The 56,581-nt window shown below is 65.1% G+C and carries 50 protein-coding genes and 10 pseudogenes (1 of these 60 only partly in view); 29 read left to right on the top strand and 31 right to left on the bottom strand.

What is annotated here, in order from left to right; genetic code table 11:
- Window positions 1–218 precede the first annotated feature (218 nt).
- A complete protein-coding gene (locus tag Y900_RS27370) occupies window positions 219–416 on the top strand; it encodes a hypothetical protein (protein ID WP_036348439.1) in 198 nt (65 codons plus the stop codon).
- Complete coding sequence (locus Y900_RS27365) at window positions 413–799, top strand: type II toxin-antitoxin system death-on-curing family toxin (protein ID WP_036348436.1); 387 nt, start codon at window positions 413–415, stop codon at window positions 797–799. The genes Y900_RS27370 and Y900_RS27365 overlap by 4 nt, the downstream gene beginning before the upstream one ends.
- Before the next feature lie 167 nt (window positions 800–966).
- Here Y900_RS27365 and Y900_RS33235 read toward each other — a convergent pair.
- Window positions 967–1,127, bottom strand: a pseudogene (locus Y900_RS33235) (tyrosine-type recombinase/integrase); the annotation flags it as partial.
- Between the two features lie 3 nt (window positions 1,128–1,130).
- Between Y900_RS33235 and Y900_RS27360 the strand changes: the two are divergent.
- A pseudogene (locus Y900_RS27360) lies at window positions 1,131–1,292 on the top strand (metal-sensing transcriptional repressor); the annotation flags it as partial.
- A gap of 420 nt (window positions 1,293–1,712) precedes the next feature.
- Entirely contained in the window at window positions 1,713–2,240 is a 528-nt protein-coding gene (locus tag Y900_RS33810; protein WP_081845388.1) for a DUF4395 family protein, read from the top strand.
- Here Y900_RS33810 and Y900_RS31275 read toward each other — a convergent pair.
- Together Y900_RS31275 and Y900_RS32555 are read right to left on the bottom strand one after the other, a co-directional pair.
- Window positions 2,201–2,500: pseudogene (locus tag Y900_RS31275) on the bottom strand (IS3 family transposase); the annotation flags it as partial. The gene Y900_RS33810 and the pseudogene Y900_RS31275 sit on opposite strands and share 40 nt — an antisense overlap.
- A gap of 207 nt (window positions 2,501–2,707) precedes the next feature.
- Window positions 2,708–2,899: a hypothetical protein gene (locus Y900_RS32555; protein WP_051660504.1), complete on the bottom strand. Its 192-nt coding sequence runs from the start codon at window positions 2,897–2,899 to the stop codon at window positions 2,708–2,710.
- Window positions 2,900–2,935: 36 nt separating this feature from the next.
- Here Y900_RS32555 and Y900_RS33805 point away from each other — a divergent pair.
- Window positions 2,936–3,065, top strand: a pseudogene (locus Y900_RS33805) (pyridine nucleotide-disulfide oxidoreductase); the annotation flags it as partial.
- A 59-nt stretch (window positions 3,066–3,124) separates the two neighbouring features.
- Here Y900_RS33805 and Y900_RS27350 read toward each other — a convergent pair.
- Window positions 3,125–3,538 carry a DUF302 domain-containing protein gene (locus Y900_RS27350; RefSeq protein WP_036348430.1) on the bottom strand — a complete coding sequence of 138 codons (414 nt, stop codon included), beginning with the start codon at window positions 3,536–3,538 and terminating at the stop codon, window positions 3,125–3,127.
- Between the two features lie 222 nt (window positions 3,539–3,760).
- On the opposite strand from Y900_RS27350, the gene Y900_RS27345 reads away from it, so the two are divergent.
- Entirely contained in the window at window positions 3,761–4,561 is an 801-nt protein-coding gene (locus tag Y900_RS27345; protein ID WP_081845385.1) for a DUF305 domain-containing protein, read from the top strand.
- A 55-nt stretch (window positions 4,562–4,616) separates the two neighbouring features.
- On the opposite strand, the gene Y900_RS27340 is transcribed toward Y900_RS27345, so the two are convergent.
- Complete coding sequence (locus Y900_RS27340) at window positions 4,617–5,807, bottom strand: sensor histidine kinase (RefSeq protein ID WP_051660503.1); 1,191 nt, start codon at window positions 5,805–5,807, stop codon at window positions 4,617–4,619.
- Window positions 5,804–6,562 carry a response regulator gene (locus Y900_RS27335; protein WP_036348427.1) on the bottom strand — a complete coding sequence of 253 codons (759 nt, stop codon included), beginning with the start codon at window positions 6,560–6,562 and terminating at the stop codon, window positions 5,804–5,806. The genes Y900_RS27340 and Y900_RS27335 overlap by 4 nt, the downstream gene beginning before the upstream one ends.
- 128 nt (window positions 6,563–6,690) lie before the next feature.
- On the opposite strand from Y900_RS27335, the gene Y900_RS32235 reads away from it, so the two are divergent.
- The 3 genes from Y900_RS32235 to Y900_RS27325 all read left to right on the top strand — a co-directional run bounded on the left by Y900_RS32235 (window position 6,691) and on the right by Y900_RS27325 (window position 8,850).
- Window positions 6,691–6,891, top strand: coding sequence for a hypothetical protein (locus Y900_RS32235; protein WP_131536329.1), 201 nt, complete (start codon window positions 6,691–6,693; stop codon window positions 6,889–6,891).
- Window positions 6,884–8,431 carry a multicopper oxidase family protein gene (locus Y900_RS27330; RefSeq protein WP_081845384.1) on the top strand — a complete coding sequence of 516 codons (1,548 nt, stop codon included), beginning with the start codon at window positions 6,884–6,886 and terminating at the stop codon, window positions 8,429–8,431. The genes Y900_RS32235 and Y900_RS27330 overlap by 8 nt, the downstream gene beginning before the upstream one ends.
- A gap of 149 nt (window positions 8,432–8,580) precedes the next feature.
- Window positions 8,581–8,850: an SHOCT domain-containing protein gene (locus tag Y900_RS27325; protein WP_036348424.1), complete on the top strand. Its 270-nt coding sequence runs from the start codon at window positions 8,581–8,583 to the stop codon at window positions 8,848–8,850.
- Window positions 8,851–8,871: 21 nt separating this feature from the next.
- On the opposite strand, the gene Y900_RS27320 is transcribed toward Y900_RS27325, so the two are convergent.
- Window positions 8,872–9,201 carry a cupin domain-containing protein gene (locus Y900_RS27320; RefSeq protein ID WP_036348421.1) on the bottom strand — a complete coding sequence of 110 codons (330 nt, stop codon included), beginning with the start codon at window positions 9,199–9,201 and terminating at the stop codon, window positions 8,872–8,874.
- Window positions 9,202–10,042: 841 nt separating this feature from the next.
- Here Y900_RS27320 and ripA point away from each other — a divergent pair.
- From ripA to Y900_RS31250, 7 genes and pseudogenes are all read left to right on the top strand, one after another.
- A complete protein-coding gene (gene ripA, locus Y900_RS27315) occupies window positions 10,043–11,425 on the top strand; it encodes an NlpC/P60 family peptidoglycan endopeptidase RipA (RefSeq protein ID WP_081845383.1) in 1,383 nt (460 codons plus the stop codon).
- A 93-nt stretch (window positions 11,426–11,518) separates the two neighbouring features.
- A pseudogene (locus tag Y900_RS33230) lies at window positions 11,519–11,677 on the top strand (NlpC/P60 family peptidoglycan endopeptidase RipB); the annotation flags it as partial.
- Between the two features lie 755 nt (window positions 11,678–12,432).
- Window positions 12,433–13,194: a response regulator transcription factor gene (locus Y900_RS27310; RefSeq protein WP_036348962.1), complete on the top strand. Its 762-nt coding sequence runs from the start codon at window positions 12,433–12,435 to the stop codon at window positions 13,192–13,194.
- 675 nt (window positions 13,195–13,869) lie between these two features.
- Window positions 13,870–13,959, top strand: a pseudogene (locus Y900_RS33795) (hypothetical protein); the annotation flags it as partial.
- A gap of 107 nt (window positions 13,960–14,066) precedes the next feature.
- A complete protein-coding gene (locus Y900_RS27305; protein ID WP_036348416.1) occupies window positions 14,067–14,561 on the top strand; it encodes a YflT domain-containing protein in 495 nt (164 codons plus the stop codon).
- Between the two features lie 138 nt (window positions 14,562–14,699).
- A complete protein-coding gene (locus Y900_RS27300) occupies window positions 14,700–18,002 on the top strand; it encodes a beta-phosphoglucomutase family hydrolase (RefSeq protein ID WP_272945582.1) in 3,303 nt (1,100 codons plus the stop codon).
- A gap of 46 nt (window positions 18,003–18,048) precedes the next feature.
- Complete coding sequence (locus tag Y900_RS31250; RefSeq protein ID WP_081845381.1) at window positions 18,049–18,330, top strand: three-helix bundle dimerization domain-containing protein; 282 nt, start codon at window positions 18,049–18,051, stop codon at window positions 18,328–18,330.
- On the opposite strand, the gene Y900_RS33225 is transcribed toward Y900_RS31250, so the two are convergent.
- A complete protein-coding gene (locus tag Y900_RS33225; RefSeq protein ID WP_036348413.1) occupies window positions 18,225–18,554 on the bottom strand; it encodes a hypothetical protein in 330 nt (109 codons plus the stop codon). The two genes, Y900_RS31250 and Y900_RS33225, sit on opposite strands and share 106 nt — an antisense overlap.
- Between Y900_RS33225 and Y900_RS33220 the strand changes: the two genes are divergently transcribed.
- The 4 genes from Y900_RS33220 (at window position 18,439) to Y900_RS27280 (ending at window position 20,676) form a co-directional block, all read left to right on the top strand.
- On the top strand, window positions 18,439–18,978 hold the full coding sequence (locus Y900_RS33220; protein ID WP_237752780.1) for an inorganic phosphate transporter: 540 nt from the start codon (window positions 18,439–18,441) through the stop codon (window positions 18,976–18,978). The two genes, Y900_RS33225 and Y900_RS33220, sit on opposite strands and share 116 nt — an antisense overlap.
- A complete protein-coding gene (locus Y900_RS27290) occupies window positions 18,902–19,279 on the top strand; it encodes a rhodanese-like domain-containing protein (RefSeq protein WP_237752745.1) in 378 nt (125 codons plus the stop codon). Before Y900_RS33220 ends, Y900_RS27290 begins: the two co-directional genes overlap by 77 nt.
- 277 nt (window positions 19,280–19,556) lie before the next feature.
- Window positions 19,557–20,426: a PPK2 family polyphosphate kinase gene (locus Y900_RS27285; RefSeq protein WP_036348410.1), complete on the top strand. Its 870-nt coding sequence runs from the start codon at window positions 19,557–19,559 to the stop codon at window positions 20,424–20,426.
- Between the two features lie 13 nt (window positions 20,427–20,439).
- Window positions 20,440–20,676, top strand: coding sequence for a hypothetical protein (locus Y900_RS27280; RefSeq protein ID WP_036348407.1), 237 nt, complete (start codon window positions 20,440–20,442; stop codon window positions 20,674–20,676).
- Window positions 20,677–20,896: 220 nt separating this feature from the next.
- Here Y900_RS27280 and Y900_RS27275 read toward each other — a convergent pair whose 3' ends face one another.
- The 4 genes and pseudogenes from Y900_RS27275 to Y900_RS27265 all read right to left on the bottom strand — a co-directional run.
- Window positions 20,897–22,561, bottom strand: coding sequence for an ABC1 kinase family protein (locus Y900_RS27275; RefSeq protein WP_036348403.1), 1,665 nt, complete (start codon window positions 22,559–22,561; stop codon window positions 20,897–20,899).
- A 185-nt stretch (window positions 22,562–22,746) separates the two neighbouring features.
- The gene (locus tag Y900_RS27270) at window positions 22,747–23,409 is read right to left on the bottom strand and encodes a methyltransferase family protein (RefSeq protein WP_051660502.1); all 663 of its coding nucleotides are present in this window, start codon (window positions 23,407–23,409) and stop codon (window positions 22,747–22,749) included.
- 154 nt (window positions 23,410–23,563) lie between these two features.
- Entirely contained in the window at window positions 23,564–23,710 is a 147-nt protein-coding gene (locus Y900_RS32545) for a hypothetical protein (protein ID WP_157838287.1), read from the bottom strand.
- Window positions 23,711–23,748: 38 nt separating this feature from the next.
- Window positions 23,749–24,559, bottom strand: a pseudogene (locus Y900_RS27265) (IS110 family transposase); the annotation flags it as partial.
- Between the two features lie 2 nt (window positions 24,560–24,561).
- Here Y900_RS27265 and Y900_RS27260 point away from each other — a divergent pair.
- Window positions 24,562–24,885: pseudogene (locus tag Y900_RS27260) on the top strand (Gfo/Idh/MocA family protein); the annotation flags it as partial.
- 179 nt (window positions 24,886–25,064) lie between these two features.
- Here Y900_RS27260 and Y900_RS27255 read toward each other — a convergent pair.
- Entirely contained in the window at window positions 25,065–25,994 is a 930-nt protein-coding gene (locus Y900_RS27255; RefSeq protein ID WP_036348400.1) for a M56 family metallopeptidase, read from the bottom strand.
- Window positions 25,991–26,368: a BlaI/MecI/CopY family transcriptional regulator gene (locus Y900_RS27250; protein ID WP_036348946.1), complete on the bottom strand. Its 378-nt coding sequence runs from the start codon at window positions 26,366–26,368 to the stop codon at window positions 25,991–25,993. Before Y900_RS27250 ends, Y900_RS27255 begins: the two co-directional genes overlap by 4 nt.
- 405 nt (window positions 26,369–26,773) lie before the next feature.
- Between Y900_RS27250 and Y900_RS27245 the strand changes: the two genes are divergently transcribed.
- Window positions 26,774–27,001, top strand: a complete 228-nt coding sequence (locus tag Y900_RS27245) for a hypothetical protein (RefSeq protein ID WP_036348397.1) — start codon at window positions 26,774–26,776, stop codon at window positions 26,999–27,001.
- Window positions 27,002–27,024: 23 nt separating this feature from the next.
- Here the strand turns inward: Y900_RS27245 and Y900_RS27240 are convergent, their stop codons facing one another.
- From Y900_RS27240 to Y900_RS27225, 4 genes are all read right to left on the bottom strand, one after another.
- A complete protein-coding gene (locus tag Y900_RS27240) occupies window positions 27,025–27,894 on the bottom strand; it encodes a M56 family metallopeptidase (RefSeq protein WP_237752744.1) in 870 nt (289 codons plus the stop codon).
- 20 nt (window positions 27,895–27,914) lie between these two features.
- Entirely contained in the window at window positions 27,915–28,337 is a 423-nt protein-coding gene (locus tag Y900_RS27235; RefSeq protein WP_051660500.1) for a BlaI/MecI/CopY family transcriptional regulator, read from the bottom strand.
- 208 nt (window positions 28,338–28,545) lie between these two features.
- The gene (locus tag Y900_RS27230) at window positions 28,546–28,998 is read right to left on the bottom strand and encodes a hypothetical protein (RefSeq protein ID WP_051660558.1); all 453 of its coding nucleotides are present in this window, start codon (window positions 28,996–28,998) and stop codon (window positions 28,546–28,548) included.
- A 125-nt stretch (window positions 28,999–29,123) separates the two neighbouring features.
- On the bottom strand, window positions 29,124–30,359 hold the full coding sequence (locus tag Y900_RS27225) for a L,D-transpeptidase (protein ID WP_036348941.1): 1,236 nt from the start codon (window positions 30,357–30,359) through the stop codon (window positions 29,124–29,126).
- A gap of 419 nt (window positions 30,360–30,778) precedes the next feature.
- Between Y900_RS27225 and Y900_RS27220 the strand changes: the two genes are divergently transcribed.
- Window positions 30,779–31,648 (top strand): polysaccharide deacetylase family protein, encoded by an 870-nt coding sequence (locus Y900_RS27220; RefSeq protein WP_109751289.1) that lies wholly within the window; start codon window positions 30,779–30,781, stop codon window positions 31,646–31,648.
- A gap of 266 nt (window positions 31,649–31,914) precedes the next feature.
- Here the strand turns inward: Y900_RS27220 and Y900_RS27215 are convergent, their stop codons facing one another.
- Window positions 31,915–32,223, bottom strand: a complete 309-nt coding sequence (locus Y900_RS27215; RefSeq protein WP_036348388.1) for a metal-sensitive transcriptional regulator — start codon at window positions 32,221–32,223, stop codon at window positions 31,915–31,917.
- Window positions 32,224–32,490: 267 nt separating this feature from the next.
- Here Y900_RS27215 and Y900_RS27210 point away from each other — a divergent pair, with 267 nt between their 5' ends.
- A complete protein-coding gene (locus tag Y900_RS27210; protein WP_237752743.1) occupies window positions 32,491–33,468 on the top strand; it encodes a DMT family transporter in 978 nt (325 codons plus the stop codon).
- A 57-nt stretch (window positions 33,469–33,525) separates the two neighbouring features.
- Here the strand turns inward: Y900_RS27210 and Y900_RS27205 are convergent, their stop codons facing one another.
- Entirely contained in the window at window positions 33,526–35,964 is a 2,439-nt protein-coding gene (locus Y900_RS27205; RefSeq protein ID WP_036348386.1) for a heavy metal translocating P-type ATPase, read from the bottom strand.
- A gap of 312 nt (window positions 35,965–36,276) precedes the next feature.
- On the opposite strand from Y900_RS27205, the pseudogene Y900_RS27200 reads away from it, so the two are divergent.
- Both Y900_RS27200 and Y900_RS27195 read left to right on the top strand, forming a co-directional pair.
- A pseudogene (locus Y900_RS27200) lies at window positions 36,277–36,462 on the top strand (heavy-metal-associated domain-containing protein); the annotation flags it as partial.
- 204 nt (window positions 36,463–36,666) lie between these two features.
- Complete coding sequence (locus Y900_RS27195) at window positions 36,667–38,925, top strand: heavy metal translocating P-type ATPase (RefSeq protein ID WP_036348383.1); 2,259 nt, start codon at window positions 36,667–36,669, stop codon at window positions 38,923–38,925.
- Window positions 38,926–39,066: 141 nt separating this feature from the next.
- Here the strand turns inward: Y900_RS27195 and Y900_RS27190 are convergent, their stop codons facing one another.
- Window positions 39,067–40,782, bottom strand: coding sequence for an alpha/beta hydrolase (locus tag Y900_RS27190; protein ID WP_051660498.1), 1,716 nt, complete (start codon window positions 40,780–40,782; stop codon window positions 39,067–39,069).
- Window positions 40,783–41,308: 526 nt separating this feature from the next.
- Here Y900_RS27190 and Y900_RS27185 point away from each other — a divergent pair.
- Window positions 41,309–41,548 carry a DUF2933 domain-containing protein gene (locus Y900_RS27185; RefSeq protein ID WP_036348380.1) on the top strand — a complete coding sequence of 80 codons (240 nt, stop codon included), beginning with the start codon at window positions 41,309–41,311 and terminating at the stop codon, window positions 41,546–41,548.
- Window positions 41,549–41,744: 196 nt separating this feature from the next.
- A pseudogene (locus Y900_RS27180) lies at window positions 41,745–42,018 on the top strand (transposase); the annotation flags it as partial.
- Window positions 42,019–42,809: 791 nt separating this feature from the next.
- On the opposite strand, the gene Y900_RS27170 reads toward Y900_RS27180, so the two are convergent.
- The 9 genes from Y900_RS27170 to Y900_RS27130 form a co-directional block, all read right to left on the bottom strand.
- A complete protein-coding gene (locus Y900_RS27170; RefSeq protein WP_237752779.1) occupies window positions 42,810–43,748 on the bottom strand; it encodes a Gfo/Idh/MocA family protein in 939 nt (312 codons plus the stop codon).
- Window positions 43,749–43,911: 163 nt separating this feature from the next.
- A complete protein-coding gene (locus Y900_RS27165) occupies window positions 43,912–45,009 on the bottom strand; it encodes a lysylphosphatidylglycerol synthase transmembrane domain-containing protein (RefSeq protein ID WP_237752742.1) in 1,098 nt (365 codons plus the stop codon).
- A gap of 144 nt (window positions 45,010–45,153) precedes the next feature.
- The gene (locus tag Y900_RS33790; RefSeq protein WP_109751274.1) at window positions 45,154–45,342 is read right to left on the bottom strand and encodes a 4Fe-4S binding protein; all 189 of its coding nucleotides are present in this window, start codon (window positions 45,340–45,342) and stop codon (window positions 45,154–45,156) included.
- 10 nt (window positions 45,343–45,352) lie between these two features.
- The gene (ripB, locus tag Y900_RS27160; RefSeq protein ID WP_036348370.1) at window positions 45,353–46,048 is read right to left on the bottom strand and encodes an NlpC/P60 family peptidoglycan endopeptidase RipB; all 696 of its coding nucleotides are present in this window, start codon (window positions 46,046–46,048) and stop codon (window positions 45,353–45,355) included.
- 471 nt (window positions 46,049–46,519) lie between these two features.
- Complete coding sequence (locus Y900_RS27150) at window positions 46,520–47,128, bottom strand: class I SAM-dependent methyltransferase (protein ID WP_036348364.1); 609 nt, start codon at window positions 47,126–47,128, stop codon at window positions 46,520–46,522.
- Between the two features lie 709 nt (window positions 47,129–47,837).
- Window positions 47,838–48,356, bottom strand: a complete 519-nt coding sequence (locus Y900_RS27145; protein WP_036348928.1) for a pyridoxamine 5'-phosphate oxidase family protein — start codon at window positions 48,354–48,356, stop codon at window positions 47,838–47,840.
- A 425-nt stretch (window positions 48,357–48,781) separates the two neighbouring features.
- Window positions 48,782–50,278, bottom strand: coding sequence for an ABC transporter permease (locus Y900_RS27140; RefSeq protein WP_036348926.1), 1,497 nt, complete (start codon window positions 50,276–50,278; stop codon window positions 48,782–48,784).
- Window positions 50,275–50,865 carry an ATP-binding cassette domain-containing protein gene (locus Y900_RS27135; RefSeq protein ID WP_036348924.1) on the bottom strand — a complete coding sequence of 197 codons (591 nt, stop codon included), beginning with the start codon at window positions 50,863–50,865 and terminating at the stop codon, window positions 50,275–50,277. The genes Y900_RS27140 and Y900_RS27135 overlap by 4 nt, the downstream gene beginning before the upstream one ends.
- Window positions 50,866–51,306: 441 nt before the next feature.
- The gene (locus tag Y900_RS27130; RefSeq protein WP_081845378.1) at window positions 51,307–53,370 is read right to left on the bottom strand and encodes an NUDIX domain-containing protein; all 2,064 of its coding nucleotides are present in this window, start codon (window positions 53,368–53,370) and stop codon (window positions 51,307–51,309) included.
- A 932-nt stretch (window positions 53,371–54,302) separates the two neighbouring features.
- Between Y900_RS27130 and Y900_RS27125 the strand changes: the two genes are divergently transcribed.
- Window positions 54,303–55,451 (top strand): N-acetylmuramoyl-L-alanine amidase, encoded by a 1,149-nt coding sequence (locus Y900_RS27125; protein WP_475035522.1) that lies wholly within the window; start codon window positions 54,303–54,305, stop codon window positions 55,449–55,451.
- A 133-nt stretch (window positions 55,452–55,584) separates the two neighbouring features.
- On the opposite strand, the gene Y900_RS27120 is transcribed toward Y900_RS27125, so the two are convergent.
- A protein-coding gene (locus tag Y900_RS27120; RefSeq protein WP_192827614.1) for an NAD(P)-binding protein crosses the window boundary here: on the bottom strand, window positions 55,585–56,581 show its 3' portion. It continues 629 nt past the right edge of the window; the window shows 997 of its 1,626 coding nt (coding positions 630–1,626); its start codon lies beyond the right edge, outside the window; it ends in the stop codon at window positions 55,585–55,587.

The raw sequence follows: 56,581 nt of genomic DNA, 5'->3' as shown, positions 1-56,581 counted from the left end.
GACCCAACCCGAGCAGGAAATGTGGGTCAAGCTGCCATCAGATCCTCGAAACCCACCGCGAGGTAAGCACTTACAGATCATGCGATAGGTGATGGGGAAGCCCGCCGAACAACGCCGATGTGTCATCTGGGGCAAATTTCCAGTGCGCCAGTTGCCGCCCGGCAAACAGCCTCGATAGTACTGGTAGCGGTACCAAAACTGGTACTTACTATCAATTCATGCCTTCGTTGAACATCCCGTTTACCGACGAAGAGCTCGAGACGGTGCGGAAAGCGGCGGCCGGCGACGATATGTCATTGCGGGCGTTTGCTCATGAAGCGATCCTGTCGGCGGCCAGCGAGCACAGAAGGCGCGTGGCCGAGGCGGCGAGGCTTGTCGCAGCGCGGTCATCTGAGCTCAACAAGCGCTTGGCGTGACCGAGTTTCTCGACCGTGACGACGTTCTCACCCCGGGCACTGCCGCAGTGGGGCAGAAGCTTGAGGTCAACGATTACGGCCTGCTCGACGCGGCAGTGGCCAGACCGCGAGCCACGGTATACGGACTCGATGTATACCTCGACGATCTAAGTAAGGCCGCGGCGCTGATGCAGTCACTGGCGCGCAATCATGCGCTCGTCGACGGCAATAAGCGGACCGCCTGGGCGGCGGCGTGGACCTTCCTGTGCATCAACGGGATCGAGCTGGGTGAGTTCGACGTCGACGACGCAGAGGAGTTCGTGAACGCCGTCGCGACCGACGGAGCTTTGACAATCGACTACATCGCCAGCAGGCTCTCCTCCTACCGGGTTTCCCGACAGTGACCTGGTGCCCGGCTGCAAGGACTGCGTGCACGCCGGGGGTGGGGCCGGGTCGGCCCACTTTGGTCGGGCCGGTGCGGTGGCGTGAGAAACCTGAGGCCGTGGACACTGACTGAGCGGACGCCTAGTCCGACGCGCGTGGTCTTCGCCAAGAGGTCGCAGAGCCTGTTTTACGCTGCTGCAGAACGTGTTTCATGGCCAGCAGCGATAACCTAACGCTCGGAGGTGACCATGGATTCGTGGCCTAGCAGTGTCTTCAGGGTGTAGACGCTGACCTCGGAGTTGGCGAGCTCGGTGGCGAACGTGGGCGCAACCCGTGTACGAGCGCGCCGCGGACGTGGTGACTCAACTTGCGGCCGTCTCCCGCGCGCTGGACAAAGCCGGATTCAAGATCGTCGCGACCGGGCTCCGTGAATGCATGACCGGGCATGCCCCCGACGGCAAGGAACCCATGACCGAGGCCGAGATGGAAGAACTGTTCCTCGCCCTTGCCTGAACACAAACACGCGACGACGAGTTCGCGACGTACCGCCCCGGCGGAATGATGGGCCCGGGTCAGGGGCAGTCGCCGATAACGACGCCGGTCGTCCCGAGCGCACCCCGCCCGTAGCGGAAATCAGTTCTGCGGCCCAGTACCGCCCGTGCCTACGTCACCTTCAACACGACCTCCGGGCATTCGCCCGCGCGGGCCATCACCTCACCCGGAGCCTACGGATCGTTGAAGATCCGCACCGTCCCCAGCCTTCGGATCTCTCGCCGAGTTGCTATGTGATTCATGTTCCGCCGATCGTGTGCTTGGGACGCGGCGCGCGCGGGTAAGGCCGTTCGGCCTTTCCGGATTCGGGGCCAATGGCACTACCTCCCACGGGTGTAACGAGATCAGTATGGACGCGGGCGACCCAGGAGGGACTCTGATATGGCAATTGGTGCTTTCACGGAAACCAACCTCGATAAGCAGGGTTTCGAGGGACTTGATGCGGGGGCTAAATCTCGTTACGCATTGCCGCTGCGGTTCACGCCTGGGGTGAGCACCGCTCTGATTGTGATCGGGCTGGTCTTGCAGTCGCCCGTTTGGCTGGGGGCGATGGCGCTGGTCGCTCTCAGCGGTGCATTGCTGCCGAGGGGCATGCCTATCGATCTGGTCTACAACCTCGGCGTTCGCCACCTATTTAGTGCTCCGCCGTTACCGCCTACGCCAAGACCCCGACAGTTTTCCTATGCGCTCTCCGCTACCCTATTGGCCGGTTCAGCCGTTTCCATGTACTACGGACTGTCGGCGTTAGGGCTTATTTTGGGAGGAATGGTTGTCGTCGGGGGTGCAATCCTCACCACTTCGCTGTGGTGTCTTGGTTCGTGGTATTACAGGCTGATTTTCGGTAGAAGGGTAGCCGGGACCCACGGCTCTCACGGCGGCCGGCGCTGGACCCGACCGCCGCGGCCATGAGCACCCCCGTCGTCACCGGACTCGCCCGAGGGCGGGGAGCGCTTGCCCGGTCCGCAGTGGATCATCTCAGCCTGAGACTCCCTGGTTTCGGTCCGCCCGGAGTTCGGTCGGCGTCTACCAAACCGCCGCCCTGGTGAACCCGCCCCGGATCGTGAAAACCCCGTACTCAGGCCCTTGAGCTTTGTTGAGATTCGTTCGTTGTTGTACCAGTGGATGTAGTCATCGAGCGCGGTTGTGAAGGCCTCGACGGTGTCGAATCGGTTGTGGTGGAATCAGTTCTGCTTTCAAATGCCCGAAGAAGTTCTCGGCGACGGCGTTGTCGTAGCAGTTGGCCTTGCGTGACATCGACTGCGACGCCTCGGCATCCTTGAGCAGCGCACGCCAGGACCGGTGCTGATACTGAACCCCTGGTCGGAGTGCACCAACGGGCACTGACCGGGTGACAGAGTCGCGATCGCCAGAGTCAGCTACGTGTTGGTCAACTGCAGGTTCGGCGACAGCGACCAGCAGTGCGCGACCACAGAGTGGTCGAACAAGTCGATCACTGGCGATAAATACACCTTGCGATCGGCGACCCGGAGCTCCGTCACAACGGTCACCCACTTCTGATTCGGGGCGGTAGCAGTGAAGTCGCGGTTGAGCACGTTGTCGGCGATCATGGCGACCTCGCCCTTAAACGTCCACTATGAGCACGACTGCCAAAAGACCAGGTCCTGATCGTCGGCGGCAGCACGACCGGTATCACGGTCGCGGCCCGCATGCTGCGTACGGGCTATACCGATGTCGCGGTGATTGACCCTTCGGACAAGCAGCTATTATCAGCCGCACTCAGCCGAGCCCACGCCGAACCCTGTGAAAATACACCTGTGAGGATGCGTTTCGTCTTAGGTCTTCGGCACCTTGGTATGCAAGGAATCGATAGCGGCCTGCAGTTTGGCTGTCACCTCGTCGGCGACGGCGCGTAGTGCCGGTTCTCCGGTCACTTCCACGAGCAGCTGGGGGTTCATCGCTTCGACGATCACCGTCGCCGCATCGTCGGGGTCGGCCCGTACGACAACGTTGCAGGGCAACAGCAGCCCGATCTGACGGTCGAGGGTGACGGCCCGATGCGCCAGCGGCGGGTTGCAGGCGCCCAGGATCACGTAATCCTCCATATCCTCGCCGAGCTTGGCTTTCAGAGTCGCTTTCATGTCGATCTCGGTGAGCACACCAAATCCATTCTTCGCCAATGCGTCCCGGGTACGTGCTAACGCATCGGCGAATGTTGTCTGCATGCTGGTTGGCAGTGCAATGTCCATCTCAGATCCTCCCGGTAGTCGTGCGATGCCCGTATGGGTAGCCTCTGCCGCTTGTTGTGGTCAACCAAGTGGCGCTGTCGTTCTTTATCGAATCTTCACGAAACGATTAGTGGAGCCATACCGGGCTCCGGAAGTCTGGGTGACGGCGCAACGGGCTGCCACGCGGATCCCGTCGCCACGCAATCAAGGAAAGGAATTGTGGTGAACGGAAGAAAGACTCTGATGGTGGGGGTGGCTGCGGTCGCCGTTGCCATCACGGGAACGGCGACGGCATGTAGCAATTCCAGCACACAGCAGGCGTCATCGTCGTCAGCCTCGGCGCCTTCGAGCTCGGCAGCGGCCGAGGCCCACAATCAGGCCGATGCCATGTTTACGCAGCGCATGATTCCGCACCATCAGCAGGCCATTGAGATGAGCGACATGGTGCTGGCCAAACAGGGCATCGACTCACGCGTGACCGACCTGGCCAAGCAGATCAAAGCGGCGCAGGGTCCCGAAATCCAGCAGATGCAGGGTTGGTTGAGTCAGTGGGGCATGCCCACGATGCCGATGACGCCGGGCATGGGGATGCCGGGGATGGACATGCCCGGTATGGGCGGCAGCGGGGAGCCCGCCCCGAGTGAGAGCCAGGCGCCGAGTCGCAGTGATATGCCCAGCACCAGCGTCATGCCGAGCCAGTCCATGATGCCCAGCCAGTCCATGATGCCGAGCCAGTCGATGATGCCCAGCGGGTCGATGATGCCCAGCGGGTCGATGATGCCGGGGACGAATGGAATGCCCGCGATGAACGGCATGATGTCACCGGCGGATATGGACGCGTTGAAGAATGCGCAGGGTGTGGCGGCAAGCAAGCTGTTCTTGACGCAGATGATTCAGCATCACCAAGGTGCAATCACTATGGCACAGAGCGAGATCAAGAACGGACAGTTCCCTGCGACGGTCACGCTGGCGAAGTCGATTGCGACCAGTCAGCAGAAGGAAATCGACACAATGAACCAGATCCTGGCCTCGCTGGGGTCTTAACCGGGAGGGCTTCGCTGGCGATCACCGCGGTTCGCGATGCGTTGACGAATGCGGGTTACGGGCTGGCTGGTTCTGACGTGACTTCCTGGGGGGCCACGCCGTCTCCGGGTGTTGGACGGATCGGCACGGCGACGGTGAAGGTGCTGCCGGTGCCAGGTCCACGGCTGGTCGCGCTAATGCGGCCACCGTGGGCCTCGGTTAGTGCTTTCGCAATCGCTAGCCCGATTCCCGCGCCGCCGTGATCGCGGTCGCGCGCAGCGTCGGCCCGGTAGAAGCGCTCGAACAGCTGGGGCAGATGGGCGGGGTCGATTCCGTCCCCGTTGTCGCTGACGGTGATGGTGATCTCATCGCGGTCGGCAGTGGCCGCCACATGGACGCTGCCCCGGGATGGGGTGTGCCGCAGCGCATTGTCGAGGAGGTTGCCCAGGACCTGGGCGAGTCGGTGCGGGTCTGCCCAGACGAGCGGAAGCGCGGCCACGTCGGTGGTCAGGGCGACCCCCTTGGTGGTGTACCGGTCGATGGCGGCTGCGGTTGTGCTGGGGATCAGCGCGGCGGGGTCGATCCACTGCGGGGCGATCGCCGCGCCTTCTTCGGCTTGGGCGAGGGCGGCGAAGTCCTCGGAGAACCTCACCAGCCGTCGGGTTTGATTGCGCATCATGGTGATGGTGTCGGTATCCAGGGTTTTCACCCCGTCCTCGACGGCCTCCATGTAAGCCTCGAGCACCGAGATGGGGGTGCGGATCTCGTGGGCGAGGTCGCCGAAGAGTTGCCGACGGGTGGTCTCGACCGACTGGAGGCGCTGGGCCATCTGGTTGAAGGCTCGTGAGAGGTTGGCGAAGTCCTCGCCGAGTTGTAGTGGCGAGACGCGGATGTCGTAGCGGCCGTCCGCGACAGCGGTCGCTGCCGCGGATACCTCGGTAACCGATCGCTGCAGGCGTCTGCTGAAGTAGGCGGTCACCACCAGTGCGGTCAGCGCGGCGACGCCGACCGCGACTGCGATGGAGGTTGCGGTGGCGTAGCTGTAGGCCTGCTCGGCGTGGAACTGTTCGTCGGAGTGGTGAGGCACCCCCGCCCGGTGTAGGTGTTCTCGAAACAACGGTGGACCGACGATGGCGGCGACGACAGCGGTCGTGACACCCCCGGCGATGAGCACCATGGCTTGCGCGAGGAGTAGGCGCGCGCCGATGCCGAAACGCTGCCGCGGCGTGTTCTGTCGCTGATGGTCGGGGATCTCATGTGTCGTCATTGCCGCCCGCCGCCCGCCATCCGGTATCCCACCCCGCGCACGGTGAACATGAACCGCGGGGCGTTCGGGTCGTCGTGGAGCTTCCGGCGCAGATGACCGACGTGGACGTCGACCAGGTGGTCGTTGCCGACCCATGGCTCGCCCCACACGGCCTCCAGCAGTTGGCGGCGGCTGAAAGCCACCCCCGGCCTCGCTGACAGCGCGGCCAGGATGTCGAATTCGGTCCGTGTCAGGGCCACACGCGCTCCGTCGAGGAACACTTCCCGGCCCGCGACGTCGATCGACAGTGGTCCGAACACCCGTGGCGGTGGTGCGGGCGTGTGCCCGTCGTGAGCAGGGCCGGGCTGTGTAGCGACGGTGCGTGGCCGGCGCAGCATCGCACGGATGCGGGCCACCAGCTCGCGCGGGCTGAACGGTTTGGTGACGTAGTCGTCGGCACCGACGGACAGCCCGACAACGGTGTCCACTTCGGTGTCGCGCGCTGTCAGCATCACCACGTAGGCGTCGGAGAAGGTGCGCAATTGCCGGCACACTTCGATTCCGTCGATGCCGGGCAACGCCAGGTCCAACACCACCACGTCTGGGTCGACCTCGCGCGCCAGAGCCACGGCCTCCGTCCCGGTGTGGCAGATGGTCACGTCGAACTGCTCGCGTTCCAGATAGCTGGCCACAACTTTGGCCAGCGGCACTTCGTCGTCAACGATGAGCGCCCGATAGCCGCTGGCGACATCGTGAGCAGGCGCGGGGGGTTCCATGTGCTCATCGTGCCGTTCCTTGGCCCGGACGCGTTCATCCGGGCGCGTCTTTAGCGAATCTTGACAAAACCATCATCGATTTCACCGGTTGTCAGGCTCATGGTGAGAGCAGGAAAGAAAGGACAACCGTGGCGCTCTGGTCATGCTGTGATGGCGGTTCGTTGTGGGGACCCTGCCTGCTGGCAGGTGTGGGATTGCTCGTGTTCTGGGGCGCTGTCGTCGTGGGTGTGTTCGTGCTGTTCGATACCAGCCATCCGAACAGCCAAGAATCCACACCGCCAGCCATGGTGAATGCATCGGCGGCACCGATGGGGGCCCGCGATGAATGAGCAACGCTCTAGTGGAATCCGGTTGAGCCGCAGAGGTTTCCTGGCCGCCACACTGGTCAGTGGGGTTGCGGTGGCCGCGTGCGGACGCCCGAACACCACCGGGGTGGATAGCGACAGTTCACATCCGATCGCCGCGGCCGAGGCCGCTCGACCGCACACCGGAAATACCGTGTCGGCGAATCTGACGGCTGCTCCGGCCGATATCGATCTGGGTGGCCCGGTGGCCCGGACGCTGGCCTACAACAACCAGGTTCCCGGGCCTCTGATCCGTGCCGGGGTAGGTGATGAGCTCTCGGTGAGATTCATCAACCGACTCGATCATGCATCCTCGGTGCACTGGCACGGGATCGCGTTGCGCAACGACATGGACGGTGCAGCGCCGGCGACTCCGGACATCAGTCCTGGCGGCGGGTTCACGTATCGTTTCATCTCCCCGTATGCGGGCACATACTGGGCGCATCCCCACACCGGGCTGGACGCCGACTTCGGGCTCTACCTGCCGGTGATCATCGATGACCCACGCGAACCCGGCCGCTATGACGCCGAGTGGATCGTCGTCCTCGACGACTGGACCGCCGGAGTGGGCAGCAGCCCACAACAGCTCTTCGACGGATTACGCGCCATGGCCACCCCGGGACAAAGCTCATCGATGCCCGGCATGCCGGGCATGGGGACGCCGGGCACTGGAGGGATACCGGCGGTTCCCGGGGTCGGCGGTGTCGGAACCAGCCAGCTGTTGGAAGGGGACGCCGGCGACGTCAGCTACCCGTGCTACTTGATCAACGGGCGGATCCCGGCCGCACCGACCACATTCTCGGCCAAGCCCGGCCAGCGAATCCGCATCCGCATCATCAATGCCGGCTCGGACACCGCCTTCCGCGTTGCTCTGGCCGGGCACCGGATGACAGTCACCCACACCGACGGCTTCCCGGTCGTGCCGACCGAGGTCGACGCGGTGCTTCTTGGAATGGGTGAGCGCTACGACGTAGTCGTCACTGCAGGCGACGGCGTGTTTCCCCTCGTGGCCTCCGCCGAGGGCAAGAACGCGATCGCCCGCGCGCTGCTGAGCACCGGTGCGGGAAGCGCACCCGACCCTGCGTTCCGGCCACCCGAACTGCAGGGCCGAGTGGGCACCGTGGACATGTTCACCGCTGCTCCCCAGGTGGTACTCGACTCGACCAGAACCGACACCGCGCTCACGGCGCGACTGTCGGGCACCATGATGCAGTACGACTGGATGATCAACGGCCGCCCCTACAGTGACGCCACCCCTTTGACGATTCGACAGGGCCAGAACGCGACGTTGACCTTCGCCAACAACACGATGATGTGGCACCCGATGCACCTGCACGGACATACCTTTCAGGTGATCAAACCCGACGGCACCCTGGGTCCGCGCAAGGACACCGTCATCGTTCTGCCGATGAAATCGGTGACTGTCAGACTCATCGCCGATAACCCCGGCATATGGATGTTGCACTGCCACAACACCTATCACCAAGACGCTGGCATGATGACCAGCCTCAACTACGTGAGTTGACATGCAAAACCAGCCGACACGTCAATGGTCCGCCTACGAGGAGACCGATCCGGCAACGTGTCGAAAGGCCCTAGACGACAGTGCGTTCAGCCCTGCCCGGTGCGCTTGTCGGCAACATCACTTGAATCCGAAACAGAGGAGGAGGAATCATGATGTTTTGGCATGACTACAACATGGGCTGGTGGGGCTACGCCGGCATGGGCATCGGTATGGTGCTGTTCTGGGCGCTGATCATCGTCGGCATCGTCGCCTTGATCCGATTCGGCAACGGCTCGGCCAACACCACGGCCACCCCGCCGCGGATGCGTCAAGCGATCTCACCGGAGCAGGTGCTGGCCGACCGTTTCGCGCGCGCTGAGATCGACGCAACCGAGTATCAGCGACGCATCGAAGTCCTGCGCAACCACGCCCGGCAGTAGACCCGTACGGGTGCGCTGCGATCAGGGCAGCTTCGCGACGGTGAGAAGGATTGCCGAATCCACCAAGGCGACCAGCGAATGGCGCGTATCGGGAATCGTGAGCAGATCACCGGTTCGCGCCTCCCAATGCTGATCGCCTGCCACCAGCCGGACTGAGCCCTTGAGTACGTAGACGCTGGCCTCACCCGGATTCTCATGCTCGCCGAGTTCCGAACCGCCCAGCATGCCGATGACCGTCTGGCGCAGCACGCGTTCATGGCCGCCGACGACAGTGTCGGCGGCGTTGCGGCCGTAGGTGGCTGCGTGTGCCAGTTGCTGGCGCGCCAGTGCTTCGATCGATACTTTCTGCATGATTGTTATTTCATGCCGATGACGGCAGCGCCGTCAATCTGCTGACCTAAGAACCGCGTGTGGAAGAAGTTCTGGCGGCGTTTCTTCGCGACCACGCTCGGTCAAAGCTTCGCCGATGTTTGGTGGTTGCACAGATGACATCTTCGAAAGTCAAGTACGAGTGTTGTCCACTTGTGGCAGGGCGGGCAGCCCGCTTCGGCCGGGATCACCTGCGGCGTGTCGGCCTCGAGCACGGTTGGTCTATGTTATGACGCGTCGGCATCTGCAGAAAGCGCGCAATATTCTCGCTAATCCCGAAGTATCACTGACTATTCCACCGCCTAGTCTGCTCCGGTAGTTCGCTTCTATCTGGCGGGTTCGGCGGATGGAGGCGGGCAGTGCAACCGTCAAGCAGACTGGAGTGATCCGCCGATTTGACGCCGTCCCGGCGCCCCCTGAACCGGGGGAACTCGTCGACCGACAAGCCTCGCCCTGAAATTGTCATGGTGGGATTTCCCTTCTCCATGCATTTCAGGTGCTGCTGGGTTGTAGCCGCCAAAGCCAGGCTAATCCGCCAGGGTTATCGAGTTGACCGAATGCAGGTTTAGGCCGCCGGAGGAATTACATATTTGTAGTTTGTGACGGGTGTTACCAATGGGTCAAAAGTGATGTACTGTCCCTCTCGAATGTACGGCCCTACTGCGTACTACGTAGATACGTAACGCTGGAGGAGTCGACCGATCGCATCTGGAGCACACGCGTACGGGTGCGTACCGAGTTGTAGGGAGACAGCCGAGTGGGAACGACTACTCCTCGCGCCACCTGGTGTAGATCTGCCCTCATAGTGACGCTCAGTGTCGCGATGGCACTCAGTGTTCCGGGACTGGCGCAGGCCGAGCCGGAACCTGCGCCGAACGGCTTGGCCGCGCTGATCGCCGAGGTCGCTGAAGCGAACCAGCAGCTTCAGGAGGTCGGCGCTCGCGTTCAGGCGCAACAGGAGAGCGTCAACAAGGCGATCGTCGAGGTGCAGGACGCACGGGACGCCGCCGCGGCCGGGCAGCAGCAGGTCGACGCCAGCGAGCAGGCAGTCAAGGACGCCAACGCCGCGATCGCCGCGGCGCAGAACCGCTTCGACACCTTCGCGGTCGCCACGTACATGAACGGGCCCTCCGCCTCGCTGCTGGTCGCCCGCACACCCGAGGACGTCATGTCGACCGCTGCGGCCGGCCAGATGCTGGCTTTGAGCTCCCAGCAGGTGATGGTAGGCCTGCAGCAGGCCCGCACCGAGGTGGTCAACAAGGATGCGGGGGCCCGAGTCGCCAAGCAGAAGGCCGACCAGGCGGTCCAGCAGGCTCAGGCCAGTCAGGACGCCGCAGTTGCTGCGCTCACTGAAGCGCAGAAGAACTTCCGCGAGCAGCAGGCGGAGATCGATCGGCTCGCCGCCGAGCGCAAGGCCGCGCAGCAGAAACTCGACGCCGCGCGGGTCTGGTCTGCCCCGGTACCGGCTGCGGCCGGCGCCCCCGGCCCGACCCGACCGGCTGCGGCGCCCGCCGACCCGTCGAGCGGTGACCGTTGGGATCCGGCCGCGGCCGCATCGGGTCGGGCCGCCGCCAACGGCAAGGTGCCCTACGGCGACCCCTCGGAGTGGGATCTGACCTTGCCGACGATCCCGAGCGCGTTCCTATCCGGCGACCCGGTCCAGATCATCAACGCCGTGCTGCAGATCGCGATGAACTCGATGCAGGTCACCCAGCAGCTCGGCAAGCAGTTCCTGACCCGGATGGGCATCCTCAAGCCCACCGACACCGGCATCAATAACGGCACCATCCCGATGGTGTACGGCAACCAGGCCATCGAGTACGTGATCAAACGCGCTCAGTCCCAGATCGGCGTGCCGTACTCGTGGGGCGGCGGCAATGCCAACGGCCCCAGCCGCGGTATCGATGACGGCGCCAATACGGTGGGCTTTGACTGCTCAGGTCTGGTGCTATACGCCTTCGCCGGGGCTGGCATCAAGCTGCCGCACTACTCGGGGTCGCAGTACACCGCCGGCCGTCAGGTCCCGTCCTCACAGATGCGTCGTGGCGACGTGATCTTCTACGGACCCAACGGCAGCCAGCACGAAGCGCTTTACCTCGGCGGTGGGCAGATGCTCGAAGCGCCCTACACCGGCTCGGATGTGCATATCTCCCCGGTCCGCACCAGCGGGATGACGCCCTACGTCGCCAGATTCATCGAGTACTGAACCGGAGATGTGATGCAGATAGTTCGCCGCGGCCGCCCACATGTCGGCGGGTTGAGCGGGGGACTGTTTGAAGTGCTTGCGCTCCTGATCGCCATGGCGGTGCCTGCCGCGGCCGAACCCGCCGAGTGACCATGGGACCTCACTTTGCCGAAAGTACTCAGCGCCCGAGCGCCCGGCGACCCTGTCGCCATCACGAATGCGTCGCTGCAACCCACCCGGCTTGCCACCCAGACCACCATGGAACTGGGCCGCTAGTTCCTGGCTGAGGGGTCTGACGGTGGCGGCGGGAAATGCGGTGAGACGGGAACGTCTGCGGTGGGCAGGTCGCCCGATGGCGCGTCGACGATCGCCGGGGGATTGCCCGGGTCGGGTTCAGCCACCGCCGACGGTGTCATGACCGCAGCGCGCGGCGACCACTCCAACCAGACATAGCCCGGCCGTCACCACCATGTGGATCCGCTGCCACCACCAGGAAACGAGGACCGCAGTTACCGCCTGCAATTTCATCCGGCCTCCAAAACATTTCTTGCAGCTACGGCGGCAGGCGGCTTTACATCCCCCTGAATTGTGCGGTTCGATACCGCCTGCACCGCAAGACCGCTATGCCACGACCGGAATGCGCTCAGTTCTCTGATCAATCGGTGGTCCGCCCGCCACGCAGCACATTCTGTCCGGAATGCTACTAAGTAGCTTAGTAGATAGTTCACTTCACCATCGGTGCACATGCCGCCGCGCATTCGGCGCATGTCGCGGCTCCGTTGCCCGGGAATGCACTGTCATACTATCTCCGTACGGAGATAGTAGATGGAGGTCGTCATGGGGGGTGTGCATTGCGCCAGCGCGCGGCTGAGTCAGCGAAATCTTGACATCCGCGGCCGTGGCGCCGATCACCGACAAGGCCATCCGGAGCGGATGCGAGGGGAAATCATTACCCGCCTGCAAGGTCCCCAGCGCGTTCCTGTCGTCGACCCGCGCATCGACGGACCCGCATCTGAGGAGTCGTGGCGATGACCACGGAAATCGGCACCACCGGCACTCCCGGGGCCGGCAGAATCCGTGCCTTGATCATCGACCACGATGGCTTCCTCGCCGGAATGGTCGCCGGCTACCTGAAGCAGCAGCACTTCGTTGTGGAGGTGGTCTCGGGGGAAAAAGATGCGCTCAACGCTGCGCGCGACAACGACCCCGATGTCGTCGTGCTTGATTTCGTACGGCCTCGAGCCGATGGACCTGAGATATGCCGCAAGCTTCGTAGCTTCTCGAATGCCCACGTGGTGATAGTGGCTGCCGGCGGTATCGCAGTCGGTGATGCCATCGGCTTATCGGTCGATGCCGACGACTACATCACCGAGCCGTTTAGCCCGCGGGAGTTGGTTGCCCGTATCCGTACGATTCTGCGGCGATCTCCACGCCAACGAGGGGAGAAGAGTTGTCAGCACCGGGACTGCCGGGGCCGTACTGAGCCGCCCCGGATATTCGGAGCGCTGAACATCGACATCGCAGCACGCCAAGCCGTTCTCGATAGTGAGCCAATCAACTTGACGCGCATTGAATTTGAGATGTTGGCGATGTTGTCTTCACGGCCGGGTGTCGTGTTCACACACCGCCAACTTCTGGAAGGCGTGTGGGGAGAATCCTGGAGCGGCTGCAACGACGTCGTTGGCGTCCATATCCGTCACCTGCGCCGCAAACTCGGCGAGGACCCCCGGCGGCCCCGCTATGTGACGACCGCCCGCGGCATCGGATACCGGTTAGGGTTCTCATCTTGACTGGACCCTCGTACCTCGTTCAGCGAGCGTCGGTAGGGCAGCGCACCATCGCCACATTTTGGCTCCAACGTCCGCGCACGCGGCGCGGTTCGGGAAACGGTTTGACGTAATAGCGGTCAAATGAGGAGGTGGCGGACGATTCGAAGCGCGGCGTTGACGTGGTCGGCGAGCGGGGGAAGGCCCTGGACACCATCGGCATGCCGGTTGTGCCGCTGTGCCATCTCGTTGTCCATGCGAAGTGGCTTGTGAGCAGCGCAGTTTCACTGCCCTCGACGACGGCCGAAAGACGCCACAGTCCTGCGCTAATCATGGCCGCCCCGATACTTGGTCGTGACTTGCCATCACCGTCCACTTCAGCGGTCTGCAGGTCGGCTCCGCAACAACTCGACGAATCTACTAAGTCACTTAGTACTTAGTACTTAGCACTTAGGTAGAAAGTCCCTTGGATACCTGGCGACCCGCTGGCAGTGTTGTCAGAACCGCAGGTGATCGGCAAGGCGATGCAAGGGGGGATTAGGTGAGAGTGTGGCAACCCACGGGTCAGCGTGCGCCGCGGAAAGGGTCGGGCGAGGAACGCCGGGCACTAGGCATGCACCGGGACGCGTCGACCGCGCGGGGGCACGAACGTTTGCGCACACACCGACACTTCAGATCCGGTATTCCTTCGCCGCCAATCTGTTGACCTCACACGTGTGGCGCCAGGACCATAACGGGTTCTCCCATCAGGACCCCGGCTTCATCGACCACCTGGTCAACAAGAAGGCGGCGGCTGGACCTGGCCCTATCAGGCCAGGCCCGACCGTCGGCAACGGGTCGCAGCACGGCTGCCGACACCCGATCCCAACCCAACCCAACCACCAAAGGAGTCACCAATGGATAGCCCCCGCGATCAATCGTTCGACGATCCGACCACTCAGGCCAGCGCCAGCGCCGACTACCGGGTGATAGCCAGCTACCGCGACTACACCGAGGCGCAACGCACCGTCGACTATCTCTCCGATGCGGAATTCCCCGTGGAGAATCTGCGCATCGTGGGCCACGGAGTGAGCACCGTGGAGGCCATCACGGGCCGTATGACCAACGGACGCGCGGCGCTGACTGGTGCGGCCAGCGGCGCGTGGTGGGGCTTGTTCATCGGGCTGCTGTTGGGGATGTTCGCCGCCGGAGCTGCGTGGTTGTCGGTCCTGGCCGCCGGTCTGCTGATCGGTGCGGTGTGGGGCGCGGTCTTTGGGTTCGTCGGGCATTGGGCCACCCACGGCCGCCACGACTTCACGTCGGTCTCCACCCTGGCAGCTGAGCGCTACGACATCGCGTGCACTCCGGCGTTGGCCGCGAACGCGGCGAATCTCCTTACCACTAGGCCCTAGCTGACGGTCAGCGAATATGTCATCGGGGCCGGGGGAATCATCACCTCGCATCTGGGCGACGAAATCTCTCCGTACGCCGCCCGCATCGCCGAGATGTCTACCGGACGACTGCGCTGGCGGCGACCGGGGGGAGCCCCAGTGACTGACCGGGAGGAACCACCCACGCCGGACCTACGGCTGCGGTGTTATGACGCGGTTGTCTTCGACATGGACGGCGTGGTCACCGACACCGCGACGGTGCACGCCGCAGCCTGGAAAACGCTCTTCGACGAGGTGCTTGACGAGCTGGCGGCGACACCGGTGCCCAGTTTCGACGTCGAGGCCGACTACCTGCGCTACGTCGATGGACGGCCCCGTGAAGACGGCGTGCGAACCTTCCTGGCGTCGCGCGGAATCACCCTTGCAGAGGGTTCGCCCGACGACCCCCCGCAACGTCTTACGGTGCAGGGTCTCGCCGCGCGCAAACAGCAGCTGTTCAACGAGCACCTGGCCCGCGACGGCGTCGCCGCCTTTCCCAGCACCGTCGCGTTGTTGCGACGGCTGCGGGCCGAAGCCATATCGACCGCGCTGGTCACCTCCAGCCGCAACAGCGTGGCGGTGCTGCAGGCCGCGGGTGTGATCGACCTGTTCGACGCGCGGGTCGACGGCAGCGACGCACTGCGGCTCTCGCTGCCCGGGAAGCCCGACCCCGCCACGTTCCTGGAGGCGGCGCGCCGGCTACGGGTCGACCCGACCCGAGCGGTGGTCGTCGAGGACGCCGAGGCAGGGGTGCGGGCCGGCACCGCCGGCGGCTTCGGACTGGTCGTGGGCGTCGACCGGGTCGGCAACCGCGCCGCCCTGCTCGCCGCCGGGGCGCACATCGTGGTGGAGGACCTGGCCGCGCTCGACGTGGACGTTCCGATCGCCGACCTTGGCGAACACTGGTGTGGCGGCGCGTCGTGCGCCGAAGGCCCCTGGCTGCTGACCTATCACGGCTTCGACCCGGCGCTGGAAGGCACCCGCGAGGCGCTGTGCACCCTGGGCAACGGCTACCGGGGCACCCGCGGGTCGGCACCGGGCAGCACCGCCGACAACGTCCACTACCCGGGCACCTACCTGGCCGGAGTCTTCAACCGGCTGCGCAGCAACCTGGGAGGACGGGTTGTCGAATACGAGCACCTCGTCAACTGCCCGGACTGGACCGCACTGACGGTCAGCCCGCCGGGTGAAGCGCCGTACCGGCACGGCTCAGCTCAGATGCTGAGTTCCTGGCAGCAACTCGACCTGCGCCGTGGCCTGCTCACCCGCGTGTTTCGCTACCGTGACACCGCGGGGCGCACCACCCGAGTGACCCATCGCTCCTTTGTGCACCTGATGCAGACGAACCTTGGGGTGCTCGAGACCACCGTCGAGGCCGAGGACTGGTCCGGCCGGATCATCGTTCGTTCGGGCATCGACGGGCGCATCGCAAACCGCAACGTCGCCGAGTACCGCCTGCTCGCCCATGAGCACCTGCTGCCAGTCGCCGCGCGGGAGATCGATCCCGAGTCAGTGCTCTTAGACGCGGTCACCAGCCAGTCAGGGGTGCACATCGCGATGGCGGCGCGCACCCGGGTGATGGACGCCGCCCAGAACAGCGACACCGACGCCAAGCGGCAGGTGATCGACCAACCGGGGTACATCGGTCACGAGCTTGTGCTGGCGGTACGGGCCGGGCAGCCGGTGACAGTGGAGAAGGTCGTCGCGGTCGCCACGTCGCGGGATCGCGCCGTGTCGACCGCGGCGTTGTCGGCCGCCGCGCGCGTCCGGCGGGCCCCGTCGGCCCAGGAACTGCTGAGCACCCATGAGGCGTCCTGGTCACAGACGTGGGACAGGTTCGGCATCGAACTGCGGGCCGGGCAGCGCCAGTCACTGGCGCTGAACCTCAACACATTCCACGTGCTGCAAGCGATTGCCGCGGCAGGCCTGGACCTGGACACCGGCGTTCCGGCGCGCGGCCTGCACGGTGAGGGATACCGCGGGCACGTGTTCTGGGACGAAATGTTCGTCTATCCCATGCTGACGATGCGCCGCCCAGAAATGACCCGGTCGCTGCTGTACTACCGTCACCGCCGCCTGGACGAAGCGCGCGCCGCCGCGCGGGCCGCCGGACTGGACGGGGCGATGTTTCCCTGGCAGAGCGGCAGCGACGGCCGCGAAGAAACGCCGAATGAGCTCTACAACCCGCGCACCGGCACCTGGATGCCCGATAACTCCCATCGGCAGCGCCACGTGGGACTCGCCGTCGCCTACAGCGTCTGGCAGTACTTCCAGGCCACCACCGACCTGGCTTTCCTCATTGACGCCGGGGCCGAGTTGATGGTGGAGGTGACCCGGCTCTTCGCCAGCATGGCCACCTGCGACGCTGCCGATGACCGTTTCGACATCACTGGGGTGATGGGACCTGATGAGTTCCACGACGGTCACCCCGACGCGCCCGGTCAAGGGCTGCGTAACAACGCCTACACGAATGTGATGGTGGCGTGGCTAATCACCCGGACGCTGGAGGCGCTGGATCAGATCGCCGGAAAGGACTGCGGCCCGATCTGGGACCGCCTGGCGCTGCGGTCCGGGGAACGCGACCATTGGGAGCGGATACGGCACCGGCTCAGGGTTCCGTTTCACGCCGACGGTGTGATCAGCCAGTTCGAGGGCTATGAACAGCTCGCCGAATTCGATTGGCAGGCATACCGATCGCGATACGGCGACCTCGGACGCCTGGATCTGATCCTGGCAGCCGAAGGCGACAGCCCTAACCGCTACCGGCTGTGCAAGCAGGCTGACGTACTGATGTTGCTCTACTTGTTGTCCGCCGAGGAGCTGCGCGCCGTGCTCGGCGAACTCGGCTACCCCTTCCCGGCGGAGGCCGTGTTGCGCACTGTCGAGTTCTACCTCGCCCGAACGACCCACGGCTCCACCTTGAGCCGACTCGTGCACAGCTGGGTGATGGCGCGCAGCAACCGCCCCCAGTCGTGGTCTCTGTTCACCCGCGCGTTGGACAGCGACCTCGCCGACATCCAGGGAGGTACGACCCGCGAAGGTGTCCACGTCGGTGCCATGGCCGGCACCGTCGATATGGTGTTGCGCTGCTACGCGGGACTGGAAACCCGCAACGGGATGCTTTGGCTGCACCCCGTCTTGCCGATTGAACTGCCCCGGGCAGGATTCACCATCGTCTACCACGGACAGCCGATCAGCGTCGAAGTCACCCGCGAACAGGTCACTTTGCGCCTGCACGACCACGTCGGCGAACCCACCACGGTCTGTGTTGAAGGCCAGGTGGTCACCCTTTCGCCGGGCGATGTCCATGTGGTGGCGCTTGCGGTGACGTCGCCGGGCGTTCACCCGTCCACCGGGTCCCACCGGCATCGCCCTGGGTCGGAAGTCTCTAACGCCGCGGGGGTCCGACGTGCGACTCCGTGAACCGCGAGCATCAGCCCGCCCTGAGCCGACCCCATCGGTGCCGTCTATGAACGAGCCAACGCGTACAGATTCAGACAGCATCGACTCGGTGGCCAGTACCGTCTCGTCGTGGGAAGTCCCGGTGAGTGAGCTGGATTTGATTGTGGACGTACTGAGTGCCAAGTTCCCCGGACACACCAGAGCCCATGTGCGCGACGTGGTGTATGAAACCCATCGCCGGCTTTACGCAGCGGCACGTGTCCGTGCGCACCTCATCCCGCTGACGCTCAACCTCGCCCGATCAGAACTGGACAGTCGTTCGCCCGGTCCTGTGTCGAGCCGGCCGTAAGGACGGGCCGCGATGGGCACGGCGATCCTGCTCGCCACGATCGGCATGGCCGTGGTGTTCGACATCACCAATGGTTTCCACGACTCGGCGAACTCCGTGGCCGCACTGGTGGCAACCCGCGCCGCGACACCCGTGCAGGCGCTTGCGGTCGCGGCGGCAGGCAACTTCGCCGGCCCACTGCTGATGGGAACCGCCGTCGCCGACACCGTGGGCGGTGTCGTCATCGTCGCCCCGCACGAAACCCTGCCGGCCGTCGGTGCCGCGCTCAGCGCCGCCGTCGGATGGAACCTGCCAGGCTGCCGAGCGGGTCGACTGGTTTGGACCACCGCCGCCGCTACCAATAGTGCGGTCACATCCGGCCCGTCGAGATGGAGACCGCTTACGACGCTCAACACCGAGTCCGGCTCGCCGGCTGAGCACTCACGCCAGTCTTCGGACTCACCGGGGCGGTTCATGACCACGTTAGGCTGTGATTATGGGAGAAACACCAGCATTGTTGGAGCGCAGGTCCAGAGCTCGCTCCCAAGATCCCGTCAGCGTTCCCAAGCCTGTCGACCACGAGCCGGATTTGGTGACAGTGGATACTACGTGGGGGGAACTGCAGCCACTGCAATGCGCGGCTGGTGTCGTCGCCGTCGGCGAGCTTGAGCTGATCGAACACGTCCGCGCCGGCGCCGCCCTCATCGACACCCGAGTGCCCGATTCAAGGAACAGTGTCACCATCCCCGGCGCTGTGAACATTGCGCACGACGAGATAACAGATCGCCGCACAGAACTCGATGAGTCGCGGGTGAGTGTCTTGTTCTGTAACGGCCCGCAGTGCCCACAGTCACCCGCCGCCATCCGCGCACTGTTGGAAATCGGTTATCCTGCCTGCTACCTCGTCTACTACCGTGGGGGGCTGCACGACTGGGTGACGCTGGCGATGCCGATCGAGGCAGTTGGATGACTGCGGTTAGGTGTCACTGCCCAACCGCGGAAGACGTTGTCCACCATGCTGGTTAAGGATCGGTACGCGTCAATCCGGTTCACCGAAAGAGCTCGCCGCATCCGTTTTCGGTCAGTGAAATCCGATCGACACTTCCTTCCTCCGACCGTACCCCTGCGGGGTATGTTGGAATGAAATGTTGTGCAGTACCTGGTGTTACTCCGAAGGCGCGCACTAAGCGCGATTTTCTGGGTGGCTGATGCAAACACGGTATTGGTGACGAAGGGCGGCTTGCGAGGTGGCGCATACCGATCAGCTTGCTTCCGGCTGGAATTCCTCACCTGTGCATGCCTTGCGGGCGATACCCGGCGCCTGTTCGCTGGCCGATCTTGACACTGCCGGCACTCCCGGATTCGTCGGAAGCAAATCCGACGCCCTGCGTCTCCTGCAAGCGAGGGGCAAGCACCTGCACACCTTGCAGGAGAAGCTGTACGCCAACGCGGTGTCGGGGAATGGTCGTTCGGTTCTCCTGGTCTTGCAGGGCATGGACGCTGCTGGAAAGGGGGGCATCATTCGACATGTACTCGGCATGGTCAACCCCGAAGGCATCGACCATGCCCCCTTCGGCGTGCCCTCCAGCGAGGAACGCCTGCACCACTTCCTCTGGCGTGTCCACAAGGCATTGCCGCGGCTCGGCCACATCGGGGTATTCGACCGCTCGCACTACGAGGACGTCCTTGTTGCTCGAGTCCGCAAACTTGTCCCCGAGGCGGTCTGGCAGGGCCGCTACCACGAGATCAACGAATTCGAACGCCAACTGGCCGGTCAGGGCATGGTCATCGTGAAAGTCGCGATGTTCATTTCCCTGCAGGAGCAAAAGCAAAGGCTTCTGCAGCGACTACGAGACCCGCACAAAAACTGGAAGTACAGCCCCCGCGACGTCGACGACCGGTTGCAGTGGCCACATTACCGGGATGCTTACCAGGCGCTGCTGGACAGAACATCAACTGAGGTCGCCCCTTGGTACGTCATCCCCTGCGATCACAAATGGTATAGCCGCATCGCCGTCGCCGAGTTGCTGATCGCGGCGCTCGAAACGATGGATCTGACCTGGCCGCCGGCGCAATATGACCTCCAGAAGGAGATCACCCGATTGCAGCGCAGTTGAGATCAGCCTCGGCGTGGCTGGTCCAACCTTCAATGGACGACGCCGCGACGGCAATTACGATGGCCGCCAAACCGATCCGCGCAGTCGGACCATAGAGAAACTGGCGCTGAGCGCCCAGACGGCTTCCGGGCGGCGCAACTTCGCCGACCCCAGCCGCGACTACGACGCCGATCTCGAGAAGAGTCTGATCACCGACGGTAGCAGCGTCTCCCCAGCTCTGAGTGAGGTTCCACTGCTGCAGTGTCGGTGACCCGCTGCCATGATGGCAACCTCGACCAGCCCCGGAACGCAACGAACACGGCGATCACGATGGCCAGCAGTACGGTGTCCGGACATGCGATTGCGGTCAAGTGGAACCAGCAACCGGTTTGTCGGCAGCCCCAAACAGCACGCTCTCAGCTGTACGTCGGCACCTTTCTTGAATCAACTGCATAGCTGTTCCCGCTGGGGTCGGACGTTCGGATTGCTTTCTAGCGGCGATGTTTTCGTGGGGGGCGCCCGGTCCACAGCAGGTAGGCGCCCAGTGCGCCGACAGCACCCTGGCCAGCTCGCAGCAGCGGGTTGCTACAGGTTTGTCGGCGGTCCGAGCGCGCCGCCGCCAGCTCGCCGATCGTCCGGACGGCGGCCGCGGTCACGATGGCGACGACCAGACGTTGTCCCGTCGCTTCGAGCCGGTCCACCACAGGGTCCAGTTCGGCTGCCTTCAGATGGAGCTCGGGGCCCCCGCTATCGAGCACGCTTTGCAGGCGCCGAAGTTGGTCGGGCAGTTCCTCGACAGCGTCGAGCGCGTCAGCGCCTGCCTGCGTGAGCCGATGGGCCACCGCCGCGGGTGTATAGCGTTGTGAAATGAGCCGCTTGGCGTAAGGGGTGATGACCTGCGCGAGCCGGAACTGCGGGTCCAGTTGCACACCTAGTCCCTCAGTCATCGCAAGCATCTTCACTAGCAGCGCCAATTGGCGCGGCAGCTGAAGGTGGTAGTGACGGATGACGGTAAGGGTGTCTTGGATCAGTGTGCCGACGGGGATCTCACCGAGCGCCTCTTTCTCGTAGGGTTCGATGATTGGGGTCAGGTCCGTGGTTAGCGCCGACAGGTCGATGGCGCCGCGAACTGAACTCACATCGGCCAGCGTGGAGGCGACCCGGCGCGGATTCTGTCGTGCGAGCGCGATGAGCAGGGTTCCGAGTTTCTCACGCAGTTGCTGATCAATTTCGCCGACCATGCCGAAATCGATCAGTCCGATCCGGCCATCCAGTTCGATGAAGAGGTTGCCCGGGTGCGGATCGGCATGGAAGAACCCGTCCTCGAAGATCATCTTCGCGACCGCACGTGCGGCGCGCACCGCCAGAGCTGGCCGGTCGATGCCGGCGGCATCTAGCGCCTGCAGGTCGCTGACCTTGATACCTCTGATCCGTTCGAGGGTCAGGACCCGTGAGGTGGTGGTGTCCCAGTAGATGCGCGGAATGTGGACGTTCTCGTCGCCGGCGAAGTTGGTGGCGAAGCGCTCCGCACTGCGGCCCTCGTGCAGATAGTCGAGTTCAGCACGCAGCGTGTTGGCGAACTCTTCGGCGATACCGATGACGTCGTAGTCGGCGGCAGCCTCCCAACGGTGGCTGGCCCGGGTCGCCATGTTCCGCAGTATTTCCAGGTCCTGCTCGACTTGTTCGACCACGTCTGGGCGGCGCACCTTGACGACGACTTCGGTGCCGTCGGCCAGAACGGCGGCGTGGGCCTGACCCAGCGAGGCACTGGCCAGCGGCTGGAGCCCGAACGAGGTGAAGATCGCCGAGGGCGGTGCTCCGAGTTCGCGTTCGACGATGTCGGTGATGACTGGACCGGGGACGGCGGGGGCGGCGTCCTGCAATCTGGCCAGTTCCCGCCGGTAGGGTTCGGGCAGCAGGTCTGCGCGGGTGGACAGAACCTGGCCTAGTTTGACGAATGTCGGGCCGAGTTGTTCGAGTGCCAGACGGAGGTGTTCGGGATTCGAATACGGCTCCTCCCGACGTTCGTGCCCCATCAGTCCATGGTGAAAAGGCAACCAGCGCTGCAGGCCTGCAGCGCCGACCAAAAAACCCAGTCCGTGTCGGGTCAGGGTCTCGGCAATCTGCCGATAGCGCTCGGCATGATTTCCCGGCATCGGTTCAGTCTTGCACCACCAAAGGTATATGGCGCCAATTGCATTACGTCAGTTTGATGACTTGAACTGGTCATCATGTTGCGTTCATTTCGGCGGCGGTCAAAACCGGCCGCACACTGGCGCTTTCGAATGCTCACCGACGTCGCTGACCCGTATCCAGCTGGCCTGCCCATACGTCGTTGAAGCTATGGGCCGCGATGATGCTGGGTGATCCGATCGCTACCGGGGGCCCGGTGCGGGATGAACGCGGGTGTGCGAGCGGCGTAGTTGTCCCACTCGACACCGAAGACCGCGGCGACCTCGGCTTCCTCCCGGCGTGCCAGACGCGCGTACACCCACAAGAGGATCGGGAACATGATCAGGGTGGGGATGGTCGGCCACTGCAACAGAAACCCGATCATCACGAGGACGAACCCGTCGTACTGGGGGTGCCGCACCCACGCGTACGGCCCGGTGGTGGCCAGCCGGCCGGTGCGTGCCGCCTCGTGCAGCGGCCGCCATGCCGCGGCGATCAACCAGAACCCGCCACCGATGGCGACATAGCTGGCCAGATGGAACGGACTCAGATGTGGATCCCAGCGCCAACCGATCAGGTCGTTCCACAGATGCCCGCCCGAGTGAGTACTGCGCAGCAGCGGAAACCGTGAACCCAGCCAGCTGCCCAGCAGATAGATCGTCAACGGTGTGCCGTACATCTCGGTGAACAGCGCCACCAGGAATGCGGTATAGCCACCCATCACCCGCCAGTCCCGCTTGCTGCGCGGGTGAAAGAAACTTGCCGCGAACACGACGAACAACGCCGTGTTCAGAATCACCAACGGCCACAAACCGTAGGCGGCGTCATCCATGGTCGCCTCCTCCCTCAGCAGCTGGTTTCCCGCTGCATGTGAGCTGACCCCGTGGACCGAACAACTGCCGCCCATCCAAAGCTACTATCTACGTAGCAGCATCGTAGAACAAATGGGCGACGCGAGCAGCGGCGCACGGATGCGATTCTTGCGGTCATTCCGGCAGCGACATCGTCGCTGTCAACTGTGAGTTCTGGTCGACGCTGGCGTCACCCACCGCCGGGACAGCCCCGGAGTAGCGATTGTCGATGGCATGTACTACGACCTCGAACGCATGCCCGTGCCCTGTCCACGCCGCCACGCCAGTCAGGCGTCATTTCGGCCCGTCGGACTGGTTTATCGGTTCGGGTCGTCCCCGAACTCACCGAGCACCCGGGCGCCGAGGATGACGCCAAGTCCTGGCAGGGAGCGGTAGATGTCGGCGTCCGGGCGTGTCTCAAAATGTGTCGCCAGTTCGCCCTCGAGGTCGCTGATCTGGCGGTTCAGGTCGGCGATGACGTGGACCGCCGCGTTGGTGGTGGCGCCGAACGCGGCGGTCACTGCAGCGGGTACGGCCAGGTGTTGGGTGCGTAGTGCGGCCTGAATGTCGCGGGCACGGGTGTCGATGTTGCGTTGGCGCCCAGCGCCTTTGAGTGGAGCGCTGATCTTCGACAGGCTCAGCCGTGCACCCTGCTCGGGGGTGGGGGGCGCGGCCCAAGATCGCCAACGCGCCACGACCGGTGAGCGAGTCGAAGGCTTCCAGCGCCGCTGGGTAGTACTCCCGCAGCGCGCTTCGCAAAATGTTCCCGTGTCGGATGCGTGCCCAGATCAGGCTCTGATGGGTGCGGGCCAACACCTTGATCGCCTCGGCATCGGGGGTGTCCCCGGCGATGAACCGGTGATTGTGCCGATCGGTACGAACCAGATCGGCCAGCACCTTGGCATCCCCGGCATCAGATTCGGCTCCCGAGACGTGGTGACGATCGCGGTAGCGGGCTGCGGCTATCGGATTGATCGCCCACACCTGAAAACCAGCCCCACTCAGTGCTGACACCCACAATCCGCGGTCGGTCTCGATGCCGATTGCCACCTGCTCGGATTCCTCAGCGTGCGCGGCGATCAGCTCGTGCAAGCCCCGGATTCCGGCTATGCCTTCGGGTGTCCCTCTGGACGGGCGCTATCGCCCGGGTCCGCTGCTCGATGTGGTCGTCGGATGTGCTGAAGATCAGCGCCAGGGTGGTAGGCGACCGCGGCGAACTGCGTGCGCTCAATCCCATCATGCCCAGTTCCTATACCGAGTCGGTCCGATCAGCCAACAGCAAACGCTTGGAGCGTTTTACGCGCCGCGCGTCCTACGCCTATCAACTCGACGCTTTCGCCGCAGCCGTGGTGCGCGGCGAAACAGTGAAAACGAGGCCGGAAGACGCGGTCGAGAACATGACCGCTATCGATGCGATGTATCGCGCTGCCGGTCTCTTACTCCGTGAGCCGAGCTGACCGCTCGGAACAGGTCGTCGGCGACGAAATTGGCCGCCGGACAGTTCGCAGCGATCCTGCATCCCGACCGCTTAGAGGTGTGTTCCGCACCTGCCTTACCGCCGCGTTGAGGCGGCGCTGAGCCTACGGTGGGCGCTGGAAGCGTCGGAGCCCGCCGGAAGCATCCCCCGGGTCTGGTCTCAGTGGTGGCACAGTAACCCGGCGATAAATGGGGTGGCGATGGTCAGCGCGATGGCGGTCACCAGGATCAGCCGTTCGCAACACTGATCGACGGGCCCGGCAGGGCTCACCAGCCGGGATGCCCGCGCCAAGACGGCGACATCGGCTGCGCCCAGGGCGCCGGCCGGTTGAGATGGACCGGCTACCAGAGTGACCATGCCGCACAACAATGGATGGGAGCCATGCCTGCGGACGGCGGCGTCGTCAGCACACATTTCTAGCAGCCTGGCGACAGCGCTGGCGCTGGCGCCGAACAGCGGCAGACGTGGTATGCCCCTCGCCAGCGAACGAAGGATCATCAGGATCTGGTGATGGTGGCCGGTCAGGTGGGCGCGTTCGTGGGTCAGCACGGCATCCAGCTGCGGCCTCTCGAGGCGTTGCAACGCGGCGGTGGTGACAATGATGGTCTGCGGCCGTCCCGCCACGCAGTAGGCGGCGGGTTGACTGGAGTCAACGATGACAACGTCGGGCTGGTCGGTAGATACGCCAACCACCCGGGCGGCCCGTGCGTGCTCGTGACTGTGGTGTCGAAGCCGCCGGATTCCGCTCCATACTCGCCGGATTGCGATGGCCGTCACCAGTACTCCGGCACAAGCAAGCACCGTCGTGGCGATCGAACCAACCTGGCGTGTCATGTCGACGCCGCCAGTAAAGCCCACCGCGTCCAGGCAGAACGTCAGCGGCGATTCGTCAGCCAGGTTGGCGATCACGTGGTCGATCATGAGGCCCAGCGCGGCGATCCACCCACTGAGCGCCCCGATGATCGTTGTCAGCCAGACGGTGACACCCAGCCGGGGGCTGCCGCCACTGCCGGTGATGCGGCCCAGAACCGGGGGGCCTAACCATGTCAGTGTTGCGGCGTAGAGCAGCATCCAGGCGGCGACGTTCATCGTCGCTTCCCGTCAATAATGATGCGGCGCAGTGCGTCCTGAACGCGCGTGGACTCTTCGGCGGTCATTTGCTCCAAGAAGTAGGTCAGTACCAGGTCGGTATCACCGCCGGAGTCGAAGGCTGCCCGCATCAACGTGGCTGAATGCTCCTCGCGGGTCATGACCGGCAGATAGTGATACGCCTTGCCGACCCGCTCTCGCGTAAGAATGCCTTTGCGGTGCAGGTTGTCCATCGTGGACAACACTGTGGTGTACGCGATTCGGCGGTCAAGCGTGAGATCGTCGAAGATGTCGCGCACCGTCGAGACCTCATTGCGGGTCCACAACCGGTCCATAATGACGGCCTCAAGCTCGCCAAAGCCCCGAACACGCACCGCACGCTCCTGCACGTCAGCCCAGACATCAACCGGAGGTTTTCCTCCGCGCGCCCTCAGCCATCAACTTAGCTGCACGCCCGCCTCTGCCAGAGTAGGCGTGCCGCCGACCGTGCAAATAGCAGGCCGGTACGCGCTTGGCACTTGTCACCGCAATCGCACGACCGGTCTGGACTGTGATGAGCACACCAGCGTCTGGGACTGCGCGTGCCAACGTTGCCGGCGAACGCGGACGTGAACTCGCGATGCGCTGATGTAGAGCCGCCGAGCGACCCCGCCCCAGCTGGTACTCGCCAGCCGCTTGCACATACTATTGCGATTAGTACTATTGCTCATAGTAGTTCGATCCGTGGTAACGCAAAGGAGAGGGACGCAGTTGGGCATCGCTGTTTTAGCCGGGGCCATATGAGTCCCAAGTCGCTGTACACGATCGAGTACCGTCGCGAGCGGCGCCGCCGGGTGCTGGGGTGGGCGCTGGTGGGTATCGGGGCGGTGATGGCGGTCGTGCACATGATTACCCACCTCGGGCGGTTGCGGATCATCGGTCTGCAGGACCTGCTGCTGGGCTACCCGATGGCCGCGCTCCTGATCTTAGTCGGTTTTTTTCTCGTGGGCCTTGCCGCCAAAACCTGAGCGGCCCAGACGATTCGGGTGGATCACGTTGCGCACGATGCGAGCACCGTGACCGCGAGCAGCACCGTAATCGACACCGCCGAAAGCAGGGAGGCGACCACGCCGAGGGCTGCCATCGCTGAGACAGTGTCACCAGGCGCTTGCGCAGCAAGACGCGCCAATCGCAATTCGGTGCATTCGCTGGTGATGCCCAACGCCGGCGCTGCTACGGGTGCCGGTCGCAGCGTCTGCAGTGCCCGCCGCAGCCCGCCCGCACCGTGCAGCCGTGCGGCGTGCGCATCAGCGTCTAGTTCCACCAGTGTCCGTACCAGCGCCGGTGACGCCCGCATCAGAGGCAGCCACCAGAAACCGGCAGCGGCCGCGTCAGCCGCGGCAACGAGCATGTGATGACGACGGGCCAGGTGCGCGCGCTCATGGGCCAGCACCCCCGCCAAGGCGTCGGCATCCAGCACTGCTCGCAGTCCGGTACTGGCCACCACCAGTGGCGGATGACCGGGCACACTGTAGGCGACCGGCTCGGCGACCGGCAGCCACAGCACCCCCTGATCGCGGCGTGCACCGCCAAGGATCCGCGCCAACCCGAGATGACGGTCGCGCAGGGCCCGGCGTGCGGCAGCCGAGCGCCGCAAGGCCCATCCCGCCCGCACGAAGGCGGTGAGTAGCATGGCCGCGCTGAGCGCACCGCCGATGCCATCCAGGCGGTCCGGTTGACCGTTGTGCAGCACCAGCCAGCAGCGGTGCATCACGTCACCGAGACCGGGTAGCGCGATCTGCACAACCGTCGCGCTCAGCAACGTCAGCCAGGCCAGCAGAAGGATGTGGGGGTGGATCCCGCGGCGCACCAGCACTCGCAGCAACGCCGGCGATACGCCCCCCAGCGCGAGTCCGGTCACTAGCCACACCCAGATGGCGCTCACTGTGCGCGTCTGCGTTGTCTGAGTCCACGCGAGAGCGCCTTGGACTCAGCGTCCGTCGCGTCGCGGGCGAAGTGCAGCAGCACTTCTGCCGGATCATCAGCGCCGGCGAGCAGATCCCGCACGGCGTCGGTAGCCGCCTCCGTGCGACTGCGTGCCGCGGCGTAAAAGTAGGCGCGTCCACAACGCTCGCGAGTCAGCCAGCCCTTGCGGTACAGGTTGTCCATTACTGTCATCACGGTCGTGTAGGCGGGATCGCGGCCCGGTTCGAGGCCGTCGATGACATCACGGACCCGCACCGGTTCGCCGGTGCGCCACACCACGTCCATTGCCAACGCCTCCAACTCGCCCAAACCAAGCAATGGTCGCCTAGCGGCTCGGCGAACCCGACCTGATTCTCGTTCGGCTGGTTTGCGGGCCATGCTCACCTTTCGCTTAGCTGCGACGACGTGATGAGTACGTCGTCTGCCTGATCGAGGTTCTCGGACACCGGGACGCCGGCGATGTGGTGCGCGGTGCACTCGCCGCGTGTGCGCTCGGCCGGGGGCCGTGACCCACTCTGGACCGACACGCAACCTCCGCGCGAGGCGAACTCGAGGCGCCGGGCATCGACCGATCTCGGACAGGGAATCACGGTGGTCCGGAGTCGCTGGTGACCAGAAGCGGGCAAGCCTGCGGCCCGGTGAGCCGCCGCCGCAGTGCCCAGCCCAGTGCTGCCAGTGAGATCGCCGCGATGAGCGGTTGCATCGGCGCCCAGACATTGAGTGCGCCCCCAACGCCCGCCAGGGCAATGACGACTTTGTTGCATACCGGGCACCCGACGGCTAGAAAGGATCCGACGTTGGCGACCACACCAGTTCTCGTTGCCGCCGGGGTGGCCTGGGGGCGTTGCACATAGGTGGCGATCAACATTCCGCTCATCGCCGCGGTGGCGATCCACACGGTGTAGCTCCACCACGGTACCGGTGTCATCCGTGTGTAAAGGGGTGTGGTCAGCAGTCCTGTCGGGACGCCCACGACCAGCGCCACGGCCACGGCCCCGATCACGGCGGCAAGCCACTGTTTCCACGACCAACGCGGCATGCTCACAGCGCTACCACCCTTCGGTCGACTTGTGCACTGCTACTAAAGCAGATAGTAGAACAACTGGCCGGGTTCTTGGCGCGGGCCGGTGGCGGGGTCAGGTAGCTGGCGGCCTCCGGTGGGGGTTAGGGCAGGGCGCTGCCGGCGAGCCATTGGTTCCAGGGCATGCTCCAGTCTCCGTTTTGCCACACCTGCAAAGGGTCACCGCCGGTATTGCGGACTTCGACGATGTCGCCGGGCTGCGAGAATGCGAAGAACCATTGGGCGTTGTCGGCGTTGAGGTTCAGACAGCCGTGAGAGACGTTGGTGTTGCCCTGGGCCCAGACGGTGGCGTCGAGTTGATGCAGATAGATGCCATCGGTGCTGATGCGGGTGGCGTACTTGATGGTTTCGCGGTAGCCCAGCCGGGAGTTGATCGGCAGCCCGTATGTCGAGGAGTCCATGATCACCGGGTTAGCCTTGTCCATCACAGTGTAAACGCCGGGTTGGGTCCAAAACGAGATGGTCTGCCCACCAACGGTTTCACTTCCTCCCATTCCCATCGAAGTGGGCATGGTGCGGACTAGAACACCGTTGTTGTAGACACTGACCTGCTTGGTCACGTCGTCGGCGATCGACACATGCGCGTCACCGATGGTGAAGCTGACTTGGGTGTCTTCTTGGCCGTAGAGCCCATTGCCGAGCGGCACGCCATAAATGTTGGCCGTCACGGTCACGGTGGTGCCGGGTTGGTAGTACTGCTGGGGTCGCCAGTGCGCGTTCTGGTCATCTAACCAGTACCAGGACCCTGGTACCGCGGGGCTGGTGGTGACCGAGAGCCGCCGTTGCGCAGCGGCACGGTCGGTGATCGGCTCGTCGAAGTGGGCGACCACCACGGTGCCGATGCCGTAGCGGGCGCCATCGTGCAGCGGCGCCCCGCCGGTGGTCGTCAAATACACCTTGGTCTGATTGCTCGGGATCAGCGTGGAAAACGTCGACACCCGCCTGGCCGGGGTGCCGTCGGTCCCGGCTGCGGTGATCGTCAGGGTGTAGCTGCGCCCGTAACCCAGGGGCACTGCCGGCTTCCACACCGTGTTGTCCGGCGTCATCACCCCGGCTACCCGGGTGCCCTGTTCGTTGACCATCGACACGTCGTTCAGGGTGCCAGCCGTCGCGGTCACCGAGATCGCCGCCAGCGGATCGACATCGCGGGCACCGGAGGCCGGGAAAATGCTCACCGCCGCGGGTGTGGGTGAGGCGACCTCGGCGGGCACCGGCGCTGGTGCGGTCGTGCCAGACGAACACCGGAGGGTACAGGCCAGCCGCACGCTGAGCACCGCACCCAAAACCCCCGTGATCACCAGCACCGCACTCAGCACCATCACCGCGGCTCGGCGATCCGACCTCACTACATACTCCTGTGTCGATTCGGCTCATGTCGCGGCCCCATCGCCGAGGAACCCCCTGTCATATGATCTCCGTACCAACATAGTAGATGGAGTGACACCGTGATGGGTGCCAGTACACGGATCGTCCTCTGAGCAGTGCATATGCTGCACAACACCACTGGCGCGCGCCACGCGGGAGTTTGCTTTCCGTGCTCGAAGCACCACGTTCGCGATACCCGGCCAGGGTACCCACACCACCGTTGGTCGCGGCGCAGCCTGCGCTCGCCCGCGCGACGGTCGGGGCGTGCCACCCAACCCGGCGGGGGCCGGCCCGACGCAGGCTTCGCGGTGCGCAGGCCAGAATGAGGGCGATACCAACGGACCGCGTGGCGGCGAAGACGAGGATGGCGTCGATGATCCAACGACCTGCGGTGAGCCGCTCGATGTGGCTGTCGTTTGTGGCCTTGGTGGTCGTTGTCGGCGCAACGGCAGCCTTGATGGTGGTGGCCAGCAGGCGCGATGTCGGTCCCGATCAGGTCGACTGCGCCCGCGCCAAGTGCGTCGCGTTGACCTTTGATGACGGCCCCACCCCGTTCACCGATCGGCTACTGCAGGTGCTGGCCGACGGCGACGCCAAGGCCACGTTCTTTTTGATCGGCAACAAAGTTGCGCGCGATCCAGGTAGCGCCAAACGTATCGCCGATGCCGGCATGGAGATCGGCAACCACACCTGGGAACACCCCAACATGACAACCATTCCCACGGAGGACATCGCTAGCCAGCTCAGCAAGGCCACTGATGCGATCACCGCCGCGACCGGCCGGGCACCAACCTTGTTCCGCCCGGCTGGCGGGCTTTCCGACGACGTCGTCGTCGCCGAAGCGGGCAGACAGGGGCTGTCCCAGATCCTGTGGGACGTCATTCCGTTCGACTGGATCAACGATTCCAACACCGCCGCCACCGTCTACATGCTCAAGACGCAGATAAGGCCCGGTTCAGTGGTGTTGCTGCATGACACGTACTCCAGCACCGTCGATCTCGTCTACCAATTCCTGCCCGTGCTGAGGGCCAATGGCTATCACCTGGTTACAGTCAGTCATTTACTTGGCTCACGTGCCCCAGGCAGCAGCTATGGCGGGCGGGAGAACGGCCTACCCGCCAACGACATCACCGACATCCCCGCCGTGCGGGTCCCGGTGCTGTCGGCCACCCCCTCACCTAAACCAGCACCGAACCTCCCGATCACAGATATCCCGAACCAAAACCCCGGCGGCCCACAATGATTGGGGGCCTCGATCCACTCTTAGCCCTCCGCTTCAACCTCCCGGCCTTTGGCCATGGCCAGTGCGAAAGCGATATTTGGTGACGCGACGATGCCGGCGCGCTGCTCGGTGATGTACATCAAGTCCTCCATGATAAGCGTGCGAACTCGGCGCACAACGGCGTCAATTCGGCTGGGCATTGCCCCTGAGATACCCATGACACAACCTGGTTGTGGCGTCGACGGCCCGCCCCGGAGTGCAATTCGGTTGCGCGACTGCGACTGCGACTACGAACGCACCAGGCGCGCGATCGCCTCGTTGGCTTCGGTGAGCTTGGCTTGCGCCTCGGCGCTATCGCCGGCCGCGGCGGCATTAACGACACAGTGGCCGATGTGATCAGCGAGCAGACCCAGCGCGACGGCTTGCAGCGCCTTCGTCATCGCCGACACTTGGGTGAGGATGTCGATACAGTACTGATCTTCTTCGACCATCCGCTGAAGGCCCCGCGCCTGCCCTTCGATGCGGCGCAAGCGGGTGAGATAGTCAGCCCTGGACCGGATATATCCATGCGCACTTCCGACGGGCTCAGCGCTCATTTCCCACTCTTTCGCCTTCAGGTGTTTGCCGCTCCATTTTCAAAAATACCCTGCTGCGTCAGCAATAATGTGTAGGCAGGGAACCTACTACTGTTCGGGCCTGACGGAAGATTTCACCGTTGCGGCTGCGCCAATCTGTGCCGGGATACCGTCGATGTGCGTGCTTTCGGGGTGGGAGCGTCCCGGCATCGCAGTCAGGGCCGTTGTGACTGCTTCCGCCGGCGGTGCCCTCAACGGGTACGAGTCGACGGTATCGAGGCGGCCTTAATGTCTCACTATTCGCGTGACACCCATGGCGGCTCTGCAGATGGGACCGCTGGCGAGTTGGCGGCTCGTCCGTTGCGCATGGTGGTCATTGCGCTGGCCTGGGGATCGTGCTTTGTGCTGATCATGTGGGGGATGCGCGATGCCCCACTGTTATGGTTCGCTGCGCTGCGGGCCTTGGCTGCCGGGGCGGCACTGTTGGCGGCCACCGTGCTCAGTAGGTCCGCCGGCCGGCGGTTTCCGCGTGGCGGCGGCGCGTGGGCGTTGATCACGGTCTTGGCGCTGACCAATGTCACGCTTACCTTCGGGGCGATGTTTGCCAGTGTCACCGGTGCCACGACTGGCGTCGCGGCCGTGCTGAGCAACTCGACGCCCCTGCTGGTGGTCCTGCCGGCGTGGTGGCTCTACGGTGAACGGCCCCGGGTCGCGGTGAGCGTCGGCGTTGCCATGGGGTTCGGTGGTCTGCTGCTCGTTGCGGCCCCATCAGGCGGCGGTCGTGGGGCCGCCCTGGCCTTGGTCGCCGCGCTCGGCGTCACCACCGGGGCGCTACTGGCACGTCGATTGTCGGGCGTGGACCTGCTCATGTTGGGCGCCGGACAATTCTTGCTCGGCGGCGCCGTCCTCGCGCTGATCGCCCTGCTGATCGACGGACCGCCGACCACCGTCACTTGGAGTGTGCGCTTCACGGTCATACTTGCCGTCTTGGCCCTCGCCGGGACCGCACTGCCCTACCTGCTGTGGTTCAGCGAACTACGACGTGCCACGTTGACCTCGGTTACCGCCTGGACTCTACTGGTACCGGTTATCAGCGTTGTCTTGGGCGCAACCGTGCTTCGCGAACGTCTTACTCTCCTCGACGGCCTCGGCGATGCGATCGTACTGGCAGCGCTGGCGGTGGTGGCCCACGCCAACCGCACAGGGCGCCAAACGATTCTGCCGCCGACCGGCGAATCACCCCATCCCGGGAATGGGGGCCAGTGACGGTCCGTCAGCTGCGAGCAGCTCGATCGGGCGTGCAGGTGGGTGACGCAGCGCGCCTTACCGTGGGCCGGTGGGTGAGGGTGTGGGGGCGGGAGTCTGTGGGCTCGGCTGGGGTTGTGGTGGGGCGGGCAGCTTGAGTCGTTTGAGCATCAGGGCGTTGACCGCGACGATGAGGCTGGAGCCCGACATCGACAGGGCGGCGATTTCCGGGCGCAGCACCAGACCCAGCGACGGCTCGAAGACTCCGGCGGCGATGGGCAGGGCGATGACGTTGTAGCCGACCGCCCAGCCCAGGTTCTGCCGCATTTTGCGCAGGGTGCCTCGCCCGATACGCAGCGCGATCGGCACGTCTAGGGGGTCGGAGCGCATCAGCACCAGGTCTGCGGTTTCGATCGCGACGTCGGTGCCGGCGCCGATCGCGATGCCCAGGTCGGCTTGCGCCAGGGCCGGAGCGTCGTTGACGCCGTCGCCGACCATCGCGACCTTTTTGCCTGAACGCTGCAATTCGGCGATCTTGGTGGCCTTGTCGCCGGGCAGCACTTCGGCGATGACGGTGTCGATGCCGAGCTGTCCGGCGATGCGTTGGGCCGTCGCTTGATTGTCGCCGCTGAGCATGACCACTTCGACGTCTAAGTCATGCAGTGCGGAGACCGCAGCGGCGGAGGTTTCCCGGGCGGCATCGGCCAGCGCGATGACCCCAACGCCTCGGCCGTCGACGGCGACGAGCACCGCGGTCCGGCCGGTCGAGGCGAGCTCGTCCCGTCGTGCCATCAGTGCACCGAAGTCGACGTTTTCGGCGACCATCAGCTTGCGGTTGCCGACCGCGACACGGCGTCCCTGGACCTGGGCGGTCGCGCCGTGCCCGGGCACGTTGCGGAATCCGTCCAGCGTCAGCCGCGCCAGGCCGCGGTCATCGGCGTAGCGGACGATCGCGCCGGCCAGGGGGTGCTCGGACTCGCGTTCGACCGCGGCGACCAGCGCCAGCACCTCGTCCTCGCCGATGCCCTCGGCGACGACGTCGGTGACCTCCGGCTCGCCCTTGGTGAGCGTGCCAGTTTTGTCCATCACCACGGTGTCGATGCGCGCCGAGGTTTCCAGAGCGGTTGCGTTCTTGAACAGTACGCCGCGCTTTGCCCCCAGGCCGGTGCCGACCATGATCGCGGTCGGGGTGGCCAGCCCCAGTGCGTCGGGGCAGGTGATCACCACGACGGTGATCGCGAACAGCAGCGCCGTCTGCACACTGTCGCCGACCAGCCACCACACGAGGAATGTCCCCGTGCCGCCGATCAGTGCGACCAGGACCAGCCAGAACGCGGCCCGGTCGGCGAACCGCTGGCCGGGGGCTTTGGAGTTCTGGGCTTCTTGCACCATGGCCACGATCTGGGCGAGCACGGTGTCGGAGCCCACCTTGGTGGCGCGCACCCGCAGCGTTCCGGTGGTGTTGATCGAGGCGCCGATCACGTGGGAGCCGGCCTCTTTGGTGACCGGTAGGCTCTCCCCGGTCACCATCGACTCGTCCACTTCGGAATTGCCGTCCTCGACCGTGCCGTCGACCGGGATCTTTCCGCCCGGGCGGATGAGCAGCAGATCTCCAACGACAACGTCGGCCGTCGGGATTTCGACAGGCTCACCATCGCGCAGCACCACCGCCATCGGCGGGGCCAGCTGCAGCAGAGTACGGATGGCGTCGTTCGCGCCGCCGCGGGCACGCATCTCGAACCAGTGCCCGAGCAGCACGAACGTGGTCAGCACGGTGGCGGCCTCGTAGAACACCTCGCCGCCACCGGTCAGTGTCACCACGACGCTGTAGAGCCAGCCGGCTCCCACTGCGACGGCGACGAGCACCATCATGTCCAGCGTCCGCGCCTTGAGCGCCCTGTAGGCGCCGTCGAAGAAGATCCACGCCGAGTAGAAGATGACCGGCAGGCTCAGGATCAGGGTGAACACGTCATCGCGCAGCCCGAACGGCGCCGGCACCGTGAACCCGAACATGTCGCGACCCATCGGCGACCACAGCATGATCGGGATCGACAACACCAGTGCCACCAGGAAGCGGTTGCGCATGTCGCGGACCATCGCGTCCATCGACATCCCGCCGTGGCCGCCGCCGTGGCCCATCATTTCCTGAGGCGAGCGCCCGGCCGGCACCGCGTGCCCAGCGGGCATGTCGTGCACCGCGTGCCCGTCGGCTGGCGCTAGGGCGGCGGCAGTGGGGGCATGGCGAACCGCCGAACCCGTACCAGTCGGTTCCGACATCGGGTCGCAGACGTGATCGGGCACGGAACGGCCGGCACAGTGATAGCCGCAGTCGCGCACCCACTTCGACAGTTCGGCGACCGACGTCCGGTCGGGGTCATAGGTGACAGTGGCGGTCTGGTTGACAGCGTTGGCCGCAACAGCGAAGACGCCCGGGCGGCGCAGCAGCGTGGCCTCCACCGCTGACGCCGAACTGGCCCAGTTCAGGCCGCCCACTTCGAGAACGGTGGTTTGGTTCATCGGCGGTGGCGCCCTTTCGTGGTGAGGGCGAGATCGTATTTGTTGGTCATCGCTCCTCGATTCTGTTACCCGCGTTGACCTCGTTGAGCCGACTAACCGGATCCCGTCCAAGCCTGCGCCCAGCCGCCGCATCTTCGTTAGTGATCCGGTGAAGATTCGATGAAGAAGTCGGCAGACATTACGCGGGCGTGCGAGTGATGCGCAGACCTGACGCCGTCGCGTCGGTGCCGAAAGGCCCTAGATACTTATACCCCGCAGGGGTATATAGTGACAAGGTGCTCGTGTGAGCGCATTGGAGAAAGGGTGGAGACGATGACTGTCACCACATACAAAGTCCAGGGCATGACGTGCGGGCACTGCGTGTCGACGGTGAAGGCTGCTGTGGCTTCGGTGCCCGGAGCGCAGGACGTGGAGGTTGACCTGGCGACGGGCACCGTGACCGTCACCCGTGCGCCGTCGGAACAAGCTGTGGCGCAGGCAATCTCAGAAGCAGGCTATGACGTGGTCGTGCCGGATTCGGAGCTGGTCGGCGGGAAGCCCCTACCGCTGGCGGGCGGTGGCTGCGGCTGCGGCTAAGTAAGTCACGACGCCGCCGACGAGGCGGGGGAGTCATCGTTCCTGCGGCGTGATCGTCAACCCTGACGCGAGCCCCGATGCGCAGGCATCGTCGCGTGATGTTTGAGTGGAAAGGGAATTCTGCACATGACGACCCACGTCACGTCAGCCGAGCACCCCCAGCACGATGTCGAACTCGCGATCGGCGGCATGACGTGTGCCTCGTGCGCCGCGCGGATCGAGAAGAAGCTCAACCGGATGGACGGGGTCAGCGCCACGGTCAACTTCGCCACCGAGAGAGCGAAGGTCACCTTCGCCGACACGGTGGCACCTGAGGACATCGTCGCGGCCGTCAAGGCGACCGGCTACACCGCCACCCTTCCCCGTCCGCCGCTAGCGGCACCCGAGGAGCCAGCGTCCGCGGAGCCTGATGAGGCGGCCGGCTGGCGACAGCGGCTGATCGTGTCCACGGTGCTCACGGTGCCGGTCGTGGCGTTGTCGATGATCCCGGCGCTGCAGTTCGACAACTGGCAGTGGCTGACGCTGACCTTGGCCTCGCCCGTAGTGGTGTGGGGGGCATTGCCGTTTCACCGGGCGGCATGGACGAACCTTCGTCACGGCGCTGCCACGATGGACACCCTGATCTCGGTCGGCGTCATGGCCGCATACCTGTGGTCGCTGTGGGCGCTGTTCTTCACCCACGCCGGCATGACGGGCATGACAATGACGTTCGACCTGCTGACCAGGGGCAACGCCGAGCCGCACATTTACCTCGAAGTCGCCTCTGCGGTCACCACGTTCATCCTTGCCGGCCGGTATTTCGAGGCCCGCGCCAAGCGGCAGTCCGGCGCGGCGCTGCGCGCGCTGCTCGATTTGGGCGTCAAAGATGTCGCCGTGCTGCGCGAGGGATCGACCGAAACCCGTATCCCCATCAGCCAACTCGCTGTCGGCGACGAGTTCGTCATCCGGCCCGGGGAGAAGATCGCCACTGACGGAGTCGTCATCGCGGGCACCTCCGCGGTCGACGCGTCGATGCTGACCGGCGAACCGGTCCCCGTTGAGGTCGGCCCCGGCGACAGCGTCGTCGGTGCCACCGTCAACGCCGGCGGGCGGATCGTCGTGCGCGCCACCCGCGTCGGCGCCGACACTCAACTGGCGCAGATGGCACGGTTGGTCAGCGATGCACAGAACGGCAAGGCGCAGGTGCAGCGCCTCGCTGACCGGGTCTCGGCGGTGTTTGTGCCCATCGTGATCGGGCTGGCGCTGCTCACCCTGGCCGGCTGGCTGGTGACCGGACATTCGGTGACCGCGGCATTCACCGCCGCCGTCGCGGTGCTGATCATCGCCTGCCCGTGCGCGCTGGGCCTGGCCACACCGACCGCGCTGCTCGTCGGCACCGGCCGCGGTGCCCAACTCGGCATTCTGATCAAGGGCCCGCAGATCCTCGAGTCAACGCGGCGTATCGACACGATCGTGCTGGACAAGACCGGCACCGTCACCACCGGCCGGATGGCCGTGGCCTCGGTGCACGTCGCCGACGGTGAGTCCGATGCGCAGGCGCTGCGACTGTCGGGTGCTCTCGAGCACGCCTCCGAACATCCGATCGGTCAGGCCATCGCCGCGCATGCCGCCGGGCTGGGCGCGCTGTGCGACGTCGAGGGCTTCGAGAACCATGGCGGCCAAGGTGTTTCCGGTGTTGTGGACGGCCACGCCGTCCTCGCCGGGCGGTACAGCTGGCTGCGCGAACAGTGGGCGCTCACTGCCCCCGAACGGCTACAGCGGGTTGTCGACGAGGCGGAGACACAGGGCCGCACCCCGGTGTGGATCGCGTGGGACGGCGCGATCCGGGCGGTGATCGTCGTCTCCGACACTGTGAAGGACACCTCGGTGGCGGCGATCGGCGAACTGCGCGGCCTCGGTCTGCGTCCGGTGTTGCTCACCGGTGACAATTACCGGGCCGCCCGCAGCGTCGCCGATCAGGTCAACATCGATGAGGTCGTCGCCGAGGTTCTGCCCGCCCAGAAGGTCGACATCATCAAGAAACTGCAGTGCGAGGGTCGAGTCGTGGCGATGGTCGGCGACGGCGTCAACGACGCTGCCGCGCTGGCGCAGGCCGACCTCGGCTTGGCCATGGGCACCGGCACCGACGTCGCGATCGAAGCCTCCGACATCACCCTGGTACGGGGTGACCTGCGCGCCGCACCGGACGCCATCCGCCTGGCGCGTGCCACTTTGCGCACGATCAAGGGCAACCTGTTTTGGGCGTTCGCCTACAACGTCGCGGCACTGCCTTTGGCGGCCGCCGGTCTGCTCAACCCGTTGATCGCCGGCGCGGCGATGGCCTTCAGTTCGGCGTTCGTGGTGAGCAACAGTCTGCGGCTACGGCGTTTCACACCCAGCCGATAGCGATTAGCCGGCGCTAGAACGTGTTACGACCGGTAGGAGTAAGTCTGTACATTTCCGGCGATGGTGTTCCACTGCGCGACGGCGGCTGCTACTACGCACGACGGTGCAAGGCGGCACGCGTGCGCTTGGCCGATCTGTGACTCAGCGGTTCGGCGGCATCACCGCAACGGCTTCTGAGATCCGCTGGGTGTCGGCTGGCGTCCAGCCCGGTGGCGCGGCAACCGCGGCCAGCGCGTAGGGAATCAGGTCGTCGTAGTTGTGCCCGTACCCCGGTGGTTGTGATTGTGCCCGCATGAGATCGGCGGTTACCTGCCAGAACGTCACGATCGGGTACCATCGCATCGCGCCGATCCGGTCGGGTCCGGGCGCTTCGGCCAGCCAGTCCGGCCGCGACCACAGCAGCTTGGGGCTCCACCACACGATGGGGTCGGATGCGTGCTGCAGGTACAACACGTGTGGTTGCGGCCACGGCCCGGCGGTCGTGTGCGGCGAATTCGTTTCCGCCACAGCAAGGTTGTTCCTGTTCGACGCAAACCTGGCGATGAGTCCTCCGGCGTAGGTGGGCAGAACCTCGGGAGTGCCGGGGTCGCGTCGGTCCTCAATGTCGCGCCAGAGGCGGTTGGAGTTCGGTGGTCCCACAAACAGGGCTCCGTCGACCGATCGGCGTAGGTCCGGGAGATCGCCGTAGGCGGCCTCCGCCGACTGGGACCCGAGGCTTTCGCCAAAGATCACCAGACGGGGACGTCTGCTCTCGGGCATCATTGACCACCGCTGATGAACGGCGTTGATCAGCGCTTCGCCCGCTGCCGCGGCGGCGGAGCGGTCGACGAGGAAGGAAATCCAGCTGGGCAAAAACGAGTACTGCATCGCCGCGATGGCCGAGTTGCCGTTGTACATCAATTCAATAGACTCGGCTGCGACTGGATTGACCCAGCCAGTTCCGGTGGTACCGACCACGACGAGGATCTGCCGCTCCCAGGCTTTGGTGCGATCAAGCTCATCGAGGATCATCTTCACCCGGGCCGCAGTGTCCGGTGCGGACTGCAAACCGGCGTAGACCCGAATTGGTTCGCGCGCTGGGGCACCGTTGATTTTGGCGAGTTCTGCCGACCTCAGGCCGCCGTCGACGAATGAACGGCCCTGCAGGCCCAGCGTGTTCCATCTCGCCGCCGACGCCGGGCTGCCGGAACGTTCGGCTTCAGCCGGCTGAACAACCCCCTGTTGCGTGCTGTTGTTCAGCGCCCCGAAGACGCGGCGGGCGGCCTCGGAACTTCCGGTCAGAAGGACTTCGTTGACGAACAGCGCGACAGCGACGGCCACCACGACCGGCGCGAACGCATGTGCCAGGGTGGTGGGCATATGGAGGCGTTCGCTGAGCAGTCGCGCAATCCGACGCGCTACCCGCCGCAGCCCGCGGGAGAGCACAAGTACGGTCACGAAGATCGCGACGCTGATAAGTCCGGTGCGCAGATACGCAACGGTGACCATCGGCGGCATCCCCATGAGTGTGTCGATATCGCGCTGCCAGTTCCCGGCGACGAGCAGCGTGGCCACTACCGTGGTCGGAGCCAGGACGACGCCGACGACGTCTGCGACAACCTGGAACGTTCGTTGCTGCGAGCACCACAAGACCAGTGGCTCAATCCACCGGCGCACCGGGAAAACGACCAGTAGGCCAGCACCGTAGCCCGTTACGCTCGTGATGCCGCTGACAATGCCCTGGAACAACCAATCCCTTGGCAGCAGCGACGGACTTAGACTCCACGCGAAGAAAAACAATGCGAACGCCAAACCGAACAGATCCAACCCGACGACCGTGATAGAGCCCCGTTTGCTGCCCGCGCCCTCCGACTGCACCGGTGCAGGACACGGGGAAGCGTTCACCCGCCGACCCTAACCGGTGGGTGGTCGCGATGGACCAATCCGAGAACCCGGTAGCCAAAGCGGCACGGGGCCACCGGGGTGAGGTGGGGTACCGTCACGGCGTCGGCACGGAGGTTCACCTGGCGATCCCATGCCAACCGCCCCGGCCCACCGGGCGATCGGGGGAGTTGGAGGCCGACCTTCGTCATATAACGGCAACACGGTGGTCTGCAGGCATGGTGGGTGGTGTTGGTGGCCTTCGCCTTTGCGGTGATGGCAGATCCGGTGGCCTATGCGATCGAGCGCTTCGGCGGCGTCGGCCGCCTCAGTTGTCAATGCCAGCCGGCCCGCGTCGCGCCACACCCGAGCCGGGGCCGCCCACGCGGAACGAGAGCAGTAGTTTCAGCGGCCAACTACTAGGTTGCATAGGACTTTGGGTGGCGATCGAGGTGACCTGATGCCCTAGCGTCGGGCGGCTGGCGCGCTCACCATTAGAAGCAACTCCCGGAAGGACATCATCATGAAGCGCCAACACCTGCCGTTGTATGCACTCGCCGCCGCCATCGTCGTCGTCGGATTGGCGTTCACCGGAGTTCCCATCTCGTCGCTCCTCATCATCGGCCTCGTCATCCTGGTCTGCCCACTGATGATGATGTTTATGATGGGCGGCATGCATGGCGGGCACGGGGGATCCGGACGCGACAACTCCGGCTCGGATGACCGCGACCACGATCACCGACCCACCGCCGGGCACCCCTAATCGGGACATGTGTGCGGATGAGGTTGTGCAGCAACTTGTCTGACCGGCCGCTGGGGGCCATGAGCCCGTCGCTCGAAAGTCGACCCCGCCTAGTTACTTCGACCTAAAGATTCGGAGCGTGGCGGTGGCTGAGTTGGATGTCGTTTGACGAGATGATGGCCTCGAACCCCTAGGCAAGAGGGGATCGACGCCATCGTTGCTCAGAACTGTGAATGACCAGTTGTCCTTGTGGGATGCAATATTGCCGTCGGAGCTGCTGGTGTTGCCGGCCGAATTGGCTCGGGTGGACCACGCTGCTGGACGATCCGGTGTTGTTCGCTCGGTTCGTGTCGCATTTCGATGCTCGGCTCGGGCGTCGTTGGGTCCCGGTGGAGATCTGCCTGCGGATGATGTCTTTGAAGTTCCGATACTGGCTGAGCTACGAGTCGTTGTGCCGGGAGGTAGGCGATTCGATTTCCTGGCAACGGTTTTGAAAATCCGTATGCGTGCGGGCCCAACCCCTACTTCCAGCCTGAGCACGCCGCCACGCTGATCGTCTACGCAGACTTCGCGTTGGCGGACTCGACCTGCGGTCCATCGCCGCTGTGCACTGTCGCCGCACCGGCCGTACGGCGGAGGTCCACAAACGCCGCGGTCCTGGAGGGTGGCGGTGGCTTTCGATGAGCAGACCGGCCTGAGAAGGTGTAGTCCGAACGCGGTTGCCTGCGTGCCTCGGTATCCCCCGAACCGACCCCGGTCCCGGCCTGATCCCGAGCGCCAGCGGCGACCGGCATCTCCGCGAAATCACCGCCCCCGCTGCCGAGGTGCGCAGCGGTTATCTTCGTGCGGGCATGATCCACCTGGACGGTCGTATCGGTCTGAAACATTGCTGCCCATCGGGGTGCCCCATTGCTGCCCATCGGGGTGAACATGGACGCTGCGCTTGATCTTCACTGGCCAGCGACCGTTGATTGCGGCGGCGCAGGCGCGACCTCGGGTGGGCGTGCATGCTGCTAAAAATATGATCGATCTTGGCAAAGGCGGCACTTTAGGGCGCCCCATATCCCCGTTGCCGACGTGCTGGTTGCTGATGATGAACGAGACTTCGGTAGAACGCGCGTTGTAGATTAACGACTGCGATTGCCCTCAGCCTTGATTGACTGCTGCGGGCGGGAGCATTGCTCGATCCGGGGCTGCTCGACTGACACGAAGCGTTCGCGGTGAGGTGGCTCGCTGTGATCGCTCGGGTGACCAACCCACCGGGGACAGCTGTCTCGTACGCTCAGCTGGGCTCGCGCAGCGACAGGCCGGCAGTGCGATAAATTGCGTCGATGACGGTCATGTTCTCGACCGCGTCCTGCGGCGTCGTTTTGACTGATTCGTCGCGCAGCACCGCTGCGGCGAATGCGTCGAGTTGGTAGGCGTAAGACGCTCGGCGCGAAAACCGCTCCACGCGTTTGCCGTTGGCTGATCGGATGGAGAGCCGGTGGAAGAGCTGAGGCATGAAGGGATTGATCACCCGCAGCTCACCGCGGTCACCGACCACCTTGGCGCTCATCTGCAGGAGGTGCGCCGACCACATCGAGCAGTGGATCCGGCCGGTGGGCCCGCCTGGAAACTGCAACTCCGCCGTCATGGCCCGGTCGACATTCTTCTCGCGCAACTTCGCTTGTGCCCAAAGGACTTCCGGGGTTCCGCCGCCGAACGTGCGAGCCATGTGCACCGCGTAGCAGCCGGCGTCCATCGTCGCACCGCCGGCGAGCGAGTAGTTGTAGCGGATATCGGACGACATCGGCAGGGGATAGCACAACGTCGCCTCGACGCGCTCGAGCTTGCCGAGTTCGCCCGAGGCGATGATCTGCTCAATTCGTAGAAACAGCGGGTGGTAGCGGTAATGGAACGCCTCCATCACCACCCGATCGGACGTTGCAGCGAGTTCGGCTACCTGACCCGCTTCGGCGGCGTTGGCGGTGAACGGTTTTTCGCAGAGCACGTGCTTGCCGGTTGCCAGTGCGGCTCGGGTCCAGCGCCCGTGCAAGCTGTTCGGCAGCGGGACGTAGATAGCTTCTAGCTCCGGGTCGGCGATCAGTGCCTCGTAGCTCTCGTGCACCCGCGCGATGTCGTGTTTGGCGGCGAAGGCATGTGCACGTGAGGTGTCGCGTGCGGCTACTGCGGCGACCACGACCTCGTCGCTTGTTGAGGCCGGCTTGATCAGCGCCATTGGTGCGACGCGCGCCGCGCCGAGGATGCCGATGCGCAGCGGGGTGGCCTCGTTTGCGGTCACGGACCGACGTTAGCACTGGTCGCGACTCGGGCGATGTCGCCACAAATCGGAGGCGACGAAGACCGTCGCCGCGGCCGGGTTGGTGGCGTTCGCCGGGCGCTCAGACGTCGTCCGCGGCGCGCTTCGGTTCGGCGTCGGTGCCGCCTCCGTCAGCGGGATCCGGGTCGATTTGGCTTTCGGTGCGGAACAGGACGAAGAACAGCACCCAGCCGATGGCGGCGATGAACAGCCAGCTGATGATCCGGTAAATCAGCATCGCCGAAATCGCGTGGTGCGCCGACATGCCGCTGGACACTAGGCCGGGGACCAGTACTGCCTCAACGACGAGCAGGCCACCGGGCATCAGTGGGATCGATCCGACCGCGCGGGCTGCGGCGTAGGCGACGGTCAATCCGGCCAGCGACGGCACACCGCCGGCGGCCCACGCGGCAAACAATAGGCACACCACGTCTGCGACCCAGTTGAGCATCGACCAGCCGAACGCAGCGCCGAGCTCGCGGCGGCTCAGATGGACCGCCTTAAGTTGGCTGAGTGTTTCGTGCCATCGATGCACTCCGTGGTCGGGCGGTTTCGCGCGCAATGCGTTGATGGATGCCAGGACGTGTACCCCGACCCCGTCAATCAGGTCGGGGCGTGACGCGACGGCTTGGGCAAGCACGATCAACGCGACAAAGCCTCCAAGGGTGAAAATCAGCGAAAACGGGTTGCTCCTTGCGCCGAGTAGAAACGCCCCAGCTAACCCGAGAAACGCCAGGCCGACAACCTGCAGCACGCCCGCGATCACCAGCTGCCACGACGCAACCACGGGCGAGGCGCCCCACCTGCGCTGCTGACGGTAGATGAAGGTTGCCGACAACACCGGACCGCCTGGAAGCGTGGCGCTCAACGCGTTACCCGCGTAATAGGCTGCCTCCGAGCGCCATTGCTTTACCTTCACACCCGCCGAGCGCAACAGCGTGCGCTGAATTTGGGCGAAGCTGTGCATCGACGCCAGTGCGGCGAACACGGCGGCCAACACCCACCACCATTTGGCGGTGAACACGCTGCGCCACGCGCGCGCCAACTGGTCCCACACCAGTACGAGTTCGATGCCGACCACCGCAACGGTGATGCCCAGGATCACCCAGCGCAGCTGCCAGTACCTTCCCTGCGGGCGCCCTTCGCGAGTGGTGTGGCTGGGTGGCACATCACGGGACACGGGGTTGCACATTTTTCGTCGGCAGGAGTGTGTCAACGCGGAATGGGCGAAATAGGTGGCGTTTGCGCTCAATGGCACTGCGCCGGTAGTGAACTACCACGGTCGTCTGTCGCGTCACCATAGAAGTTCCTGTGAACAAGCGGATCAAGTTTGCTCGGGGTTCATTTCAATGGCGCCGCTCGGACATTCCGCGATGCAGATGCCGCAGCCATCCCAGTAATCGTAGTCGATGGCGTAACGGTTTCCGGGTCGAGCTTGGGGCGGATGGCTGTGGGGATCGATCGCGCAGTCCGCCCTTCGGCGTGCTGGGAACCGTGAGCCCGTGCGCTGCACGACGCGTGACTCAGCTCTCGATAACTCGGGTCACGTATGGCGTCATCCCGTTGGTGCGCACCGGCGAGATCGTCACGGGTACACCGTTTTGTTGAGCTTCGAGCATCTGTCCTCCGCCGAGATAGAGGGCCTCGTGCTGACTGCCGCCGGGACCCCAGAACAGCAGGTCACCGCGTTTGGCTTGTGAGGGTGGAACGTGGCGGCCCGCGGTGTATTGATCACCGGAGAAGCGAGGAAGCAGCACGCCGACGCCAGCGAATGCATATCGTGTCAGACCGGAGCAGTCGAACCCTACGGTCTCTGCGCCGTCGTCGACCCCTTGGCTGGGGCCGGTAAGGCTGCCTCCACCCCACGAGTAGGGCACACCCATCTGCGAGCCCGCTCGCCGAATCACGTACTCGATGGCCTGCGTACCGTTCACTCGATTGATCCGCCCGGTGACGCTGGTCGTGTTCCCGGCAACGCCCAGACCGGCGAGGAACTTGCGGCCGAGATCCACAGCGGTCTGGGTGGCGAGGCTGCTGGCCTGCAATGATGCATTCGCGACTGCGAGCGGGTCGCCGGGCGCACCGGCGCTGACTGCCTTTGGAAGCGTCGGATCCCACTGGTTCACGTCGGCGCTGGCGGCCGCGGGACCTGCGATGCCCAGCAGCAGCCCGACAAGCCCGAGAATCAGCCCGGCGCGAAAGATACCGATCACGACCATTCCTAGTCGATTGTGTCGATGACCTACGGAGGAGATCCGTACGTAGTTCCGACCGTATGTCACCTGAGCCTCGTTAGTAAACACCAGCCACAAAGGTAACGTCCGTAATGTAATCAAACAGTGCCTGATTTTTCAGGTACCACGTCGTCGGCAGGTCGGCAGGTCGGCTGGCCCGGTTTTGGGGTTCGTGTTGCCGGTTTGGCGCGCGTAGCCGAACGGTTGAAGATCCTGAAGGGCCAGAATGCGGTGATTGCCGTCAATGCGCTTCGCTGCGCCGCCAGACTTCCGCACCGAAGTGGTGACCTGACCCACCGAGGACGTCTGAGCACGGTCAGCGGTGAGACCGCTGTGTTTTGACCCGGTTGACGTCGGTCCGGGTCATGGCGATTGAACGTTTATGGTGCTGTTCATCGCGTGCGCCGACGGACCCGGCCGGCGTGGTGCAGGCACACGCCTCGGCTCCTCAATCTCTTAGGGTGCCGGTTCGGTTTTTCGTACCGCTCCGACAAACACCATGCCACCGAGGTGGCGCTCGATCTCGCCGCTGCCGTGAAGGCCGTTGCGCGCCAATTCGTCTGCGAAATCCCCCGGCTGAAAACGATTTTCGTGGGGATGCACGGTGAAGGTCCGAAACGCCCAAGTATCGAGCATTTCGCGCGGCACCTCTTCAAACAAGACCAGCCCGCCAGGGCGTAGCACCCGGGCGATCTCCGCCACCGCCTGCTGCCAGTCCGGGACGTGGTGAATGATCCCAAAGTCCACGACCGCGTCAACGCTCGCGGTGGGCTGCGCGATCTCGCACACATCGCCGACCGACAGTTGTACCGGCCGGCCGTGCAATCGCCTTTGCGCCAGTTCCACCATGGATTCGTCCAGGTCAAACGCCGCGACCCATGCAGCACCGAGTCGATCGAGGATTACTTCAGCGCCTACACCTCGCCCGCAGCCAACTTCGAGGACCTGTTGGCCCGACAACCCGCCCCCGGACAACCGGCGGAACCAAGCCGCCTCACGGTGGTGTTGATGCGCGGCGCGGACGGGGTTGTTCATCGCGGCGCGCTCGAACGCATTGAGCTTCATTGTCCCTCCTCGACCAGCTGGTCTCGACAGAAGCCGTACATACCCTACAGGGGTATACCGCGGGAGGGCAATGTCGCCCGCATTAACGGTTGTGAGGCACTCGCATGCCGCACCTGATGAGCACTGCGGCCCTCTACTGTCTTCCTTCGTACTAATCAGGACAGTAGGTTCGCGGGGAGGTCGCAGCGCCGGCGGTAGCCATTCACTGCCGCGGACGGTCTTGCGGTTAACCGATTGCTTCGGCGTCCAGCGCGGTGGTGCGACGCCTGTGGTTACCCACGCCAGAAGTCCAAGACTGGAGGTCGGCAATGTCGCGCTGAGCCAGGACAGCTCGCGCCGCCCTGGGCGCCGCCGGTCTGGCTTCGACCAATGCGTCCGCGCTGGGCCAGCCGGTTCAGGCACCGCGCGAACGGGCCGCCGAGCTGCCGGCGCCACGTGCACCCCGTCCTCCGGTGGACCCGCCTGGGGCTCATTCTGCGTTTCCCGGGGCGCTGGCCCGCGCCCAGGCGGCTGATCTGTTGACTCCCCGGGTCGGCGAGCCACCGTTTGGAGCGCCGTCATTCGATCCTCCTTCCAACGGTGCGACCGTTGGGGTGGCGAAGCCGATCCTGATTAAGTTCCAGTCGCCCGTCACCTACGGTGTGCTGGCCGAATCGGCTCTAACCGGACGTTTCTACTCGTTTGTCCTGGGAACGGCCTGAATTCGGGGTCAGTCGACGACGGCTGGTTGGACGACGGTGGCCGCGCCGGATTCCATCCGGCGCCGGACCTGCCAGACAGACGATCCCACCAGGTAGGTGTGGATGGCGGGGTCCGGGGTGATCCGGATGAAGCAGATCCGCTGTTCGCCGCGGCGATGGAATTCCCGGTACGCCCGCAGGATTCGCCGCCCGAGCCAGAAGCGCTGAAAAACCCTGGTGCCCTCCTCGTCGGTCCAATCCAGCAGTTCGGCATGCCCACGCAGCTGAACGGTCGGGGGAGGAAGGAACCACATCAGCCGCCTGGTCAGCGGAACAACCACAGACACCTGCGGATTAGCGGCGATGTTTCGGGCCTTCTGCAGATGCCGGCGCGTCATCACGTAGATCACTAGTGCCGATTCCGACGTCCCATAGGTGACGCCGGCCGACGCCGGCACTCCCGCCACGTCACTACTTGACAGCACCGCGAAATGGTGTCCCCGCAGATACCCAAGCACCTTGCCGAACGTCACCGGCGGGCTTGTCACCGCGACCACCTGTACGCCACCTTTGCTGTCTACGCCGGCCACAGGGCGCCGCGGTAGAGCCCTAAGTCCTGATGCCGATCACGCCGCGCCGGCGCCTAACCTGGCCCGGGCCCCGCGGCGTGCTCCTGATGCGGGCACGTGGGCCCGCCTCGGCAGCCCCCTGCGCCCGGGTCGGTGGTCGCGCAGCCCGCCGTGTGCCCGTGGCGGCGATCAGAGGCTCGTGTTGTTCTACCGCGCAGCGGTGCTCTGCCCCTTTCACCGTGCCATGTCCCGGTTTTCGTGGCTGCAGCGGCGTCTGGGTTCGCGAGCGATCAACGTGACCGTGGTGGCCCCGCGGGGTCTGCAACGCGGCCGCTGATGGCTGACCGCGGTCGGCACTGAGCATCGGAGGCGTCGCGTCACCAGCGCATGGGCGTGATCAACAGTCATCGGTGTTGCCCACGAGACAGCACCAGCCCAGCAGCGCCCGATAAGACCACCAGCCACGCCATCGCGGCGAGCAGCGGTCCGGTCTGGTCGAAGTGCGGGGTCAAGCCGGTGTCGAACAGCACCTTGGTCCAGCCGTAGCCCGGCAGCGCCTGTGCCCAGGTCGCCGGGATGGGGCGAAGCATCGGACTTTGGGCGATACCGAGGTCGAGGAACGGCACGAGGAAGGCGACAAAGACGCCAGCCACCCGGCCGAACAGTGGGCCGATGATGACGCCGATCAGGGCGTAGGTCGCTCCTAGGCCGAGGTTGGCCGCGGCGAAGCCGACCCACTGGCGGGCGGTGAACACGGTGGCGGTCACTGCGAGCGCGGCCGCACAGATCACCACGACGGCCGCGGCGACCACACTCAGTCGGGCGGTCACAGCCACGCCGGTGTGGTAACCGGCGATGCTGAGCCGCCGGTCTCCGGCCGCCGAGTCGACCACGACGAACATGCCGGCCAGCGCGGCCAGCGATCCGACCGCGATCGGGGCCATGGTTCCGGCGTGCACTTCGGGGAACCAGAATGACTGGTTGGTGCTGATGCCGTTGTCGGTCACCGCCACGATGAGGGTACGCGCCGGGGTGGTGGCCTTGGCCAGCAGCACGAACACCGCGGGCACGATGACCAGCAGCACCAACAGCACAGGGTTGCGCCGAAGGTCGACCAGACCGAGCCGTACCGCGGTCACGAACTGGCCCGAGGGACGGTGTTTGCGACCAGCGGTGCGCGAGTTAGCCGCCAATACCGCAGCACCGGCGACCCCCGCGCCGAGAACCCAGCTCGCCGCGATACCCAGATCGCCGAGCCGCCCGCCATGGTGCGACGGTAAATCCACCATCCACAAGGTGACGAAATGTGTAGGAAAGAATCGCGATAGCAACATGTCGCCGCCGCTGCCACCGGGACCGAAGAACACGTCGACCATCCAGATGAACAAAATCACCACCGCACCGTTGACCGGGTTGGCGATCACCACACCGACGAGCGCCCCGATCGCCAGGTAGATCAGCGCGAACATCAGCGTGCCGACGACCACTCGGCCAGGGTTGTCGATACCGATACGCACCGCCAGCGCGATGAGCGCCACCGCCGACACCAGCCCGGCCAGCAGCAGACCAGTGCTTGTGCGGGCCGCGATTAACCGCACGGGTGGTAATCCGGCGACGAGCATGCGCCGGTCGGCGGCGCGCGCCGACCGGACCTGGAAGTACATCGCCAGGCTGGACAGGAATCCGGCCGCCCAGCCCGCCGTGACGGTTTCCAGTGCGGGCCCGATTTTGCCGCCCAGCAGCTCCATCGCGTCGGCCAGCGAGCGTGCTGCGACCACCACGAACACCAGCGGAACCAGCACCAGGACGATCAGGTTGACGGGATTGCGCACATAGTCGGCGATGAAGCTGCGCGTCAACAGCAATGCGGGTCGCCACTGTTCATGCTCGGCGGTGGTCATGGCGCTGCTGTTCGCCCAGCGCAAAGGCGCCCCTCACATAACTGAACGATGCGGTCGAAGCGCTGCTCATCGGCGACGAAGTGGCTGATGATTAAAACGGACCTGCCTTCGGCGCGGCGTTGGCCCACCAGGTCCCAGAACTTCAGATAGGTGTCCCAGTCGAAACCGGCGTAGGGCTCATCGAGCAGCAGCACCTGCGGATTAGCCAGCATCGCCAGCGTGAGATTCAGCTTGGCCAGGGTCCCGCCGGAGAGCCGATCGGCCCTCGTGCCGGCGTAGCGTTCAAATCCCAACGCCGCGTACAGGTCTCGGCGCGCACGCCGCTCCGCCTCATGGGTCATCCGGTAGGCGCGGGCGAATAGTTCGATGTGCTCATCACAGGTCAGCCGCTCATACACCACCGGTTGCTGCGGGCAGTAACCCAGCACTCCGGCGTGTGTCACGGTGCCGGCATCGGCGGCCAGTTCACCCACCAGGATTTTCATGATCGTCGACTTGCCCGAACCGTTTTCACCGACCAGACCGACGACTTCGCCTGGACTAAGTGTCAGATCGACGCCCTTCAGCACGCTGTGACGTTGCGACATCGGCCACATGCCCCGCCGGAACGACTTCTCGATGCCCTCGGCGGTGAGCACCGGTGCGGTATCAGATGCGACGGATGCTCTGTGGTTGAGTGCGGTAGGTGCCTTGTCGTCCACGGTGACTCCCTTCATTGAGTCCTCGGTGGGTCGCTGAGGTGCGGTGTTGGTGGCGCGGCGGCGCTGGCATGACGGCTGTTTCAGCGAGATGTGCGCTGGGGGCGGCCACGGTTGCCGAGGATGGCGGGCATCCGGGAAGGGGTGGCGGTGAGGAGCAACCGCGGTGGGTCACGACGGCCATCGGCAGTGCCGTGTCAACCAGTGCTCGTGCAGTGGTGCGCCTCATCGCGCGCCTCACCTTCCCCGTCAGGGACGGACTGGCTCCACGATGGGCTGCGCGACGACCGGGGTTCAAGGGGACAACGGAAGCGACCCGCCAGACTAAGGTCATTTTTCCGCCCGCCCGGGTGGGTGACGGTCGAGCAGGGCCAGCACGATGTCGATCACCGCAGCGGTCAGGACACCGAGGCGGGGCTGCCCCAGTTGCGCGCTGTCCGGCAGGCATGACGCGGCAGGCAGGTCACCGTCGTCGTTCTGGCGGGCGCCGATCCCACTTAGGGGTAGTTGGCGGACACAGCTCACCTCGGCGACGTTGACGGGCCCGGGGTAGTGCGGCTTTGCCGACCAGGCCAGCACCGGGGTGACCAGGAATTTCGACTCGGGGTCGGTCATCGACGGCAAGACACCCAGAACGTGCACGCTGGCGGGGTCGAGGCCGGTTTCCTCGGCGGCTTCGCGCAGCGCGGTGCTGACTGCACTGGTGTCGGCGGGGTCTTGGCCACCGCCGGGGAAGGTAAGTCGGCCGGGATAGTCGGTGAGATCCGAGGCCCGCTCGGTCAGCGCCACCAGCGGTCCTGTGGGCCCGTCGGTGAGAAGGACGAGCACCGCCGCGGGGCGCAGCCGCAACGGATCCGGGAGATGCTGCGCGAGAGCTTGGTAACGCCGTTGCAGCGTGGTGGCCAGCGACTGCGCCCACTGCGGCAACACATTCGGCGACGGCGGCTGTGGTGTTGAGCCGCGGTGTGGCGGCGAAGTGCCGTCATCGGCGCTGGCCCAGCCGATCAGTGCTGAGTGCACGTGCATGGTGGCGATACCGGGCTCTGAATTGGGGGAGGCGACCAGGCGGGTCTGCTGGCCCAGCCCTGGGTGGCCGAACAGCGCCCGGGCCGGATGGTGCACGTCATGGTTGTGAGCATCGATCCAGTCGGCAGGGTTGTTGGCCATGGCCACCAGCGCTTGGCCAGAGCCGACCAGGTGGGCGATCTGGCCCGTGAACGGTGTGAGGCGTTCGCTCATCGCGGGCGCCAGCACAAGGTTGGCGCCCGCCTCGCTGAGTGTGTGCACTGCCTGCGGGTTGAGAAGGTCGCGGCAGATGGCGATCGCCAGGTGCCAACCGTCGGCGCTGATGTAGATCCGCAGTTCCGGCCAGCCCTCTGGCTGGATGTCTTCATTGATCGGATATTCGGCCGGAGAATGCTTGTCGTGCGTCAGCTGGCCGGGATATCCACGAACCCAGCCGATTGCGGTATTGCGGCGCCGGCGCGGCGAACCGGACACGTGGTGATAACTGCCGGCGATCAGCAGGCGCGGTCCATCGTCGCGACGAACCCACTGCTGCAGTGTTCGAGCCTGCGGCTCGCTCACACATAGCTCCGGCAGCACCACGATCGAGGCCCCGGCGTGTACGGCCATGCCGATCAGCTGCTCGATGACCTGGTGCTGTCGACGTGGATCGGTCGCCTGGATGGGGAACGCCGCCAGGGCCGGGTCTGCGGGTAGCCCGAAGTCATCGAGGCCCCGGTTGGGATGGCATGTCGCGATGATGGTGTCTTTGGTGACGATGCCCTGCAGCGCACCGAAGAGGCTGTAGTCGAACACGACCCGAAATTGGGTGGCCCATTCGCCGGCCAGCCGAACATGGCGCGTCTCGTCGAAGCGGTTCGCCAGTCGCCATGGCGGTGCCGTCGGGCGCATATCCATCACTGATCGGATATCGGGCGCACCCAGCGGAATCGGGTCGCCGACGGCGGGCTGGTAGGGGCTGCGCCGGTGAAATGACGCCACCAGGTGCTCCCTATAGTGCTCGTCCACGAGCAGTGCCAGTGCGTGGGCAATCGTCACCGGAGCGACCCCGTCCGCAGCGACCAGCGCACCGGCTAGCGCTGCGCGCATTGGCTCGTCCAGCTCGGCGTGCGCGGCGGCCGACTCGGCGATCACGCGCACCGGGGCAACGAGCGAGGTCACCGCGGCGCGGATGTCGGGATCGGCGGCCTGGGCCCACAGCACGCGGTGTTCGTCGCGGCATAGGTGCAGCAGGTGCGTGACCGTCACCAACGGGTCGGTCTCCTCGAGGACCCGTGCCCGCAAATAGTGCAGGCGTTCCTCGGGGGAGTGCAGTCGGGCGACGCACGGTGAGCACGGCACCGCACCCGGCCCGGTTTCGGTTGTCACCAGGGGGACCGAGGGGAGGCGACCACCGCGCCACGGTGGGTTGCGCGGGCGCTCGTCGACCGGGTTCGCGTCGCGGCAGGCATCGCTGATGAGCGCCCGGACGCTCCTTCGCTACCCCCCATACGGCGGCTCCTTCGAAGAGGCAATTATTGCCCGCTCGCAGTTGTTCCCGACCGACGCTGCGACACTCGAGCGTGTCTGCCGCCGCCGCTAGCCGAGCTGCTACTACTCAACTTAGTACATCCCGCGACATTGTGGGTGTGAGTCGAAACGCCGGGGAGTGAGAGTCAAGGGTCCGCACATGGATCGTTGCGGGGCAGTGCACGGCAGGTTCAGCGAGGATGAGCACACGAGATGACGACAGTGAACGTCACTACCGCCGATTCGAATCGGCAACCGGTTCCAATGCGATTGTGCTGGTTGGGTTTAGGCGTCGTGGCGTGGCCCCTGCCAGCCTTTTGGGCCGGTGTTCGAGCGCTCCTCGCGCGCGGCCCCAGATTTTGCACGCCAAGGTTGATGTCTAGGCCGATTCCAACCGGGCGGCCATCGCTGACACGTCAGTTCCCACGATCATGGCGCTTCGGCCTCATTGGTGCTGCGAGGACGCGGCGCGATGTCGGCGGTGGTGCTGGAAGACGTGATCCGACAGCTCGGTCGCTGCCGGTGGCACCTGTTCCCGCCCGAGTTGTCGATGGGACGATACGAGCCGGAGCTGAGTGGGTTAGCGCCGGGGCGCCCCGGGGTGTGGTCATCGTTGCCGTGATGCGCTCCCCGGCTGTACCATTCCCGCCGTTTCTCACGGAGTTTACCCTCGGCGCGTCGGCTCTCTGCGGGTCCGAACGGCGAGTTACCGTGGCGGCGTGCAACATCGCTGTCCGTGTGGGCACCCGAGGGCCCTCTCTCGGCGCGATGTTCTCAAATATGCTGCGGCGGTGCCGTTTACGCTGGGTGGGGCGGCAGTCGGTGGCGTATTGACCGGGCCGGCGCCGGCGCGGGCCGAGCCCGCCCGTTCGGTTGGGGCCATCGCGGCCGACCAGCCGGTCAACATCATTACCCGCGCGCAGTGGGGTGCCGGGGAGTCGATGCGGCGCGGAGCGCCGTTGTACGGCAACGCCGTCAACGCCGGTGTCGTGCACCATTCGGCCACCGGCAATGACTACACGCCGCGGGATTCGGCGGCCATCGTTCGCGCGATCTTCACCTACCACACCGCCACGCTCGGGTGGGGCGACATCGCCTACAACGCGCTGGTGGACAAGTATGGCCAGGTGTTCGAGGGCAGGTTCGGCGGCATGACGAAGGCTGTCGAAGGCACCCACACCGGCGGATTCAACCGAAACACCTGGGCGGTGTGCCTGATCGGCGATCTGGACAAGTCAGCACCGACACCGCCACAGCTGCGCGCGGCCGGCCAGTTGTTGGGGTGGCGGCTGGCCCTCGATGGCGTCGACCCCCACGGTACGGTCAGGCTGACCTCCGCGGGCGGGCCCTTCACGCGTTTCGCACCAGGGGCCACACCAACGTTGCCAACCATTTTCGCCCATCGCGACGTCGGCGACACCGACTGCCCAGGCAACGCCGGGTATGCCTTCCTGGGCCGAATCCGCGACATCGCGGCCCGATTCAACCAGCCACCCACCATCCAGGATTTGGCCGATTCGCTGCAGGGCGGGGCGATCTATGCCCGCTGGCAGGCGATGGGCGGCATCAATGGCCCACTGGGCGCGCCGACATCACCGGAGGCCCCCGGTGCAGGGTCGACGCGCTACGCGATCTTCAGCCACGGGGCCATCTATTGGTCCCCGGCCAGCGGCGCGCAGCCCGTGATCGGAGCTATCTACGACGCTTGGGCCATCCTGGGCTACGAGACGGGGCCACTGGGCCTGCCGACCAGTGCGGAGATTCAGGAGCCGGAATGGATCGTGCAGAACTTCCAGCACGGGACCCTCAACGTCGACCGGCAATCGTCAGCCGTGGTCAGCGTCATCGACGGGCAAACTAAGGCTGTGCCCCCACCGCCGGCGGGCGGACCGCCCACTCAGATCGAGCGGTTTTCACCGGCGCGCGAGCGAAACGTCTGAGCGGCAACCATGCATCCCACCGGCGACATGGTCGTCGCCGGTGGGCGGTCAACCGGCTGCTGCACAGGCTGATTCACACCCATCGGCGGCCTTGCCCACCGTGGTCGGCCCTCCGGCGGCTGGCCGCGCTGCGTCAGATTTCCTCGGGCTCCATGGTGATGGCGCCGCAGGGACATTCGGCGGCGCAGATGCCGCAGCCCTTGCAGTAGTCGTAGTCGATGCGGTACCGGTTGCCAGGGCCGAGCTTGATCACGGCGTTGTCGGGGCACACGCCGTAGCAGTTGTCGCATTCGAAGCAGTTGCCGCATGACAGGCAGCGGCGGGCCTCGAACAGGGCGGTGGACTCATCGAGGCCGCCGATGACCTCGTCGAAGGTGGAGGTGCGCCGAGCCGCGTCGAGGCTGGGGCGCACGGTGGCCGGTGCGTCGGAGTAGTACCAGGTGTTGAGCCGGTCGTAGGTCGCCGGGGCTGGTTCGGTCGGCGGAAGGTAGCTGCCGTGGTGCAGCCAAGCATCGATGTGGTGGGCGGCGCGCTTGCCGTGCCCGATCGCGGCGGTGACGGTGCGCTCAGCGGGGATCATGTCGCCGCCGGCGAACACGCCGGGGTGGCTGGTCATGAAATTGGGTCCGACGCTGACCAGGCCGTCGTGCTGGTCGATGTCGGGCATTGCCGCCAGCAGAGACAGGTCGGCCTGCTGGCCGAGCGCCAGGACGACGGTATCGGCGCCGAGCTCTTCGAATTCGCCGGTGGGTTGCGGGAATCCGACGTCGTCGAGTTGCATCTGCTCCACGGTGATGTTGCCCTTGCCGGCGTGGGTGATCGTGGAGAGCCATTTGATCTGCACGTCTTCGGCGAGGGCCTGCTCGATTTCGGTGTCGTGGGCTTCCATGCGGTCACGGGTGCGCCGGTAGATGACGATGGCGTCGGCGGCGCCCAGGCGACGCGCGGTGCGGGCGGCGTCGATGGCGGTGTTTCCGCCGCCGTAGACGGCGACCGTGCGTCCCAGTAGTGGCGGGTGGCCAGTTTCGGTGTCTTGCAACAGGGTCAACGCGTCAAGGATGTGGGCTGCGTCGCCGGCGGGGATGTCGATGCGCCGGGCGATGTGTGCGCCGACGGCAAGAAACGCCGCA

The organism is Mycolicibacterium aromaticivorans JS19b1 = JCM 16368 (assembly GCF_000559085.1).
GTDB lineage: Bacteria > Actinomycetota > Actinomycetes > Mycobacteriales > Mycobacteriaceae > Mycobacterium > Mycobacterium aromaticivorans.
Note: the sequence above shows the minus strand (reverse complement) of the source record. Positions and strands in the feature narration are given on the sequence as shown.

Excerpts from the sequence above, each read along its gene's own strand:
- Y900_RS27370 (WP_036348439.1), top strand. The coding sequence starts at position 219 with ATGCCTTCGTTGAACATCCCGTTTACCGACGAAGAGCTCGAGACGGTG.
- Y900_RS27235 (WP_051660500.1), bottom strand. The coding sequence starts at position 28,337 with ATGGCCCGCAAACCAGCCGAACGAGAATCAGGTCGGGTTCGCCGAGCC.
- Y900_RS27135 (WP_036348924.1), bottom strand. The coding sequence starts at position 50,865 with ATGTCGCAACGTCACAGCGTGCTGAAGGGCGTCGATCTGACACTTAGT.
- Y900_RS27185 (WP_036348380.1), top strand. The coding sequence starts at position 41,309 with ATGAAGCGCCAACACCTGCCGTTGTATGCACTCGCCGCCGCCATCGTC.
- Y900_RS27225 (WP_036348941.1), bottom strand. The coding sequence starts at position 30,359 with ATGGTGCTGAGTGCGGTGCTGGTGATCACGGGGGTTTTGGGTGCGGTG.
- Y900_RS27270 (WP_051660502.1), bottom strand. The coding sequence starts at position 23,409 with ATGGATGACGCCGCCTACGGTTTGTGGCCGTTGGTGATTCTGAACACG.
- Y900_RS33225 (WP_036348413.1), bottom strand. The coding sequence starts at position 18,554 with ATGACGACACCGCCCACGGTGTCGGCGACGGCGGTTCCCATCAGCAGT.
- Y900_RS27215 (WP_036348388.1), bottom strand. The coding sequence starts at position 32,223 with ATGAGCGCTGAGCCCGTCGGAAGTGCGCATGGATATATCCGGTCCAGG.
- Y900_RS27230 (WP_051660558.1), bottom strand. The coding sequence starts at position 28,998 with ATGCCGCGTTGGTCGTGGAAACAGTGGCTTGCCGCCGTGATCGGGGCC.
- Y900_RS32555 (WP_051660504.1), bottom strand. The coding sequence starts at position 2,899 with ATGATCGCCGACAACGTGCTCAACCGCGACTTCACTGCTACCGCCCCG.
- Y900_RS27205 (WP_036348386.1), bottom strand. The coding sequence starts at position 35,964 with ATGAACCAAACCACCGTTCTCGAAGTGGGCGGCCTGAACTGGGCCAGT.
- Y900_RS27210 (WP_237752743.1), top strand. The coding sequence starts at position 32,491 with ATGTCTCACTATTCGCGTGACACCCATGGCGGCTCTGCAGATGGGACC.
- Y900_RS27140 (WP_036348926.1), bottom strand. The coding sequence starts at position 50,278 with ATGACCACCGCCGAGCATGAACAGTGGCGACCCGCATTGCTGTTGACG.
- Y900_RS27255 (WP_036348400.1), bottom strand. The coding sequence starts at position 25,994 with ATGAACGTCGCCGCCTGGATGCTGCTCTACGCCGCAACACTGACATGG.
- Y900_RS27220 (WP_109751289.1), top strand. The coding sequence starts at position 30,779 with ATGATCCAACGACCTGCGGTGAGCCGCTCGATGTGGCTGTCGTTTGTG.
- Y900_RS33810 (WP_081845388.1), top strand. The coding sequence starts at position 1,713 with ATGGCAATTGGTGCTTTCACGGAAACCAACCTCGATAAGCAGGGTTTC.
- Y900_RS27275 (WP_036348403.1), bottom strand. The coding sequence starts at position 22,561 with ATGCCGGGAAATCATGCCGAGCGCTATCGGCAGATTGCCGAGACCCTG.
- Y900_RS27325 (WP_036348424.1), top strand. The coding sequence starts at position 8,581 with ATGATGTTTTGGCATGACTACAACATGGGCTGGTGGGGCTACGCCGGC.
- Y900_RS27150 (WP_036348364.1), bottom strand. The coding sequence starts at position 47,128 with ATGAAGCTCAATGCGTTCGAGCGCGCCGCGATGAACAACCCCGTCCGC.
- Y900_RS27320 (WP_036348421.1), bottom strand. The coding sequence starts at position 9,201 with ATGCAGAAAGTATCGATCGAAGCACTGGCGCGCCAGCAACTGGCACAC.
- Y900_RS27170 (WP_237752779.1), bottom strand. The coding sequence starts at position 43,748 with ATGGCGCTGATCAAGCCGGCCTCAACAAGCGACGAGGTCGTGGTCGCC.
- Y900_RS31250 (WP_081845381.1), top strand. The coding sequence starts at position 18,049 with ATGAACGAGCCAACGCGTACAGATTCAGACAGCATCGACTCGGTGGCC.
- Y900_RS27195 (WP_036348383.1), top strand. The coding sequence starts at position 36,667 with ATGACGACCCACGTCACGTCAGCCGAGCACCCCCAGCACGATGTCGAA.
- Y900_RS27245 (WP_036348397.1), top strand. The coding sequence starts at position 26,774 with ATGAGTCCCAAGTCGCTGTACACGATCGAGTACCGTCGCGAGCGGCGC.
- Y900_RS27310 (WP_036348962.1), top strand. The coding sequence starts at position 12,433 with ATGACCACGGAAATCGGCACCACCGGCACTCCCGGGGCCGGCAGAATC.
- Y900_RS27330 (WP_081845384.1), top strand. The coding sequence starts at position 6,884 with ATGAATGAGCAACGCTCTAGTGGAATCCGGTTGAGCCGCAGAGGTTTC.
- ripA (WP_081845383.1), top strand. The coding sequence starts at position 10,043 with ATGGCACTCAGTGTTCCGGGACTGGCGCAGGCCGAGCCGGAACCTGCG.
- Y900_RS27340 (WP_051660503.1), bottom strand. The coding sequence starts at position 5,807 with ATGACGACACATGAGATCCCCGACCATCAGCGACAGAACACGCCGCGG.
- Y900_RS27350 (WP_036348430.1), bottom strand. The coding sequence starts at position 3,538 with ATGGACATTGCACTGCCAACCAGCATGCAGACAACATTCGCCGATGCG.
- ripB (WP_036348370.1), bottom strand. The coding sequence starts at position 46,048 with ATGGTCGTGATCGGTATCTTTCGCGCCGGGCTGATTCTCGGGCTTGTC.
- Y900_RS27345 (WP_081845385.1), top strand. The coding sequence starts at position 3,761 with ATGGTGGGGGTGGCTGCGGTCGCCGTTGCCATCACGGGAACGGCGACG.
- Y900_RS27335 (WP_036348427.1), bottom strand. The coding sequence starts at position 6,562 with ATGGAACCCCCCGCGCCTGCTCACGATGTCGCCAGCGGCTATCGGGCG.
- Y900_RS27305 (WP_036348416.1), top strand. The coding sequence starts at position 14,067 with ATGGATAGCCCCCGCGATCAATCGTTCGACGATCCGACCACTCAGGCC.